This is a genomic window from Pseudomonas tumuqii (assembly GCF_013184545.1).
In the GTDB taxonomy this organism is placed as follows: Bacteria; Pseudomonadota; Gammaproteobacteria; order Pseudomonadales; family Pseudomonadaceae; genus Aquipseudomonas; species Aquipseudomonas tumuqii.
In genome coordinates this window covers 399,295-455,587 of sequence record NZ_JAAOJA010000002.1, presented here as the reverse complement: position 1 = coordinate 455,587, position 56,293 = coordinate 399,295, and the positions used below count along the sequence as shown (strand labels likewise).

Annotated in this window: 53 protein-coding genes, 1 other RNA gene and 2 pseudogenes (2 of these 56 running past the window's edge); 19 read left to right on the top strand and 37 right to left on the bottom strand. The window is 62.4% G+C overall.

Annotation, left to right across the window (positions count from 1 at the left end; translation table 11 throughout):
- The 3 genes from mupP to G9C89_RS05990 all read left to right on the top strand — a co-directional run.
- Positions 1–399 carry the 3' portion of an N-acetylmuramic acid 6-phosphate phosphatase MupP gene (mupP, locus tag G9C89_RS06000; RefSeq protein WP_172146083.1) on the top strand. Its footprint begins 273 nt before the window's first position, so the window shows 399 of its 672 coding nt (coding positions 274–672); its start codon lies beyond the left edge, outside the window; the stop codon is at positions 397–399.
- A gap of 152 nt (positions 400–551) precedes the next feature.
- Positions 552–1,292, top strand: a complete 741-nt coding sequence (locus tag G9C89_RS05995; protein WP_172146082.1) for a YciK family oxidoreductase — start codon at positions 552–554, stop codon at positions 1,290–1,292.
- Between the two features lie 226 nt (positions 1,293–1,518).
- Entirely contained in the window at positions 1,519–2,445 is a 927-nt protein-coding gene (locus G9C89_RS05990; RefSeq protein ID WP_172146081.1) for a GGDEF domain-containing protein, read from the top strand.
- Positions 2,446–2,516: 71 nt separating this feature from the next.
- Here the strand turns inward: G9C89_RS05990 and rluB are convergent, their stop codons facing one another.
- From rluB to G9C89_RS05970, 4 genes are all read right to left on the bottom strand, one after another.
- Entirely contained in the window at positions 2,517–3,905 is a 1,389-nt protein-coding gene (gene rluB, locus G9C89_RS05985) for a 23S rRNA pseudouridine(2605) synthase RluB (protein ID WP_172146079.1), read from the bottom strand.
- Between the two features lie 185 nt (positions 3,906–4,090).
- A complete protein-coding gene (gene scpB, locus G9C89_RS05980; RefSeq protein WP_172146077.1) occupies positions 4,091–4,888 on the bottom strand; it encodes an SMC-Scp complex subunit ScpB in 798 nt (265 codons plus the stop codon).
- Between the two features lie 2 nt (positions 4,889–4,890).
- The gene (locus tag G9C89_RS05975; RefSeq protein ID WP_172146428.1) at positions 4,891–5,589 is read right to left on the bottom strand and encodes a segregation and condensation protein A; all 699 of its coding nucleotides are present in this window, start codon (positions 5,587–5,589) and stop codon (positions 4,891–4,893) included.
- Between the two features lie 150 nt (positions 5,590–5,739).
- Positions 5,740–6,954 carry a tryptophan--tRNA ligase gene (locus G9C89_RS05970; RefSeq protein WP_172146075.1) on the bottom strand — a complete coding sequence of 405 codons (1,215 nt, stop codon included), beginning with the start codon at positions 6,952–6,954 and terminating at the stop codon, positions 5,740–5,742.
- A gap of 200 nt (positions 6,955–7,154) precedes the next feature.
- Here G9C89_RS05970 and G9C89_RS05965 point away from each other — a divergent pair, with 200 nt between their 5' ends.
- A complete protein-coding gene (locus G9C89_RS05965) occupies positions 7,155–7,511 on the top strand; it encodes a PA2779 family protein (RefSeq protein ID WP_172146073.1) in 357 nt (118 codons plus the stop codon).
- A 48-nt stretch (positions 7,512–7,559) separates the two neighbouring features.
- On the opposite strand, the gene G9C89_RS05960 is transcribed toward G9C89_RS05965, so the two are convergent.
- Both G9C89_RS05960 and G9C89_RS05955 read right to left on the bottom strand, forming a co-directional pair.
- Positions 7,560–8,186: an L-threonylcarbamoyladenylate synthase gene (locus G9C89_RS05960; protein WP_172146071.1), complete on the bottom strand. Its 627-nt coding sequence runs from the start codon at positions 8,184–8,186 to the stop codon at positions 7,560–7,562.
- Between the two features lies 1 nt (position 8,187).
- A complete protein-coding gene (locus G9C89_RS05955) occupies positions 8,188–9,063 on the bottom strand; it encodes a PHP domain-containing protein (RefSeq protein WP_172146069.1) in 876 nt (291 codons plus the stop codon).
- 352 nt (positions 9,064–9,415) lie between these two features.
- Between G9C89_RS05955 and G9C89_RS05950 the strand changes: the two genes are divergently transcribed.
- The 5 genes from G9C89_RS05950 (at position 9,416) to G9C89_RS05930 (ending at position 12,799) form a co-directional block, all read left to right on the top strand.
- The gene (locus G9C89_RS05950) at positions 9,416–9,715 is read left to right on the top strand and encodes a YciI family protein (protein ID WP_172146067.1); all 300 of its coding nucleotides are present in this window, start codon (positions 9,416–9,418) and stop codon (positions 9,713–9,715) included.
- 41 nt (positions 9,716–9,756) lie between these two features.
- Positions 9,757–10,161: a translation initiation factor 2 gene (locus tag G9C89_RS05945; RefSeq protein ID WP_172146065.1), complete on the top strand. Its 405-nt coding sequence runs from the start codon at positions 9,757–9,759 to the stop codon at positions 10,159–10,161.
- A gap of 7 nt (positions 10,162–10,168) precedes the next feature.
- Entirely contained in the window at positions 10,169–10,846 is a 678-nt protein-coding gene (locus tag G9C89_RS05940; RefSeq protein WP_172146063.1) for a response regulator transcription factor, read from the top strand.
- A 114-nt stretch (positions 10,847–10,960) separates the two neighbouring features.
- A complete protein-coding gene (locus G9C89_RS05935) occupies positions 10,961–11,389 on the top strand; it encodes a Spy/CpxP family protein refolding chaperone (RefSeq protein WP_172146425.1) in 429 nt (142 codons plus the stop codon).
- A gap of 78 nt (positions 11,390–11,467) precedes the next feature.
- On the top strand, positions 11,468–12,799 hold the full coding sequence (locus tag G9C89_RS05930; protein ID WP_172146061.1) for a sensor histidine kinase: 1,332 nt from the start codon (positions 11,468–11,470) through the stop codon (positions 12,797–12,799).
- A gap of 115 nt (positions 12,800–12,914) precedes the next feature.
- Here G9C89_RS05930 and G9C89_RS05925 read toward each other — a convergent pair whose 3' ends face one another.
- Together G9C89_RS05925 and G9C89_RS05920 are read right to left on the bottom strand one after the other, a co-directional pair.
- Entirely contained in the window at positions 12,915–13,478 is a 564-nt protein-coding gene (locus G9C89_RS05925) for a nitroreductase family protein (protein ID WP_172146059.1), read from the bottom strand.
- A 234-nt stretch (positions 13,479–13,712) separates the two neighbouring features.
- Complete coding sequence (locus tag G9C89_RS05920) at positions 13,713–14,084, bottom strand: YkgJ family cysteine cluster protein (RefSeq protein WP_172146057.1); 372 nt, start codon at positions 14,082–14,084, stop codon at positions 13,713–13,715.
- Positions 14,085–14,239: 155 nt separating this feature from the next.
- On the opposite strand from G9C89_RS05920, the gene G9C89_RS05915 reads away from it, so the two are divergent.
- Positions 14,240–15,691, top strand: coding sequence for a TrkH family potassium uptake protein (locus tag G9C89_RS05915; protein ID WP_172146054.1), 1,452 nt, complete (start codon positions 14,240–14,242; stop codon positions 15,689–15,691).
- A gap of 73 nt (positions 15,692–15,764) precedes the next feature.
- Here the strand turns inward: G9C89_RS05915 and G9C89_RS05910 are convergent, their stop codons facing one another.
- On the bottom strand, positions 15,765–16,766 hold the full coding sequence (locus tag G9C89_RS05910; RefSeq protein WP_172146051.1) for an AraC family transcriptional regulator: 1,002 nt from the start codon (positions 16,764–16,766) through the stop codon (positions 15,765–15,767).
- Positions 16,767–16,952: 186 nt separating this feature from the next.
- Between G9C89_RS05910 and G9C89_RS05905 the strand changes: the two genes are divergently transcribed.
- Complete coding sequence (locus G9C89_RS05905) at positions 16,953–17,270, top strand: Mpo1-like protein (protein WP_172146048.1); 318 nt, start codon at positions 16,953–16,955, stop codon at positions 17,268–17,270.
- A gap of 190 nt (positions 17,271–17,460) precedes the next feature.
- Positions 17,461–18,849, top strand: a complete 1,389-nt coding sequence (locus tag G9C89_RS05900) for an adenylate/guanylate cyclase domain-containing protein (RefSeq protein WP_172146045.1) — start codon at positions 17,461–17,463, stop codon at positions 18,847–18,849.
- A gap of 104 nt (positions 18,850–18,953) precedes the next feature.
- On the opposite strand, the gene G9C89_RS05895 is transcribed toward G9C89_RS05900, so the two are convergent.
- The gene (locus tag G9C89_RS05895; protein WP_172146042.1) at positions 18,954–19,994 is read right to left on the bottom strand and encodes a glycosyltransferase family 4 protein; all 1,041 of its coding nucleotides are present in this window, start codon (positions 19,992–19,994) and stop codon (positions 18,954–18,956) included.
- Positions 19,991–20,815, bottom strand: a complete 825-nt coding sequence (locus G9C89_RS05890; protein ID WP_172146039.1) for a UDP-2,3-diacylglucosamine diphosphatase — start codon at positions 20,813–20,815, stop codon at positions 19,991–19,993. The genes G9C89_RS05895 and G9C89_RS05890 overlap by 4 nt, the downstream gene beginning before the upstream one ends.
- A 144-nt stretch (positions 20,816–20,959) precedes the next feature.
- On the opposite strand from G9C89_RS05890, the gene G9C89_RS05885 reads away from it, so the two are divergent.
- The 3 genes from G9C89_RS05885 (at position 20,960) to G9C89_RS05875 (ending at position 22,982) form a co-directional block, all read left to right on the top strand.
- On the top strand, positions 20,960–21,712 hold the full coding sequence (locus G9C89_RS05885) for a helix-turn-helix transcriptional regulator (protein ID WP_172146037.1): 753 nt from the start codon (positions 20,960–20,962) through the stop codon (positions 21,710–21,712).
- 86 nt (positions 21,713–21,798) lie between these two features.
- On the top strand, positions 21,799–22,134 hold the full coding sequence (locus G9C89_RS05880) for a tRNA-binding protein (RefSeq protein ID WP_172146035.1): 336 nt from the start codon (positions 21,799–21,801) through the stop codon (positions 22,132–22,134).
- Positions 22,131–22,982 carry a DMT family transporter gene (locus tag G9C89_RS05875; protein WP_172146033.1) on the top strand — a complete coding sequence of 284 codons (852 nt, stop codon included), beginning with the start codon at positions 22,131–22,133 and terminating at the stop codon, positions 22,980–22,982. The genes G9C89_RS05880 and G9C89_RS05875 overlap by 4 nt, the downstream gene beginning before the upstream one ends.
- Before the next feature lie 54 nt (positions 22,983–23,036).
- On the opposite strand, the gene G9C89_RS05870 is transcribed toward G9C89_RS05875, so the two are convergent.
- From G9C89_RS05870 to G9C89_RS05850, 5 genes are all read right to left on the bottom strand, one after another.
- Positions 23,037–23,846: an SDR family oxidoreductase gene (locus G9C89_RS05870; protein ID WP_172146031.1), complete on the bottom strand. Its 810-nt coding sequence runs from the start codon at positions 23,844–23,846 to the stop codon at positions 23,037–23,039.
- 489 nt (positions 23,847–24,335) lie between these two features.
- Positions 24,336–24,704 (bottom strand): DUF2784 domain-containing protein, encoded by a 369-nt coding sequence (locus G9C89_RS05865; protein ID WP_172146029.1) that lies wholly within the window; start codon positions 24,702–24,704, stop codon positions 24,336–24,338.
- Positions 24,705–25,087: 383 nt separating this feature from the next.
- Positions 25,088–25,184: signal recognition particle sRNA small type (gene ffs / locus G9C89_RS05860), an RNA gene on the bottom strand.
- Between the two features lie 110 nt (positions 25,185–25,294).
- Positions 25,295–25,771 (bottom strand): helix-turn-helix domain-containing protein, encoded by a 477-nt coding sequence (locus tag G9C89_RS05855; protein ID WP_172146027.1) that lies wholly within the window; start codon positions 25,769–25,771, stop codon positions 25,295–25,297.
- Complete coding sequence (locus tag G9C89_RS05850; RefSeq protein WP_172146025.1) at positions 25,768–26,094, bottom strand: type II toxin-antitoxin system HigB family toxin; 327 nt, start codon at positions 26,092–26,094, stop codon at positions 25,768–25,770. The genes G9C89_RS05855 and G9C89_RS05850 overlap by 4 nt, the downstream gene beginning before the upstream one ends.
- 395 nt (positions 26,095–26,489) lie before the next feature.
- On the opposite strand from G9C89_RS05850, the gene G9C89_RS05845 reads away from it, so the two are divergent.
- A complete protein-coding gene (locus G9C89_RS05845; RefSeq protein WP_172146023.1) occupies positions 26,490–26,768 on the top strand; it encodes an HU family DNA-binding protein in 279 nt (92 codons plus the stop codon).
- A 256-nt stretch (positions 26,769–27,024) separates the two neighbouring features.
- On the opposite strand, the gene G9C89_RS05840 is transcribed toward G9C89_RS05845, so the two are convergent.
- From G9C89_RS05840 to G9C89_RS05765, 16 genes and pseudogenes are all read right to left on the bottom strand, one after another.
- On the bottom strand, positions 27,025–28,068 hold the full coding sequence (locus G9C89_RS05840; RefSeq protein ID WP_172146020.1) for a tetratricopeptide repeat protein: 1,044 nt from the start codon (positions 28,066–28,068) through the stop codon (positions 27,025–27,027).
- Between the two features lies 1 nt (position 28,069).
- Positions 28,070–29,038 carry a type II secretion system F family protein gene (locus G9C89_RS05835; RefSeq protein ID WP_172146018.1) on the bottom strand — a complete coding sequence of 323 codons (969 nt, stop codon included), beginning with the start codon at positions 29,036–29,038 and terminating at the stop codon, positions 28,070–28,072.
- 24 nt (positions 29,039–29,062) lie between these two features.
- Positions 29,063–30,049, bottom strand: coding sequence for a type II secretion system F family protein (locus tag G9C89_RS05830; protein ID WP_172146016.1), 987 nt, complete (start codon positions 30,047–30,049; stop codon positions 29,063–29,065).
- The gene (locus G9C89_RS05825; RefSeq protein WP_172146014.1) at positions 30,046–31,482 is read right to left on the bottom strand and encodes a CpaF family protein; all 1,437 of its coding nucleotides are present in this window, start codon (positions 31,480–31,482) and stop codon (positions 30,046–30,048) included. Before G9C89_RS05825 ends, G9C89_RS05830 begins: the two co-directional genes overlap by 4 nt.
- Positions 31,472–32,710 carry an AAA family ATPase gene (locus tag G9C89_RS05820; RefSeq protein WP_172146012.1) on the bottom strand — a complete coding sequence of 413 codons (1,239 nt, stop codon included), beginning with the start codon at positions 32,708–32,710 and terminating at the stop codon, positions 31,472–31,474. Before G9C89_RS05820 ends, G9C89_RS05825 begins: the two co-directional genes overlap by 11 nt.
- Positions 32,704–33,219 (bottom strand): TadE/TadG family type IV pilus assembly protein, encoded by a 516-nt coding sequence (locus tag G9C89_RS05815; protein WP_172146010.1) that lies wholly within the window; start codon positions 33,217–33,219, stop codon positions 32,704–32,706. The genes G9C89_RS05820 and G9C89_RS05815 overlap by 7 nt, the downstream gene beginning before the upstream one ends.
- A complete protein-coding gene (locus G9C89_RS05810; protein ID WP_172146008.1) occupies positions 33,219–33,704 on the bottom strand; it encodes a TadE family protein in 486 nt (161 codons plus the stop codon). Before G9C89_RS05810 ends, G9C89_RS05815 begins: the two co-directional genes overlap by 1 nt.
- Positions 33,705–33,916: 212 nt before the next feature.
- A complete protein-coding gene (locus G9C89_RS05805) occupies positions 33,917–35,272 on the bottom strand; it encodes a TadE/TadG family type IV pilus assembly protein (protein ID WP_172146006.1) in 1,356 nt (451 codons plus the stop codon).
- Positions 35,273–35,283: 11 nt separating this feature from the next.
- Entirely contained in the window at positions 35,284–35,571 is a 288-nt protein-coding gene (locus G9C89_RS05800; protein ID WP_256674115.1) for a hypothetical protein, read from the bottom strand.
- Between the two features lie 179 nt (positions 35,572–35,750).
- Positions 35,751–37,295 (bottom strand): type II and III secretion system protein family protein, encoded by a 1,545-nt coding sequence (locus tag G9C89_RS05795; RefSeq protein WP_172146004.1) that lies wholly within the window; start codon positions 37,293–37,295, stop codon positions 35,751–35,753.
- A 92-nt stretch (positions 37,296–37,387) separates the two neighbouring features.
- A complete protein-coding gene (gene cpaB, locus G9C89_RS05790; protein ID WP_172146002.1) occupies positions 37,388–38,206 on the bottom strand; it encodes a Flp pilus assembly protein CpaB in 819 nt (272 codons plus the stop codon).
- A gap of 38 nt (positions 38,207–38,244) precedes the next feature.
- Complete coding sequence (locus G9C89_RS05785) at positions 38,245–39,570, bottom strand: AAA family ATPase (protein ID WP_172146000.1); 1,326 nt, start codon at positions 39,568–39,570, stop codon at positions 38,245–38,247.
- A gap of 2 nt (positions 39,571–39,572) precedes the next feature.
- Positions 39,573–40,097 (bottom strand): A24 family peptidase, encoded by a 525-nt coding sequence (locus G9C89_RS05780; protein WP_172145998.1) that lies wholly within the window; start codon positions 40,095–40,097, stop codon positions 39,573–39,575.
- 18 nt (positions 40,098–40,115) lie between these two features.
- Positions 40,116–40,322 carry a Flp family type IVb pilin gene (locus G9C89_RS05775; protein WP_172145994.1) on the bottom strand — a complete coding sequence of 69 codons (207 nt, stop codon included), beginning with the start codon at positions 40,320–40,322 and terminating at the stop codon, positions 40,116–40,118.
- 727 nt (positions 40,323–41,049) lie between these two features.
- Positions 41,050–41,694, bottom strand: a complete 645-nt coding sequence (locus G9C89_RS05770; RefSeq protein ID WP_172145991.1) for a DsbA family protein — start codon at positions 41,692–41,694, stop codon at positions 41,050–41,052.
- 7 nt (positions 41,695–41,701) lie between these two features.
- A pseudogene (locus tag G9C89_RS05765) lies at positions 41,702–42,118 on the bottom strand (disulfide bond formation protein B); the annotation flags it as partial.
- Positions 42,119–42,628: 510 nt separating this feature from the next.
- On the opposite strand from G9C89_RS05765, the gene G9C89_RS05760 reads away from it, so the two are divergent.
- Positions 42,629–43,504, top strand: a complete 876-nt coding sequence (locus G9C89_RS05760) for a response regulator transcription factor (protein WP_172145988.1) — start codon at positions 42,629–42,631, stop codon at positions 43,502–43,504.
- A 225-nt stretch (positions 43,505–43,729) separates the two neighbouring features.
- Here the strand turns inward: G9C89_RS05760 and ligA are convergent, their stop codons facing one another.
- The 5 genes from ligA to G9C89_RS05735 all read right to left on the bottom strand — a co-directional run bounded on the left by ligA (position 43,730) and on the right by G9C89_RS05735 (position 53,245).
- Entirely contained in the window at positions 43,730–46,108 is a 2,379-nt protein-coding gene (ligA, locus tag G9C89_RS05755; protein WP_172145985.1) for an NAD-dependent DNA ligase LigA, read from the bottom strand.
- Between the two features lie 589 nt (positions 46,109–46,697).
- The gene (gene zipA, locus G9C89_RS05750) at positions 46,698–47,525 is read right to left on the bottom strand and encodes a cell division protein ZipA (RefSeq protein ID WP_172145982.1); all 828 of its coding nucleotides are present in this window, start codon (positions 47,523–47,525) and stop codon (positions 46,698–46,700) included.
- A gap of 411 nt (positions 47,526–47,936) precedes the next feature.
- Positions 47,937–51,425, bottom strand: a complete 3,489-nt coding sequence (gene smc / locus G9C89_RS05745) for a chromosome segregation protein SMC (protein ID WP_172145980.1) — start codon at positions 51,423–51,425, stop codon at positions 47,937–47,939.
- 6 nt (positions 51,426–51,431) lie between these two features.
- On the bottom strand, positions 51,432–52,097 hold the full coding sequence (locus tag G9C89_RS05740; protein ID WP_172145978.1) for a GntR family transcriptional regulator: 666 nt from the start codon (positions 52,095–52,097) through the stop codon (positions 51,432–51,434).
- A gap of 134 nt (positions 52,098–52,231) precedes the next feature.
- Positions 52,232–53,245, bottom strand: a complete 1,014-nt coding sequence (locus G9C89_RS05735) for an AraC family transcriptional regulator (protein ID WP_172145976.1) — start codon at positions 53,243–53,245, stop codon at positions 52,232–52,234.
- A gap of 155 nt (positions 53,246–53,400) precedes the next feature.
- Here G9C89_RS05735 and G9C89_RS25115 point away from each other — a divergent pair.
- A pseudogene (locus tag G9C89_RS25115) lies at positions 53,401–54,291 on the top strand (FAD-dependent oxidoreductase); the annotation flags it as partial.
- 864 nt (positions 54,292–55,155) lie between these two features.
- A protein-coding gene (locus G9C89_RS25110; RefSeq protein WP_315852795.1) for a molybdopterin oxidoreductase family protein crosses the window boundary here: on the top strand, positions 55,156–56,293 show its 5' portion. Its footprint extends 1,067 nt past the window's final position; 1,138 of the gene's 2,205 nt are visible here — the first part of the coding sequence; it begins with the start codon at positions 55,156–55,158; its stop codon lies beyond the right edge, outside the window.

Here is a 56,293-nt window from a genome sequence, read left to right as displayed (position 1 = left end):
ATCCATGAACTGCTCGCCGATATCGAGCAGGCCAAGCTGATCTGGGGCGTGGTGACCAACAAGCCGCTGCGCTTCGCCGAACCGATCATGCAGCAACTCGGCCTGGCCGAACGCTCCGCCATTCTGATCTGCCCGGATCATGTGACCAACAGCAAACCCGACCCAGAGCCGATGATTCTTGCCTGCAACCAGTTGGGCCTGGATCCGGCCAGCGTCCTGTTCGTCGGCGACGACCTGCGCGACATAGAGTCGGGACGCGCCGCCGGCACCAGAACCGCGGCGGTGACCTATGGCTATATTCACCCGGACGACAACCCGAGAAACTGGGGCGCCGACGTGGTAGTCGACCACCCCCTGGAACTGCGCACGGTACTCGAACGGGCGCTGTGCCGCTGCTGAGCGAGTACAACGTACAGCTCTGAGGCTTGGCGTTATCGAGTATCGCTCACAAGGGGGGGGCTTCGCCGGGCGAACCCCACCTACCCATCAATATTCAGCCGTGCAACTTGTCGCTTATGGCTTGCAGCTTGCCGCTCTCCGAAGGAGTCCCCATGTTCCAATATTCTGCCCGCCCCGACCTGCTCAAGGATCGGGTGATTCTGGTCACCGGCGCCGGCCGCGGGATTGGCGCTGCCGCCGCGCAGACCTTTGCCGCCCATGGGGCGACCGTACTACTGCTGGGCAAGACCGAAGAAAACCTCAGCAGGGTCTACGACGCCATCGAGGCCGCCGGCTATCCGCAGCCCGCGGTGATCCCGTTCAACCTGGAAACCGCCCTGCCACACCAGTACGACGAACTGGCAGCAATGATCGAGCGCGAATTCGGCAAACTTGATGGCCTGCTGCACAACGCCTCTATCGTCGGCCCGCGCACACCGCTGGAGCAGCTCTCCGGCGATAATTTCATGCGCGTGATGCAGGTCAACGTCAACGCCACCTTTATGCTCACCAGCACCCTGCTGCCGCTACTGAAACTCTCCAGCGACGCCTCGGTGGTATTCACCTCAAGCAGCGTCGGCCGCAAAGGCCGCGCCTACTGGGGCGCCTACGCGGTCTCCAAGTTCGCCACAGAGGGCTTGATGCAAGTGCTGGCCGATGAAGTCGACGGCGTGGCTCCGGTACGGGCCAACAGCATCAACCCGGGCGCAACCCGTACCGATATGCGCGCCCAGGCTTATCCAGGGGAAAACCCGGCGAACAACCCGCTGCCCGAGGCAATAATGCCGGTCTATCTGTACCTGATGGGCCCAGACAGCAGCGGCGTCAATGGCCAGGCATTCGACGCCCAGTAAGGCGCGCAACCACTGGTTGAAGCGGCAGAAAAATGGCAATACATCCACAGGCCGGCAACAGCTTGCCGGCCGACCAGGCAAGGAAATTGCCGATACTGGCCATTTGCCGCAAAAAAACAGCGTAAGTGACTGACTTCAAATAATTTTCATATTTTCTGAACCCTCTGGCATGAAAATCGCTCTATAGCCAGTGTTGCCGCATTAATGCGCTAGAGGCTCAGCATTTATGGTTACTCCCAGCCAGACCAACACCATCGATTTCGATACGGCCAAGCTTCAGCGCCTGGGTTTTTCCGGCAATCGCGCGCCTTCCCTGCACCCGGTCAGCCTGGCGCAACTGCGTCAGCAACTCAGCATGCAACTGCAGACCAGCCTGGATGCCGAGCGCATCCTCAAACTGTTCTTCACTGCCGTGCAAAGCCTGGTGCCGCTCAATGCCCTGACCTATCAACAGCCAACCGCTGACCTGCGTCTGGAACTGGGCGAACGCGCCAGCCACTCGGCCGGTTACCGGCTGAGCCATGAGGGCGAATACCTTGGCGAGCTGGTTTTCCGCCGCCAGCAGCGCTTCAGCGACGAGGAACTCGGCCAACTGGAGTCCCTGCTGGCCAGCTTGCTGTTCCCGCTACGCAATGCCCTGCTCTACCGCGCGGCAGTCCAGAGCGCACTGCGTGATCCGCTGACCAATACCGGCAACCGCATCGCCATGGATCAGATTCTGCAGCGTGAAATCGATCTGGCGCGACGCAATCAGCAACCACTCTCGCTGCTGATGCTCGACCTCGACCATTTCAAGCGGATCAACGACAACCACGGCCATAGCGTCGGCGACGAGGTATTGATCGACGTTGCCGCCACCCTGAAAAACCAGTTGCGTAATGTCGATATGGTGTTTCGCTACGGCGGCGAAGAGTTTCTCGTATTGCTTTCGGGAACCTGCCGCGAAGCCGCCGCCATGGTCGGCGAGCGCCTGCGTCATGCCGTGCAAGAGTTGCAATGCCTGGCCCAAGGCCGACCGATCGAGGTCTCCATCAGCCTCGGCTGCGCCAGCCTGCTGGCGGGCGAGTCGGCGGAAAGCCTGTTGCGCCGCGCCGATAGCGCACTCTATGTAGCCAAGCGCGATGGACGCAATCGCCTGAGCATGGCCGGCTAAAAACAACGTATAAAAAAGGGACTCAATCGAGTCCCTTTTTTACAACCACTAGTTAGCGGCAGCTCGGCTTATTACTGCGGCTTGCGCGGACCACGACCAAAACCAGGGCGCTGCCCTTCACCCGCTGGCTGGCTGCGGCGCTTGGCTGGAGCGGCCGGCTTGCGCCCAGGGCGCTCGCTCAGCTCGACGCCCGGACGCATAGGCTTGGGCTTGCTCGGACTCTTCTTGTTGACATCCCGCGGCCGCTCGGCAACTGGCGTCCCCTTGCCCGGAGCCGAACGACCTTGCTCCGTACGGCCCTTGTCGGCGCGCGGCGGGCGCGGCGTACGCACAGCACCGCCCTCGCTGCGCGGGGTACGCACTGCACGCTCACCACCCTCGCTGCGCGGAGTGCGTACGGCACGCTCGCCACCTTCGCTGCGCGGGGTACGTACAGCACGCTCGCCACCCTCGCTACGCGGGGTGCGTACGGCACGCTCACCAGCTTCACTACGCGGAGTCCGTACGGCACGCTCACCAGCTTCGCCGCGCGGAGTACGTCCGGAACCCGAACGTTCAGCGCTCACCGCGGCACCATGAGCCGGACGCAGTGTCCGCTGCGGACGCTCGCCACGGCCAACCGGCTTGGCCGATTTGCGCTGCAGGCGTTCGAGCTTGTCGCGGGTTTTCTCTTTCATGTCCGGCAAGGCGACCGACTTGAGGCCAACTTCTTCACTGAGAATATCCACTTCGCGCTGGCTCATTTCGCGCCAGCGGCCCATGGTCAGATCCGAGGTGATAAATACCGGCCCGAAACGCACGCGCTTCAAGCGACTGACCACCAGGCCCTGGGACTCCCACAGACGGCGCACTTCGCGGTTACGGCCTTCCATCACCACGCAGTGATACCAGTGGTTGAAGCCCTCACCGCCCGGTGCCACCTTGATATCGGTGAACTTGGCCGGACCGTCTTCGAGCATCACGCCGGCTTTCAGGCGCTCGATCATTTCCTCGTCGACTTCGCCGCGCACGCGCACCGCGTACTCGCGGTCCATCTGGTAGGAGGGATGCATCAGGCGGTTGGCCAGCTCACCGTCGGTGGTGAACATCAGCAAACCGGTGGTGTTGATGTCGAGGCGGCCGATGTTGATCCAACGGCCCTCTTTCGGCCGCGGCAGGCGGTCGAACACGGTCGGCCGACCTTCGGGGTCGTCACGGGTGCAGATCTCGCCTTCGGGCTTGTTATAGATGATCACGCGGCGCACGCTTTCGGCGGCTTCTTCACGCTTGATCAGGCGGCCATCGATGGCGATGGCATCGTGCAGGTCGACACGCTGACCGAGGCCGGCAACCGCGCCATTGACCTTGACCCGACCGGCGCTGATCCAGCCTTCGATTTCGCGGCGTGAAGCCAGGCCCATGCGCGCCATGACTTTCTGCAGTTTTTCGCCGGCTGGACTGTATTCTTCGGATTCACTCATCTGGGCACCTCCCGGTGTATCTCTAGTGATGGACGACAGCAAGTCGTCGAAGGGGCGCGGATCATACGCGAAACGCGCAGCGCACGCACGGATTGAGACTAGTCGGCAGACGAGCGACGCTCAGGCTTTTCGACAGCCGGTGCATCCGCAATGGCATTGTTACCCATCCCCGGATTGCCTCTGGGCTACCTATGGCGCGGCAACCCCTCTTCGTCCGTGGCCTCGGTCAGCTCCTCGTCTTCGGCCTCATCCAGCGCCGCGGCCGAGAAATCATCGAAATCGGTCTTCAAGCCCTGCTCCATGGAGTCCAACTCGGCCAGCAGGCTGCTGAAGCTGGTTTCCTCACTGGCCTCCACCAGCGCTTCATCGGCGAGGGCCAGGTCGGCGCGGGCCTGCAGGCTTTGCGGCGCGGCAAGCTCATCATCGAAGGCCAGCAAGGGTTCGGGCTCGATCTCACGCAGCGCCGCCAGCGGGGGTAGCTGGTCGAGACTCTTCAGGTTGAAGTGATCGAGAAAGGCCTTGGTGGTCGCCAGCATCGCCGGCTTGCCCGGCACGTCGCGGTGACCGACCACGCGGATCCACTCGCGCTCCAGCAGGGTTTTGACGATGTGGCTGTTGACCGCCACGCCACGAATATCCTCGATCTCGCCGCGGGTAATCGGCTGCCGATAGGCAATCAGCGCCAGGGTCTCCAGCATGGCCCGCGAATAACGCTGCGGGCGCTCTTCCCACAGGCGCCCGACCCAGGGCGCATACGTCTCGCGCACCTGCAGACGGTAGCCGGAAGCCACCTCGACCAGTTCGAAGGCACGCCCTTCGCAGGACTGGCGCAGCCGCTCCAGGGCTTTTTTGAACACCGCAGGCGCCGGGCGCTCCGCCTCCTCGAACAGCTCGAACAAACGCTCCAACGATTGCGGCTTGCCGGAGGCGAACAGGAAGGCTTCCAGCAGGCTGGCCAGTTCACGGGGATTGCTCAGGTTCATGCTCATTCGGCTCGCGCACGCACGTGGATAGGTCCAAAGGCTTCATTCTGCACCAGTTCGACCAGCGATTCCTTGATCAGCTCGAGCACCGCCATAAAGGTCACTACCACACCCAGACGTCCCTCCTCGGCCGTGAAGAGGTCGACAAAAGGCACGAATGCGCCGCCCTTGAGGCGCTCCAGCACTTCACTCATGCGCTCGCGGGTCGACAGCGTCTCACGACTGACCTGGTGACTCTCGAACATATCGGCGCGGCGCAGCACCTGCGCCATCGACAACAACAGCTCCTCCAGATTGACCTCCGGCAGCAGCTTGCGCGCCTGCGCCTGCGGCGCCTCCAGGCGCGGCACCGTCAGGTCGCGACCGACCCGGGGCAGCATGTCGAGGCCTTCGGCAGCGGCCTTGTAGCGCTCGTATTCCTGCAGACGGCGAATCAGCTCGGCGCGCGGATCGTCTTCTTCCTCCGGAGCCTCGCTCGAACGCGGCAGAAGCATGCGCGACTTGATCTCGGCGAGCATCGCCGCCATCACCAGGTACTCGGCGGCCAGCTCCAGGCGCACCGACTGCATCAATTCGACATAGCCCATGTACTGCCGGGTGATTTCCGCCACGGGAATGTCCAGCACATCGATATTCTGCTTGCGGATCAGATAGAGCAGCAGATCCAGGGGCCCCTCGAAGGCTTCGAGAAACACCTCCAGTGCGTCCGGCGGGATATACAGATCCAGCGGCATCTCGGTCACCGCCCGGCCGTATACCAACGCGAACGGCAACTCTTGCTGGGCGCCTGCTTGACTGTCGGCGGACGGTTCAGGTGACTGACTGTGCATATCGATTTACCCAACCCCTGCTCAGCGGTAATTCAGACCCAGGGCCAAACGCACCTCGGTCAAGGTTTCCCGGGCTTCATTGCGCGCGCGCTCGGCGCCCTCCGCCAGGATACTGCGCAGCAACTCGGGGTTGGCTTGATAATCGGCGGCTCGCGCCTGCAAGGGTTGCAGCTCTTTCTGCACGGCCTCGATCAATGGCCCCTTGCAGTCCAGGCAGCCGATGCCGGCGCTCTTGCAGCCTTGCTGCAATGCAGCACGCGTCTCTGCACTGCTGTAAATCTCGTGCAGCGGCCACACCGGGCAATGGGCAGGATTACCGGGATCTTCCCGATGCACCCGCGCAGGATCAGTAGGCATGCGCCTGATCTTTTCCTCGACTTCGGCACTGCTGTCACGCAGAAAAATTGCATTGCCGCTGGACTTGGACATTTTGCCGCCATCCAGCCCCGGCAGCTTGGGCGCATCGCTGAGCAACGGTCGCGGCTCGGGCAACAACACCTTGCCGCCACCTTCCAGGTAGCCGAACAGGCGTTCCTTGTCGCCGATGGTGATGCTCTGTTGCTCTTTAAGCAGTGCCCTGGCGGTTTCCAGCGCTTCGACGTCACCCTGCTGCTGGTACGCCTTGCGCAAATTGTTGTAGAGCGTGGCGGTTTTCTTGCCGAGCTTGCGGATCGCCGCCTCGGCTTTCAGCTCGAAGCCGGGCTCACGGCCATAGAGATGATTGAAGCGTCGAGCCACTTCGCGGGCGAATTCGATATGCGCCAATTGATCGGCGCCAACCGGCACCACCCCGGCCCGGTAAAGCAGGACATCCGCCGCCTGCAGCAATGGATAACCAAGAAAACCATAGGTGGCGAGTTCCCGCCCTGGCAGCCGGTCTTGCCGTTCCTTGTAGGACGGCACCCGCTCCAGCCAGCTGAGCGGACTGATCATCGACAGCAGCAGGTGCAGCTCGGCGTGCTCCGGCACTTGCGACTGGATGAACATGGTCGCGGAACTGGGACTGACCCCGGCGGCCAGCCAATCCACCGCCATGTCCATGACATGCTGGGAGATCTGCCCGACATCCTGGTAGTTGGTCGTCAGTGCGTGCCAGTCGACGATGCAGAAAAAGCACTCGTATTCGTGCTGCAACTTGATCCAGTTCTTCAGCACCCCATGGTAATGGCCAAGGTGTAAACGACCACTGGGGCGCATGCCGGACAGCACGCGGCGTTCGGAATCAACAAGGCTCAAACCAGGTTACCTAAGCGAATCAACAAGACGCGAAGTATAGCGAGACCCGTAGCCGCCGCGGGAAAAACGACCGCGGAACCGTTTGGGCAAAAGGCCAGTCTTAATTTATGAAGCCGCCCGGGCAAACTGACGGCAGAACCGCGCGCCAACAGCAGTGCAAGATTTGACGCGAATCCCGACCATTCGTCGAGGGTCACAGCATGAAAATTCCCAGCCTAACGTTCGGCATTGCCTTGCTCGCAGCATTTTTGCTGCTCCTGCCACCGCTAACCGCCCAGGCCAGCATGATCGGCACCCAAGAAGTCATCGCCGAGCAAACCCTGCAGGCCGATCGCGACAAAGTCAGTGAGTTCCTCAACCGTGCCGACGTCGAGGAGCGTTTGCAAGCCATGGATGTCCCCGCAGCCCTGGCCAACAGCCGCGTGGATGCGCTGACGCCCGCGGAAGTCGCCACCCTGGCCCAGCGGATCGACGCGTTGCCGGCCGGTGGTGCACTCAGTGGCAACGACTTCATCATCATCCTGCTGGTAGTTCTGCTGGTGGTGCTCATTCTGTAAGCGCTGACGACCAGGCTCGCGAAATTTCGTGCCTTTCGTGCGAGGCTCTTACGCTTCGCCGAAAGGCGCAGGGTCGCCACAGCCGACGCGAATGATTTGCGGCTCGTCCTCGGCCAGATTGATCACGGTCGAGGCCTCCAACCCGCCAAAACCGCCGTCGATGATCAGGTCGACCTGGTGTTCGAGGATCTGTCGCATTTCGTAGGGATCGCTCATCGGCAGCGTCTCGCCCGGCAGAATCAGGCTGACGCTCATCAGCGGCTCGCCGAGTTCGCTGAGCAATGCCTGGGCAATCGGGTGACCAGGCACCCGCAGACCGATGGTGCGGCGCTTGGGGTGCAGCAACATGCGCGGCACTTCGCGAGTGGCGTTGAGAATAAAAGTGTAAGGCCCCGGCGTATGGTTCTTCAGCAACCGAAAGGCGCCGGTATCGACCTTGGCGAACAGGCCAAGCTGCGACAGGTCGCGACAAACCAGGGTGAAATTGTGTTTGTCGTCCAACTGGCGCAAACGGCGGATACGCTCCACCGCATTCTTGTCGCCGATATGGCAACCGAGCGCATAGGACGAATCGGTGGGATAAATCACCACGCCACCGGCTCTGATGATCTCCACCGCCTGTTTGATCAGGCGCAGCTGCGGGTTTTCCGGGTGAACCTGGAAAAATTGACTCACGCTAACTCCCTGTTCGACTTGCAGTAGGCTGCTGGACATGCTGAAAACGCGCCCAAAGGGGCGACAAGTCTTCGGGTACAGGGCGATACATGCCCAGTTCAGACCAGTCGCCAGGTGCATGAAAGTCACTGCCGGCACTTGCCAGCAGGCCGAATTCGCGGGCCAGGATCGCCAGACCGCCAACCTGTTCGGCTGGCTGCATGCCGTTGACCACCTCAAGCGCATGGCCACCGGCAGCGACAAAATCGGCGATCAGCTTGCGTCGCTTACTACGAGTAAAGTCGTACTGCCACGGGTGCGCCAGGCTGATCGAGGCGCCCGCTTGTTGCAAGGTTGCAATGGCCTGCTGCAATGTCGGCCAATGCTGTTTGACGTCACCCAACTTGCCCGAGCCGAGCCACTTGCGAAAGGCTTCGGCGCGATCCTTGACGTGACCGGCGCGCACCAGGAACTCGGCGAAGTGCGGGCGGGCCGGGGCGTTACCGCTGTCGCCCAGCTCCTGCTGCACGGCCCGCGCGCCCTCGAGTGCACCGGGCATGCCTTTGTTGTCCAGCCGCTTGCTGATTTCTGCGGCGCGCAGCCAGCGCCCTTCATGCAGCTCGGCAATCGACTGGAGCAAGGCTGGCGCATCGCTGACGAAGGCATAACCGAGAACATGGATGGTGGCGCCACCCCAGGTGCAGGACAATTCGATGCCATTGACCAGCTGCATATCCAGCGCTTGGGCTGCGGCGCGCGCCTCTTCGAGGCCTTCCAGGGTGTCATGATCGGTCAGCGCCAACAGCCGCACACCACGTTCGTACGCCCGCGCAACCACCACAGCAGGCGCAAGCGCACCGTCTGAGGCCGTGCTGTGACAATGCAAATCAACATCCATAAGAAACGCTTTCTCGGTAATTTATGTTTGTTATTATGCCGATACCGGCGAACTCTTGCTGATATCACTAATAGTCTGTGGAAATAAACTGGCAAGTGGAGGCAGGCGCGCAGGGCGAACGAGCGAGTCAGATGGCAAGCAACGTATGGTCAATGCGCACTAGCCTGTGCTCGTACTCGATACCGAGTTCACCTCGATCGAGTGCTGCCGCCCACCCTCGCTCGCTGCCTTTTTCTGCGACCTGCTAACCAGGTAATTTTTCAACAGTTTGCTAAACAATTCCTCGACTTTGCCAGTCCGTGCTGCTTTTCTGCGCTACTACCGACTGGCACACCAGCCATTAAGGATTGAGATGCTCTACGCCATTATCGCCACCGATGTCGAAAACTCCCTGGAAAATCGTTTGGCTGCTCGCCCCGCGCACGTCGCTCGGCTGGAGCAACTGAAAAGCGAAGGTCGCCTGGTACTCGCCGGCCCACATCCGGCGATCGACAGTAACGACCCGGGCCCGGCAGGCTTTTCCGGCAGCCTGATCGTTGCCGAATTCGCATCGCTGAGTGCAGCCCAAAGCTGGGCCGATGCAGACCCTTACCGCGCTGCCGGTGTCTACGCCTCGGTGCTGGTCAAGCCGTTCAAACTGGTTCTGCCTTAATCCGCTAGTCGCTAACAATCCAATAAGACATAGGAGTTCCGATGCGCCCAGGCCCGTGGTCTTTTCTGTTTGCGTTGTTGCTGCTGCCGCTTGATCTGCATGCCGAGCAATCCCCGCCGGCCCCCTCCGCAACGGTTACGGCAGAGCAAGCGCAGATCGAAGCCCTGAAACAGCGCCTGGCCATCAGCGAGCAACAACGCGAAGCATTGGGCGCAGAACTGCAAGCCAGCGGGGGCGAACGCGACAGCGCGCAATTACAGCGCCTGCGTCAGGAAAACCAACGCCTCAAGCTGCAACTGAAAAAAACCCAGGCCGATGCGCCCCAGCCTTTGCTCGACGATCGGCAACAATGGTTTGCCGTCGGCGCCGGCGCAGCACTGCTGGGCGTTATTCTCGGCGCATTGCTGCGCGGCAAACGCCGTTCGCGGCGTGAGTGGATAAACTGAAACCCGTATGAGCACCCTCCTGCTAATCGACGACGACACCGAACTGTGCGAGCTGCTGGCCAGCTGGCTGACCCAGGAAGGCTTCCAGGTCAGTGCCTGCCATGATGGCAAAAGCGCACGCCGCGCCCTGGCCGACCAGGCTCCCGACGCGGTGGTGCTCGATGTGATGCTGCCCGACGGCAGCGGCCTGGAACTGCTCAAGCAATTGCGCAGCGACCATCCCGGGTTGCCGGTATTGATGCTATCTGCCCGCGGCGAGCCGCTGGACCGGATCCTCGGCCTGGAGCTTGGCGCCGACGACTACCTGGCCAAGCCCTGTGACCCCCGCGAGCTGACCGCCCGCTTGCGCGCCGTGTTGCGGCGCAGCCTGCATCCTGCCGTGTCCAGCCAACTGCAACTGGGCGACCTGTGTTTCAGTCAGGCGCGCGGCGTGGTGACGATCGGCGAGCACGAGGTCATTCTCACCCTGTCGGAAAGTCGCCTGCTCGAAGCCTTGCTGCAGCAGCCCGGCGAACCCGTGGACAAGCAGGAACTGGCGCAACTGGCGCTCGGCCGCAAGCTGACGCTGTATGACCGCAGCCTGGACATGCACGTCAGCAACCTGCGCAAGAAACTCGGCCCGCACCCGGACGGACGCCCGCGCATCCTCGCCTTGCGCAGCCGCGGCTACTACTACAGCGCCTGAGACTCTCTCGCCTTTACTCAGGCTTTACCCTTGCCTGACGGCCCTTGACCTTGACCGCTCTAGACTGGGCACATCCGGTAACTGACCGGCATCGAGACAAGGAGACACAGCATGATGCGCAAGACCCTTACTGCCCTGTTACTCGCACTGACCCTGCCGACGCTGGCCATGGCCATGCCCGAAGGTGGCCCGCACCACGGCGACGGTTACCGCCACGGTGACCGCCATGGCTCGCGGATGTTCAAAGACCTCGACCTGAGTCAGGAGCAACAGCGCGAAATCCGCAAGTTGATGGGCGAGCAGATGAAAAGCCGCCACGAGATCACCCAGCGCCATCTGGAAAAACTGCCCGCTGCCGAGCAGAAGGCCATGCAGGATGAGCTGAAAGCCGCCAAGGACAAGCAGCACAGCACCATTCGCGACCTGCTCAACCCCGAACAGCAGAAGGCCTTCGACGAGCACCAGAAGAAAATGCAGGAGCGTCGCGCCGAGCGTGCAGCCTTCAACGCCTGGAAAGCCGAGCAGGCCAGCAAGGCCGAATGACGGGAACAGGCTGGCCCTGATCCGCCCCACCCATCAAGCCCTGTCTTGATGGGTTTTTTCGCTACCAAGGAGTCATCCGTGCGTTCATTGTTCTGGCGCATCTTCGCCAGCTTCTGGCTGGCCCTCGCTCTGGTTGCCGGGCTATCCATGCTGCTGGGACGAGCGCTGAATCAGGACGCCTGGATTCTCAGTCAGCACCCGGCCCTGGATGGCTTGGCCGAAACCTGGACCAGCCTTTATGAGGAGCAGGGCGCAGACGCCGCCCAGGCCTTTCTCGAGCAGCGCAAAGAGGCCTCGCGTCTCAATGTGCAAGTGCTCGATGACAACGGCCAACCCCTGGTCAGGGGCACCTTCCCGCCGCGCGCCGCCGCCTTCGAGGCGCGCCAGCAGAATGACAAGCGTCTGCCGTGGCGCCGCCTGACCACCGACTACAGCAGCCCGCAGACCGGCGAAACCTACCTGTTCATCTACCGGATCCCGCACCGGGAACTGGCCGCCTGGCACCGCGAGAGCCTACTCTGGCCGCTCAGCGCCCTGGCCATCGCCCTGGTGGTACTGACCCTGTTCAGCCTGCTGGTGACCCTGTCCATCACCCGTCCACTGAATCGCCTGCGTGGCGCCGTGCACGACCTCGGCCAGACCGCCTACCAGCAGAACAGTCTGGCCCGCCTGGCCAATAGACGCGACGAACTGGGCGTGCTGGCCCGCGACTTCAACCGCATGGGCGCACGCCTGCAAGGGCTGATAGGCAGCCAGCGCCAGTTGCTGCGTGATGTCTCCCACGAATTGCGCTCGCCACTGGCGCGCTTACGCGTGGCACTGGCCTTGGCCGAACGCGCCGACGCCGCCGAGCGGGAAAAGCTCTGGCCACGCCTGGCGCGCGAGTGCGACCGACTGGAGGCCTTGATCAGCGAGATTCTCGCCCTCGCCCGCCTCGACGCCGATCCTGGCGCAGCGCAACCGGTCGACCTTGCCGCGCTGCTGCGCAAGCTGCAAGAAGAGGCACAACTCGACACCCCGGAGCAGCGGGTGGAGATCAAACTGAAACCCGGCGCAAGCCTGCACGGCTGGCCGGACATGCTCGAACGGGCGCTGGACAACCTGCTGCGCAATGCCTTGCGCTTCAACCCGACAGGCCAACCGATTGAGCTCAAGGCCGAGCGCCAGGCCGACGAACTGTGCCTCAGCGTACGTGATCACGGACCGGGCGTTGCCGCCGAATACCTGACCCGGCTGGGCGAACCCTTCTTCCGTGCGCCTGGGCAAAGTACACCCGGGCATGGGCTCGGCCTGGCGATTGCCCGCCGCGCCGCCGAGCGCCACGGCGGCCGACTGGAGCTGACCAACCACCCCGAAGGTGGCTTCAGCGCCAGCCTGCTGCTGCCGCTAAAGCCGCAGACCAGACTATAGGGGTGGCCCTGACGGCGACCCGTTCGGAGCGCAGCGACAACCCGCCAGCTTTTTTGCCGCACCGATGAGCCATCGCTGCACTGCCTGCGACAAGTAGCTCCCGGCGAATCGCTCGTTACACGCCCGGCCAGGTACTGACGAAATCGGCTACAGCCAAGGGCGCGGGTTTGCGCAATTCGCGTTCGGCAGTTCCCAGGTAGAGGAAGGCGACGATTTGTTCGTCACTGGCCAAGCCAAGCCCCGTCGCCACCTGAGCGTTATAGGCCAGGTCACCGGTGCGCCATACCGCGCCTATACCCTGGGCATGGGCGGCGAGCAGAATGGCATGGGCAGCGCAACCCGCGGCGATCACCTGCTCCTGCGGCGGCACCTTGGCATGGGCCTTTACACGTGCGATCACCACGACCAGCAAAGGTGCCCGCAACGGCATGGCCCGCGCCTTGGCCAAGACCTCCTCGCTGACGTCACCTGCGCCGGCAGTTACGGCCTGGGCAAACAACTCACCCAGCTGCTCACGCGCAGCCCCCTCGATCGTAAGAAAACGCCACGGCCTCAACTGTCCGTGATCCGGTGCACGCAATGCAGCGCGAAACAGCAGTTCGCGATGTGTGGCATCCGGTGCAGGCTCGCACAAACGCGGCACTGAAACACGATTGAGCAGAGCATCGAGAGCATCCATCAGCCACCTCTTGAACAAAAATAAGCGGGAATTCTAGAGCGTGGCACCGACTGGTGGGGAAAAACTGTTGCTCGGCGAGCAAACCGGCAACAGAAATAAACGGCACGGGTTAGCGTAAAAAACACGCAGGCTTGCCAGCGCAGCTGGCGGCTGGAGCCAACCTGCAGCAAATCCGCCATTGCCAGAATCCGCGTGCAAAGCCCGCAGCAGGACTGCGTCAAGCCCGCTAGACGCTTAGGCAACCTGTTCCGGCGCCACACTCGGTCGTACCGGTGGCGTCAACGCTGGCAGGCCGTGGGCGCGCCGGGCATCGTCACAGCGCGGCTCATGCGCGCCATTGGCCCAGGACGCCTCAAATTCGCGGCACGGGCTGGAACGTTGCTCGTAGAGCGTGCAGCTCACGCCCTGGCCCACTTCACCGAGCAGGGCGACACAGCGGGCCGGTTTGTACTCGGTGCCACGCATGGCGACCCGATGCGGAGTGATCAGCACCACCTGATCATCCGGCACCGTGCCGCCGGCCGATTGGCACTCACCCCAGAAGAAAGACACACGAAAATGCGCGCAGCAGGCGCCACACGTAAGGCAAGGATTAGCGTTCGACATGATTTAAGAGGGCTCAGAAACCGGCAAGGGCCGGCACCTGGCGGCTATTCTATGCCGAGCCATGCGCTTGTAAAGCCCCGAATAATGGCTGGTTTACAGCCCCGGTCGCGCGAGTACAATGGCGCCCTTTGCCGCCCTCAATCCGAGCCCCCTGCATGGCCTTGCCGACCCTACGAATCATCGCGTTCATCAACGGCATTTTCCTGATTACCCTGGCCATCAGCATGGTCGTGCCGATGCTCACCCTGCTGATCTTCGACAGATCCTACGAACTCAATGCCTTCCTCTGGTCGAGCATGATCACCTTTGTCGCCGGACTGGCCATGGTCGCCCAGGGGCGCCCGAAAGATGTTCAATTACGGCCGCGCGACATGTACATGCTGACCACCGCCAGTTGGCTGATCGTGTGCATATTCGCCGCCCTGCCGATGACGCTGATTCACCATATCAGCTACACCGATGCGTTTTTCGAGACCATGTCCGGCATCACCACCACCGGCTCCACCATACTGACCGGCCTCGATAGCGCCTCGCCGGGCCTGCTGATCTGGCGTTCGATGCTGCAGTGGCTCGGCGGCATCGGCTTTATCGGCATGGCCGTGGCGATCCTGCCGTTGCTGCGGGTCGGTGGCATGCGCCTGTTCCAGACCGAGTCTTCGGACTGGGGCGAGAAGGTCATGCCGCGCTCGCATATTGCCGCCAAGTACATCATCGCGATCTTCGTCGGCATGACCCTGGCCGGCACCCTGGCTTACTGGCTGGCTGGCATGAGCTGGTTCGAGGCCATCAACCATGCGATGACCTCGCTCGCGACCGGCGGCTATTCCACCTCCGACAACTCCATGGCCAACTTCGGCCCGGCCTCGCACTGGGTGGCAATCGTCTTGATGCTGTTGGGCAGCCTGCCCTTTACCCTCTTCGTCGCCACCATCCGCGGCAATCGCCAGGCGCTGATCAAGGATGAACAGGTACGCGGCTTTCTCGGCATGCTGGCGGTCACCTGCCTGATGTTCAGCATCTGGCTCTGGCTGCACTCCGATCACGACTACTTCGATGCCCTGCGCATCGTCACCTTGAACGTGGTTTCCGTGGTGACCACCACCGGCTATGCCTTGGGCGATTACAGCCTGTGGGGCGACTTCGCAGTCATGATGTTTTTCTACCTGACCTTCGTCGGCGGCTGCTCCGGCTCGACCGCAGGCGGGCTGAAGATATTTCGTTTCCAGGTGGCCTACACCCTGTTGCGCAGCGGCCTCACCCAGCTCGTCCACCCGCGCGCGGTGATCAAGCAGCAGTACAACGGGCACAACCTCGATGAAGAAATCGTCCGTTCGATTCTGACCTTCTCGTTCTTTTTCACCGTCACCATCGGCGCCATCGCCCTGGGGTTGACGCTGATCGGCCTGGACTGGATGACCGCAGTGACCGGTGCCGCCACCGCGGTGTGCAACGTAGGTCCCGGCCTGGGCCCGATCATCGGCCCGGCCGGCAACTTCGCCAGCCTACCGGATGCCGCCAAATGGCTTCTATCGCTGGGTATGCTGCTGGGTCGCCTGGAAATCCTGACCGTCCTGGTGCTGGTCACCCGTGCCTTCTGGCGGCATTGAGCGGTATTTCACCGGCTTGCCAAACTCGGCACGGCGGCGTGGCGGGTTGCCCACATTCTCGCCTGCGGGCTAGCTAAAGACGCGCGCGGTACTCGCCCGGAGTGATGTCGAACCAACGGCGGAACGCGCGAAAGAAATTGCTCGGATCGGCAAAGCCGAGCAGATAGGCCACTTCCAGCAGGCTCAGGTTGGGCTGGGCCAGGTACTGCTCGGCCAACTCGCGACGGGTGTCATCGAGCAGGCGCTGGAAACTCGTCCCCTCGTCCTGCAGACGCCGCTGCAAGGTCCGCTGCGACACATGCAGCGCCTGCGCCACCGCCTCGCGCTTGGGTTCGCCCTGGGGTAGCAGGCGGCACAGCACTTGCCGGGCCTGATGACTCACGCGGCTTTCCGAGAAGCGCGCCAGGTATTCGCCAGCGAATCTGTCGTGCAACTGGGCCAGCGACTCATTGGCCGTCGGTAATGGCCGGTCCAGGTCTGCCCGCTCGAACAGCAGCGCATAGTGACCGGCATTGAATTTGAGCGGAGCCTGAAACACTTGCTGAAAGGGCTCGAGATCCGCCGGTGGGTCGCCTTGAAAAAGCACCTGCTGCGGACGAATCGGTTGACCGGTGAGCCAGCGGCAGAAGGCCAAGGAACAGGCCATCGAAGCCTCGGCGCTCTGCCGGGCCGGTGGCAGGCGGTCGCCATGAATCGCCAGGATCAGCTCATAGCCCTTGGCCGTGGGACGGAAACTGAGGTCGGCGCCCTCGGCGATGATCCGCTGATACCGCACCAGCCGAGCCAGCCCCTCGGTCAAGGTGCGACTGGACATCAAGGCGTAACCGACCACATGGAATGAAGCCGGGCGCACCACCTTGGCCATGTTCAGGCCAATCGCCGGATTGCCCGACAGCTCCACCGCGCGCTGCCACAGCCGCGTCATGCCGTCCTGGGCAAAGCGTGCATCCGGATCCTCCAGCGCGGCGTAATCCAGCCCCAACTCGCGGAAAATCATGCGGCAGTCGACGCCGCCCATTTCCAGGGCCTGGACGATGCCCAGGGCCCAATTCGATGAAGTGGTGCGTTCGCTCATGGCGCTATTCTTATTCGAGTCATCTGGAAGTCGCTTCTCTTGGCTCTCGGCGCAGATACTGGCTGCGCGCAAGGATACTAAACTGGCACTTAATGTCACTGGCCCAACAGGACAGCCAGCCTAGACTGCCAACACGCCACAGCCGCTGAACCCCGGTGCGGCCAGATCACTACCAGGAGGCACGCCATGGCTACGCAAACCAGCGATCGCTACACCAGCTTCGCCGAGTTCTACCCCTATTACCTGCAAGAACACAGCAACCCGGTCTGCCGCCGCCTGCATTATGTCGGCAGCCTGCTGGTGCTGGGCATTCTCGCCTACGCCTTGGGCACGCAACAGTGGCTGTGGCTGCTGGCCATGCCAGTCGCCGGCTATGGCTTTGCCTGGGTCGGTCACTTCGTCTTCGAAAAGAACCGCCCGGCCACCTTTCAGTACCCGCTGTACAGCTTCATGGGTGATTGGGTAATGCTCAAGGATGCCTTTACCGGCCGCATCAGATTCTGATCCGCCGTGCTCTGGCTGCGCCGAAGCCGCCCACTGGCCGGCATCTTCACACCGTTGAGCAGTGATGCTTGGCTCGCGTCGCCTCGCTTGGTTATGATCCCTGCTCTGTCGCAATTCTGGTTCAGCGCTTGCAGCGCTACTTAGACGTCCAGCAGAGGCGTCGGAAATCAGCAGGGATCGTTTCCACAGCATGAATGCCACTACCCAGAACCGGCTCCACGCACTGCCGGCGCCACCACTGCGCGAATACTACTCGCGCGTACTGGCCTATATCGCCGTGGCCGCGAGCATCGCTGCCGGCACCTACACCCAGCATTTCGGCTACGACATTCTGTGGATAGTGCCCTACGCCCTGCTCTATCCGCACCTGGCCTACCACCTGGGCCAACGCTTCAAGCGTGATCATCCGCAAACCGCCACCCTGACCCTGCTGTTCATCGACGCCCTGCACTGTGGCGCGGCACTCGCCCTGCTCAGCTTCTCGGTCGTACCCAGCCTGATGTGCCTGTTGATCCTGGCCTTCAGCTCGATGGTGGTCGGTGGCCTGCGCTACCTGGGCCTGGCCATGCTGGTCGCGATCAGCAGCACGCTGCTCAATGCGGCGCTGATCGAGCTGAAATTCAACCCCGACACCCCGGCCCTGGTTGCCCTGGTGAGTATCGCCTTCAGCACCTTGTACGTCTGCATCACCGCTTATTTCGTCCACCAGCAGGGCTTGCGCCTGGCCCAGGTGCGCGGCGAAATCAAACGCGAACAGGAAAAAGCCGCCCGCCTGGCGCGCAACCTGGCCAAGTACCTGTCACCGCAGGTATGGGAGTCGATCTTCACCGGCAAGAAAAGCGTGCGCCTGGAGACCCAGCGCAAGAAACTCACGGTGTTCTTCTCCGACATCAAGGGCTTCACCGAGCTGTCCGAGGAACTGGAAGCCGAGGCCCTGACCGACCTGCTCAACAGCTACCTCAACGAGATGTCGAAGATCTGCCTGAAATACGGCGGCACCATCGACAAGTTCATCGGCGACAGCGTCATGGTGTTCTTCGGCGACCCGGCCAGCAAAGGCGCCAAACAAGACGCCATGGCCGCAGTATCGATGGCCGTGGCCATGCGCAAACACATGAAAGTAATGCGCCAGCAGTGGCGCGCCCAGGGCATTACCAAGCCGCTGGAAATCCGCATGGGCCTGAACACCGGCTACTGCACGGTGGGCAACTTCGGCGCCGACACGCGCATGGACTACACCATCATCGGCCGTGACGTGAACCTCGCCAGCCGCCTGGAAAGCGCCGCCGAAGCCGGCGAGATCCTCATCTCCCACGAGACCTACTCGCTGGTCAAGGATCTGATCATGTGCCGCGACAAGGGCCAGATCAACGTCAAGGGTTTTACCCGCCCGGTACAGATCTACCAGGTGGTGGACTTCCGCCGCGACCTGGGCGCCACCTCCAGTTATGTCGAACATGAGTTGCCCGGCTTCTCCATGTACCTGGACACCAACGGCATCCAGAACTTCGACAAGCAACGAGTGATCCAGGCGCTGCAGCAGGCCGCCGAGAAATTGCGCGACAAGGTGATCATGTAAACCCGCCGGGGTTGCGTTCGCCAGGGTAGGGTGCGCCGCGCGCACCATTGACCTCGATACACTTGGTGCGCACAGCGCACCCTACCCGGATCAGCCACAGCCAACTAATCCTGGCCGGTTATCGCCAAAACCCGAGCGGTATACGGCTCGCCGTCGAGCAAGGGCTGACGAGCCAGGAATTCCAGCGCCGATACCCGCCAGGATTGCCCTGCCGCCAACTCGGCGCAGCGCGTCCTGTCGAGCTCCAGCGCCGCCAGGCAGGCCGCACGCAAATCCTCGTTCATCACCCCGGTCACGCCCGCCGCCAGCACATCCAGCGGGCCGGGCACCGGGAAGGCCGCCACTGGCGTGCCGCAGGCCAGCGCCTCGAGCATCACCAGACCATAGGTATCGGTGCGCGAGGGAAACACCAGCACGCTGGCCTGACGATAGGCCTCGGCCAGCTCTGCGCCATGCCGATAGCCGAGAAACTTCACCGCCGAATAACGCGCCTGCAAGGCTTCACGCAGCGGACCGTCGCCGACCACCCGTTTCTCGCCGGGCAGGTCGAGGTCGAGAAAGGCCTCCAGGTTCTTTTCCGCGGCGATCCGCCCGACACACAGAAACACCGGCTTGAGCGCCCCGAGCCGCGGCACCTGCGGCTGAAACAGCCGCGTATCGACGCCCTTGCGCCACAGCGCCAGACGCTGCAGGCCCCAGCCGGCAAACTCCGTACGCAGCCGTTCGGTGGTCACCAGCACCGCCTCGCTCGGACGATGGAAAATGCGCAGGTAGGCATAGCCCCAGCGCAGCGGCAACCACGGCCAACGACCCTGGATGTACTCGGGAAAGCGCGTATGGATGGCGCTGGAAAACGCCAGGCCACGCTTGCACAGCCAGCGCCTGGCGGCCCAACCGAGCGGCCCTTCGGTGGCCAGGTGGACGCAGTCGGGCTGAAACTCGCGGATCGCCGGGCCGACCCGCCAGAGGTTCCACACCAGCGGAATCTCCGGATAGGTCGGGCACGGCCAGCTGCGAAAATCCTGCGGCGACAGCAGTTTGACCTCATGGCCCAGATCGCCCAGTTCACCAACCAGCGCCTGCAAGCTGGTGACCACGCCGTTGACCTGGGGCAGCCAGGCATCCGAGACGATCAGTATCCTCATGCCGCCGGCTCGACAGCCGCCAGTTGCTCGGCCAACGCCAGGGTTTGCCGAGCCTGGTCGTCGGCCAGCCGATACAGCTCGATGCGGCCATCCAGGTGCTCGATCAAGGCGCTGCAGGACTCGACCCAGTCGCCGCAGTTCATGTACTCCACCTCGCCCATCGGGCGGATCTCGGCGTGATGGATATGCCCGCAGACCACGCCATTGAAGCCGCGCTTGACGCATTCGTGGACGATCGCCTGCTCGAAGTCGCTGATGAAGTTCACCGCCCCCTTGACCTTGTGCTTGAGGTAGGCCGACAGCGACCAATAACCGTAGCCGTAACGACTGCGCCAATGATTGAGCCAGCGGTTGAGCGTCAGGGTGATCTCGTAGGCCGAGTCGCCGAGAAAGGCCAGCCAGCGGTGGTAACGGGTGATCACATCGAACTGGTCGCCATGGATCACCAGCAGCCGGCGGCCATCGGCGGTGACGTGCTCGGCCTCGTCGACCAACTGGATATTGCCCAGCATCAGCGACGAATAACGGCGCAGGAACTCGTCGTGGTTGCCGGTGACATAGATCACCTCGGTGCCGCGCTTGCTCATGGTCAGCAGGCGGCGGATCACGTTGCTGTGCGCCTGCGGCCAGTAGATGCCGCTGCGCAGCCGCCAGCCGTCGATGATGTCGCCCACCAGGTAAATCCGGTCGGTTTGATAGCGTTTGAGGAACGCCGCCAGGTGTTCGGCCTGGCAATCCCGGGTACCCAGGTGGACATCGGAAATCCACAGGGTGCGGACTCGTTGCTTGCGACTCGGCTTGGCGAGCTGGGCGCTGGTCATGGGCGGCCTCCGGCTGGGTTTTGACGAGCTTGCCTGCCGGCGGTGAAACGACTGTGACGGCGCCATGGCAGTTCAATGACAGCGCCCCGCCACGAGCATGCGCAACAGCCTGCTAAACTGGCCGCCTGCCACGAGGAATCTGCCATGCCGTCGCTGCTCTCTTTGCGTCACTACAGCCATGAGCTGCTCAACCACAGCCATGTCCATGCGCAGTTGGTCTTCGGCCTGAGTGGCCAGCTGGACTTCGAAGTGGCCGGGCTGGGCAGTCAGGTGATCCGCCAGACCCTCGCCGTGGTGCCGGCGGCGGCGCAACACGCCTGTGGCAGCAGCCGCGGCAGCCAGTGCCTGGTGCTCGACGTGCCCTCGGAGCACTGGCTGCACCAGCACCTGGGCATGCATGCCGATGCCAGCCGCCGCCTGCTCGAGCGCCCCGGCGCCCGGAGTCTCAACCCGGCGCAAAGCCAGCTGGTCAGTTGGCTGGCGGCCAGCCCGATCGATGACCCGGTGATCGCCCAGCAAGGCGCAGCGCTGTTGCTGGCCAGCCTGGCGAGCGAGCGCATCGAATTAGCGGGCGTGCCAGGCTTGCCGCTGGCAGCCCTGGACGCGCACATCGACCGGCATGCCGCCTACCCGCTGCAGGTTGGCGATCTGGCGCGGCTGGCCGGTTTGTCGGCGGCGCGTTTTCATGCGCGTTTTCTCGACGAGACCGGACAGACGCCCATGGCCTATGTACGCAGCCGGCGCCTGCATCTGGGCCGACAGCTGCTGCGCACTAGCCAGCTGGCCGTCGGCGAGATCGCTGCGCGGGTCGGCTACAGTTCGCAAAGCGCCTTTACCGCGGCGCTATTGCGGCAGTTCGGCTGCACCCCGCGCGCGCTGCGTCAGCGCCACGAGTAACGCGACAAAACCCGCGACTCCCGCGACAGACAGGGCGCGCTTCTCTCCCTAGACTGCATGCAGCATCAGCTAGCCGAGGAAGCGTTATGCAGCAGATCGAATGGGAAGACTTTCAACGGGTGGAATTGCGCGTGGGCACGCTGCTGTCCGCCGAGCCGAACGACAAAGCCCGCAAACCGGCCTACATACTGCGGGTCGACCTCGGCGAACTCGGGGTGAAAACCTCCAGCGCGCAACTCACCGAGCACTACCCATGTGCCGAACTGGTTGGCCGCCAGGTGCTCTGCGTGTGCAATTTCGCCCCCAAGCGCATCGCCGGTATCCGCTCCGAGGTGCTGGTGACCGGCGTCTATGACGCGGACAACAAGGTGGTACTGGCCAGCTTCGACAAACCGCTGCCCAATGGCGCGCGCCTGGCATGACCGAGCGCAAGGCACTGCTGGCGATTCACCTGGGCGCCCTGCTGTTCGGCCTGTCGGGGATTTTCGGCAAACTGGCGAATACTCTGCCCATGGCCATCGTCGGCGGTCGGGCGATCTTCGCCGTCGTCGCGCTGGCCCTGTTCGCCCGCCTTCTCAGCCAGACCCACAGCCAACGCCCCAGCGCGCGGCAGCTGGCCATGCTGGCACTCGGCGGCTTGCTGCTCGGCAGCCATTGGCTGACCTTCTTCGAGGCGGTGAAGGTTTCCGGCGTGGCCATCGCCACCCTCGGTTTCGCCAGCTTCCCGGCGTTTACCGTGCTGCTCGAAGGCCTGCTGTTTCGCGAACGCACGCGGCCCAGCGAATTCGCCATGGTCGCTGTGGTCTGTCTGGGCTTGATTCTGGTCACGCCGAATTTCGACCTCGGCAACCAGGCTACCGTCGGGCTGCTCTGGGCGGTGCTCTCGGGCTTGCTGTTCGCCCTGCTGTCGCTGCTCAACCGCGCCAGCACTCGCGGCCTGGATCCGGTGCAGGCGGCACTCTGCCAGAACCTCACGGTGCTGCTGTGCTTCCTGCCTTTCGCCTGGCCCTTGCTGCCCAGCCTGGCGCTGCTCGACTGGTTCTGGCTGGCCATGCTCGGAGTATTCTGTACCGGCCTGGCGCACAGCCTGTTCGTCGCCAGCCTGCGCGTGATCAAGGCGCGTAGCGCCGCGGTGATCTTCGCCCTGGAGCCGGTCTACGGCATCGCCTTCGCCTGGTGGCTGTTCAATGAGATACCGACCTTGCGCATGCTGCTCGGCGGCACGCTGATCATCCTGGCGATTTTCTTCTCGGCGCGCATGGCGCGTTGAGCAACCGGTTGGCGAAGGGGTTAAACGTCGCCAGCCGCGGCACCTCGGGCTGAATTACGCCTGCTTGCCCTTGGCGCGCATCCTGTCGGCCATGCTGATCATTTCGTCATAGAGCAATTGCGGGTTCTTCTGCTTCAACGCCCAGGCCATGCGGCCCTGCTCATGGGGCAGAATCATGAATTCGCCTTTGGCCATCTCGGCATAGATGTAGTCGGCGATGTCCGCCGCGCTGATCGGCGAGCTTTCCAGCAGTTTGCCAACCTGGGCCTTCATCGCCGGCGTCGGGCCACGGAAGGAGTCGAGCAGGTTGGTCTGGAAGAACGACGGGCAGACCACATGCACGCCGATTTCCTGTTGTTTCAATTCGATCAGCAGGCTTTCCGACAGCGCCACCACACCGGCCTTGGCCACGTTGTAGTTGCTCATCGCCGGGCCCTGCATCAGCGCCGCCATCGACGCGATGTTGACGATCTTGCCCTTGCTGCGCTCGAGCAAGGGCAGGAACGCCTTGCAGCCCTTGACCACGCCCATCAGGTTGATCGCGATCTGCCAATCCCAATCCTCCAGCGACAGCTCGTCGAAGAAACCGCCCGACGCCACACCGGCGTTGTTGACGATCACATCGATGCCGCCGAACTTTTCCTCGCAGGACTGCGCCAGAGCGGTCAGCTGACTGTAGTCGCGCACGTCGCAGCGCTGGGTGAAGCCATCACCACCGGCTGCGCGGACCAAGTCCAGGGTTTCGGCGAGACCCGCCTCGTTGACATCGGCGAGCGCCAGACGCCAGCCCTCGCGCGCCCAGCGCAGGGCGATTTCACGACCCAACCCCGAACCTGCGCCGGTAATCATCATGCGATTTTGCATATGGAAGTCGCCTTGTTTTGTGCGATGAAAGAGAAGACAAGGCCCAGTGTAGCCAAGGACATATTCAACCCCATGCACCATCATGCCGCTGAATGACCAAGGCAAACTGCCGCCACTGCCACCTCGCACTAATGATCGCGAATTGCTCGAAGTAATTGGTTGGAGCAGCGCGATCGGGGCATTTGTAGGATGTGGCGGGCCGCGTAGGGTTGAGCGCAGCGATACCCATCACAGATCACCGGCCGGCAGATCAGTGCGAAGCAGAACGTAAGGCAGCTCAGGAGGCGTTCGCTTCGGACCGTAGGGCGGCCCGGGCGGCGATCCGTTCGGAGCGCAGCGACAGCCCGCCAGCTATTGTGTCGTGCCGATCAACCCCGGTGCACTGCCTGCGGCGAGTGACACCCTACGGATCGCGGGTTGCTCGAGGTAATCGGTCGGCGCGTGGGACTTTGGAGGCGTTCGCAGCAGGCGAGAATTCTTCACAAGCTCTCAACGGTTACGCCGCCAACGCCAGAGCAACAAGCCATAAACCAGCAGGTTCAGTAGCAGCACGAACGCTGCCAGCCACAGCTGGATAGTGGGCGTGAGCCCCGCCGGATAGATGATTGGCAACAGGTAGTGTTCGATAAAACCAGTGCTGTAACCCGCTTGCCCCGCAGCGTGACGCAGGTCATTTTCCAAAGGCGTCAGTGGGCACAGCAGCTGCAATGCCTCGACCGTCACGGCCCAGAACACTGCGGGTAGATGCAGCCAGGCAAGCCAGCCCCAGCGCAACACCAGCAAACCACCGAGTAGCGCAAAGGCAATGAACAGCAGATGCAGCAGCAACACAGCATCCGCAGCCAGACGCAGGTGCATGGTTTTCCCTACCTTGAACGCATTGAACCTATGTCACGATAACCCCGACGCGACCATCGAGCGACAGCCCGGACTCATCACGATTAAACCAGCAGAAAAAAGATGACTAAGTAGCCGGTATGCGCAGATGGCAAAGCGTAGGGATCGCCGCCCGATAGGTCGTGCCACGCCAAAAGAACGGCAAAATGGGCTTAACCCGCGCAGGAATTAGCGAAAAGCCGAAATAAGCTTGCCGAGAAATTACGCCAGCTCTGGACGCTTAAAAACGTCACACCTGCCGGTTTTGGGCAGCTGGAGCTGAGTTTTTCAACGGCCCGCTAAAGGCTGTAGATAAACAGATGAGGATGAACAGACAACCCGAACGGGTTTAAAGATGGAGGCGACCCCACCAGCCACACCCCGGCACACAATGTCACCGCTGCGGCTGCTCCCTTCCAGGCCTGACCGGGTTCACGGTTAATCGTTGCGGAGGGACCGGCAGGGCCACCATAACGCTACCCGCCTTGCAGCGAGCGGGGCCATTGTACCGGCTTGTCTTGAACTTACAACTGCTTCAGCACATGAATGGATCGGGCCGCGTAGGTCTGTGATCAGGCGATTGGGTAGAAGGCCCCCGGGTTCAGATGGAAGCGCCGAGCAAGAGCCTGAATATTGGTGCTGCTCAGGGTGCGCTTGCCATTGAGCGTGCGCGACACGACAGTTTTGTCGCCGATTTCGGGTAGGTCGGCCCCGGTAAGCCCGTTCTGCTTCATGAGGAATCTCAGCAACTCCACGCCGGTGATGGCTTCGACCTTTTCGTTGAACTCGGCAAATTGCGGTGCGCTGTCCTCATAACGTTTGATCGAGGCGCACAGCATGTCCAGCAAGCGCTGGCTGGTCTGGCTGTCGTCTGCAGAGTCGGTGAGTTCGTCGAGCAGGGCCAATGCTTTGTCGTACTCCGCCTCGTTGCCGATCTCCTGGATAAGCGTACCGTCCACACGCTCCAGCGAGCGCTGGATTTCTTTCAACTGCTCAGCCAGTTCATGGATGGCACTCTGCTCGATGCGTACGGCTAATGCAGTACTCATGGCATGACTCCTGTGTTCTTCGGATTGCGATACCACTTGTTGGCCTTGTCATACTCGCTGTGGTTGAAAATGTGTTTCACGTAAACCCGCTGCTTGGCAAAGTCGATGGCCACTATCATGCGGATCTCATTGCCACCTATGTCGATCACCCACCAGCCGCTGCGGCGGGTGAAATTGTCCAACGAAGACAGCGCCGCCTTTAACTCAAGGGATGACTGTGCCGTCGAGTGGTCGAGCACCTTGTAGGTTTCCATGATGCTCGACGCCTTGAGCGGGTACAGCAGACAGGCATCCACAAAAGCCCTTTTCTTGAAAACGTGCATGAACATCCTTGTTGATGTTTTAGCAACCTTAATTGCAGGGTTGCTATTTTGTCAACCTCAGACTGACCATTGCAATAACCGTCCTGCCTGCCTGCAGTTATTGCAGCCTTGACCCTTGTGTGGGCTGGCGTTCGGTTGCGATGGGTATCGCTACGCTCATCCTACGCGGCCCGACGGATCGCCGCCCGCACCATCCTACGGTTTGGTCTGCGCCGGCTTTTGTAGGATGAGCGCAGCGATACCCATCGGCAGCACGGAATTTCCGTCGTGGCGGCGAGTCACAATGGGGCTCGAGCACCCAAAATCTGCGCTGAGACAATGTCAGCAGCACAAAATCGCAGTACTCTGCGCGAGGCATTTCCAGCGCCACCCTCTCATTCCAAGGAGCAACAACAATGGCCATGACCAAAGACCAACTGATCAGCGATATCGCCGAAGCCATCGACACGCCGAAGGCCACCGTCCGCGCAGCGCTTGAACATCTCAGCGAAATCGTCAGCGATGCCCTGGAGAACGGCAGCGAAATCACCCTGCCCGGCATCGGCAAGTTGAAAATCAGCGATCGCCCGGCCCGCACCGGACGCAACCCGCAAACCGGCAAGGCAATCGAAATCGCAGCGAAGAAAGTAGTCAAATACGTCCCGGCCAAAGCCCTGACCGACGCGATCAACTGATCGCCGCCCCGTAGGATGGGTTAGCGGCGCGGAACACTAGGCTCAACCCCGCGCGCCGCGTAACCCATCAACGACGCCGATAGGTATCGCTACGCTCAACGCCACTCGCCTCTATTCTTGAAGAAACCGGGTTAGGTATCGGGGGGAATTAATTGCCGCCGATCCGGCGAAACCGCCGGACTTGCTTAATCAGTAGGGTGGGCTTCAGCCCACCGATATACCGATATACAGGGTACATGGTGGGCTGAAGCCCACCCTACTGCACCATCGGCTCATCCGGCGGGACGGCGGCTGCCGAGGTGGGGTTGCCACCCATCTGGCGAACCCGCCGGATCTGCTGAACCCGGTTGAGGTTGTCCCAGGCCATGTCGTAATGCGCGGGGGATTGTTCGATCGCGCTGCGAAAGAACTGCTCGGCGACATCCAGCTTGCCTTCCACCAGGCAGACGTAACCAACATCATTACTGGCCTGGGCACGATCGCTGATCTGCTCGAATGCGGAGAGCGCTTCCTCGTAACGCTCCATGCGTGCCAGCAACAGCCCATAATTGCGCCAGAGCGGCTTGTAGCTGGCGTCATATCCGATGCCACGCTGGTAGGTGCGCTCAGCTTCTGGCCATTGACCGGCCATGTAGTAGGAATAGCCCAGACTGTTCTGCACCAGCACCGAGCGCGGTTCGATCAGCATGGCCAAACGGTAATAGGCCTCGGACAACGGGAAGTCGTTATTCAAGTCGGCGAGTACGCCAAGGGCATTGTAGACCTTCAGCGGTGACTTGCTGTCGACCTTGAGGCCGTCCACCCCGAGTGCAGCCACCTCCGGCAGATCATCGCCCTGGTCGTTACCCAGGCGCTGCTGGTCCAGCGCTACCGCCTTGAACAGCAGCTTCTGCGCGGCCGTGTGGTCACGCTGGGCCAGGTGCAGCATGCCCATCTCCGCCAGGGCGTCGGGGTTCTCCGGTTGGTTCGTCAGCACATCGCCGAAGGCCATCGCCGCGAGTTGGGTGTTGCCGCGGTCGCGGTGGATGCGCCCGATCCAGACCATGGCCTCGTAGCGTTCCGGCTCCAGTTCGATGGCGCGCAGATACTGATACAGCGACTGATCCAGGTCGCCGGCCTGGTAGGCCATCGCAGCCATCTGCATGGCCTGGTCGGACGAACTGGCCTGTTTGCGTACCTTGTGCAACAGCGAATTGTCGCCGCTATAAACCGAGCGAGTTTCGAGCACCGGCTCCGGGCCCATGGTCTGACATCCTGACAACACGGCCGTCATGGCCAACAGCAGACTGATCCTTTTCATCTCATACCTTCCCGAAAACTTTGAATACCCCAATGATGGCGGGACCGATGGCCACCAGGAAAAAGCTCGGCCACAGGCACAAGATTAGTGGGAATATCAGCTTGGTACCGATTTTCGCCGCCATTTCTTCGGCGGCCTGGGTGCGCCGGTCGCGAAACTCCTCGGCATAGATGCGCAGGGTGTCGGCCACGCTGGTGCCGAAGCGGATGCTCTGTGCCAGCAGGCTGACCAGGCCGCGAATGTCTTCCAGCCCGGTGCGTTCGGCCAGATGCTTGAGCGCCTCGGTACTGGGGACGCCGGCACGGATCTCGGCATTGACCAAGGCCAGCTCCAGCGCCAGCTCCGGCTGACTGACCGCCATCTCGTCGGCCACCCGCTCGATCGCCTGGGGCAAGGCCAACCCCGACTCGACGCACACCACCATCAGGTCCAGGGCATCGGGGAAGGCCACCAGCAGCCGCCGCATACGCGCCTGCTTGCGTTTGTCGACATAGATGGCCGGTACCAACCAACCAGCAGCGGCTGCCGCAAGCACCAGCAGAATGCCCACGGCCAGCGACAACTTGGGGATCAGCGGCATTGCCAACAGGCTAAGGCCGACCAATACCAGCGGCGCCAGCAGGCGCACCGCCCAATATATCTGCACCGCCGCCGGCGAGCGATAACCAGCATGGGTCAGCAGGGTGCGCGTGGCAGACTCCTGCCCCTCCTCGCCGGTATTGAAACGCTGCCCGACCTGCTCGAGCATCAGTTGCAGATTGCTCGGTGGCTCCTGGCCAACCACCACGCCGCCATGCCCGCGCTTGATCAGGGTCAGGCGCCGCTGCACCGGGTCACGCAAGCCCAGCGCCAGCATTGCCAGGGTGACCACGGCCAGTACCGCACTCAGACCAATGGCGCCGACGAATAACAACCGCGCCAGCTCCTCGTTACCCACCACGCGATTGAGCAAACTCAGCAGATAGTCCATGACATATACCTCCCCTGCCTGTGCTTAAACCTGGATGCGGATGATTTTACGAATCCAGAAAATTCCCAGCAGCATGGCGACAAAGGCCGCCATCACCATCTTCTGCCCGATAGGCTCCTTGAGCAGCAGGGGCAAATAGGTAGGGCTTGAGAGCACGATGCTCGCCGCTAACACGAAGGGTACAGCGACCAATATCCAGCCCGACATGCGCCCCTCGGCCGACAAGGTCTTGACCTTGCGCTGAAAGCGAAAGCGCCCACGAATCAAGCTGCTCAAGCGCTCCAGCACCTCGGTCAGGTTGCCGCCGGTGTCGCGGTGGATCAGCACCGAGGTCACCAGCATCATCACCGTCATGCTCGGCATGCGCTCCAGCAAACCGAGCATGGCCCGGCGCACGTCATTGCCGTAGTTGATATCGGCGAAGGTCAGGCCGAACTCGTGGGCCACCGGCCCCTTGTGTTCCTCGGCCACCAGTTGCAGGGTCTCGTTGAACGGATGGCCGGCACGCAGGGCCCGGCACATCGCATCGAGCGCATCCGGCAAATCTTCCTCAAATTGGGCGAAGCGTTTGCCGCGGTCGCGGGCGACCTTGAGCACCGGCAGCCAGCACACCGCCAGGGCCAGCGGCAGCGCCAGCCACCAGACCTGGGTGAATAGCCACAACGCGATACCCGTCACTACGCCGAGAATCAGACCGAGCAGCAGCACCCGATAGGCGCGGTAGTCATGCCCGGCCTGTTCGATCATCTGCGCCAGGGCCTCCATCGCCGGCAATTGCTCGAGCCAGGCCTCCAGCGGCGACAGACGCCTGAGGTACTTCTGCCGCAGCACCGTCTGCATATTCGGCAGGTTGCTGGCCCGCTCCAGTACCTGCAGACGCCCGCGGATGCGCTTGCGCACCTTACCCGCCTCGCCGAATACCGGCACCACCAGGCCCTGGCTGAGCAGGAACACCGCAGTGAATACCATGCCAAGAAACGCCAGGATAAATTCGCCAGGAATCTGATTCATGACTGCCCCTCCATCCACTCCGGCCGGAACATCTCCAGCGGCAGTTCGATGCCCCGCTTACTCATCACATCGCGGAAAGCCGGCACCATGCCGGTCGGCCGGTAGTCGCCGAGCACTTCGCCGTGCTCGCCCATGCCGCGGCGAACGAAGGCGAATATCTCGGTCATGGTGATGATTTCACCCTCCATACCATTGATCTCCTGCACGCTGATCAGACGGCGCTTGCCATCCTCCTGGCGCTCGAGCTGGATCACCACATCGATGGCCGAAGCGATCTGCTGACGCATGGCCTTGATCGGGAAGGTCGCGCCGGTCATCGATACCATGTTCTCAATCCGGCCCAGGGCATCGCGCGCGGTATTGGCGTGGATGGTGGTCAGCGAGCCGTCATGGCCGGTATTCATCGCGGTGAGCATGTCCAGCGCCTCGGCGCCACGCACCTCGCCGATGACGATGCGATCCGGGCGCATGCGCAGGCTGTTGCGCACCAGCTCACGCTGGCCGACCTCACCACGGCCCTCGATGTTCGACGGCCGGGTTTCCAGGCGCACCACATGCGGTTGCTGCAGTTGCAGCTCGGCCGAGTCCTCGATGGTGACAATGCGCTCGTTATGCGGAATGAAGCTGGACAGCACATTGAGCATGGTGGTCTTGCCGCTGCCGGTACCGCCGGAGATCAATACATTCAACCGCCCGCGGACGATGGCCTTGAGCATCAGGGCGATGGCCGGGGTCAGGGTGCCCATCTGCACCAGGCTCTCGGTGTTGAGCAAATCCACGGCGAAGCGGCGGATCGACACGCTCGGCCCGTCGATGGCCAGCGGCGGGATGATTGCATTGACCCGTGAGCCATCCTTGAGGCGTGCATCGACCAGCGGTGAGGACTCGTCTATGCGCCGGCCCAGGCTGGAAACGATACGGTCGATGATGTTCAACAGGTGCTGATTGTCACGAAAACGCACATCGGTTTGCTGCAGCTTGCCGAAGCGCTCGACGTATACCGAGTCATGGCCGTTGACCAGGATGTCGGACACGCTGTGGTCGGCCAGCAACGGCTCCAACGGCCCCAAACCGAGCACCTCGTCGGTGATCTGCTTGATGATCAACTGACGGCTGGTGGCGCTCACCGGCGCATTATGATCATCCAGCAGGCGCAGGCAGATCTCACGAATCTGCCGCACCGCATCGACCTGTTCCAGCGAGTCGAGCAGGGACAGATCCATGACCTTGAGCAACTGCTGGTAGATCTTCTCCCGCCACTCGGTCTCCACCGGGCTGAGATGGCTCTTGGTTTCATAGAGTTCAGACGGGGTGACGTGCTCCCAGGCCATCATTACCTTGTCAGGCTCGCCCTGCTTCTTGCTCTCGACGGGTGGCGTTGCAACAGCCTTGATTGGCTGCTGACGCAAGCGATTACGAAATTCACTGAGCATGGCTCACTCCCCCGAAAAAACGGTTGAAGGTGCGCTTGAACACACCCTGTTCGACACCTGCCTGCTTGCCGAGCAGCTCCCTGCTCAGCTCTTGCAGCGCCAGGGTGATAGGCGCGCGCGGTGCGTGCAGGTCCAGCGGCACGCCGGTGTTCTGGCTCTGGCTGACCAGCGCGAAGTCGTTGGGCAACTTTTGCAGTTCGCTACAGCGCAAGGCCGTGGCGATATCGCGCAGGGTGATGGGGTTGGCCTTGTCGTAGCGGTTGACCACCACCTGCAAACTCTCACCGCGCACGCCCAGCTCATCGCGCAGGATACGCGCCAGACGACTGGCATCCTTGAGGTGGCTGAGGCTTTGCTGTACCACGATATAGACCCGATCGGCCTGCTCCAGGGTGATGCCAGTGAGGTGATCGATCTGCCGCGGCAGGTCCACCACCACCCAGTCGTAGGTGCTGCGCGCCAGTTGCAGCAGGGCCTCGAGATGTTCGATATGCACGTCCTGCGGCAGGCACAGTTCGTTTTCGCGACCACCGAGTACGTGCAGATTCGGACTGAAATGACTGCAGAAGCCGCGCAGCGCCACACCGTCCATCTCGCCGATCTGCTGCAGCACCTCGACATGACTGTGGTTAGGCTGTACATCCAGGTAATGGGCGACGCTGCCGAATTGCAGGTCGAGGTCCAGCAGCAGGACGCTGCCGCCCTTGGCACTGAGTTGATGGGCCAGGTTGCAGGCCAGCAAGGTCGCACCGGAACCGCCCTTGGCGTTCATCACCGCCACCAGTTTGCCGGTCGAGCCACTGCTGGAACGTGTCTCCGTGACCATGCGGCCCAGGGCCGCCAGCAACTCCTCAGCGGCCACCGGCTCCGGCAGAAAATCGCGGGCGCCGGCCTGCATCGCCAGGCGTATACCCTCCCGTTCTTCCAGCGGGCCGCAGACCAGCAATGGCGGGCGATCCTGGATCGGGTGTTGCAACAGCGCGGCCAACTCCTCGCGCCACAGATGGCTGACCCGTAGCAAGAGGAAATCCGGTTTGTGCTCCAGCCCATAGAGCGGGTCGGTATGCCCGTTGCTGACCAGGCGGGTATTCACCTGCATACCAGGAGCACGCCGGCAGATGCCATTTAGGTGCTGCAGCGCATCCGCATCGCGACTGCTGATCAGCAGGTGAAAACCCTGCTTGCCGGGAGAGAGGGATGGCACGGGGGCTTCTTTGAGCTTTAACATGGCGTGATCTCCGGAAATACGCCCGCCTCGGCATGCCTGCCGAGACTTTCGCGGGGAATGGTCGACCTGAATGTCGGCAGGGTGAACTCCCCGCCAAACCCAGGAATCAGTAACTCGAAGGGGAAACCTTCCACCCGCAGCTGCACATAGCGGATGGCTCGGAAGCCAGTGGCGCTGACGAGGTCGTCAGGATTGGCCACAGTAGCTCCGGCCTCGTTCAGGTAGACCAAGTTCAGGTCGGCCGTTTCCAGCCCACCGATCAGGTCGCTCGCACCGCTGTCCGTGGCCGCCTTGAAAATCGCCCGGCGCAGTATTTTTTCCACTTCTACCGGATCGCTGGGATCGCACACCGCCGCCAGCCGCGCGCCACGCCGTACCACCTCGTCCAGGGTATTGACCGTGAAATACAAACGCCCCATCTCCACCACACCGAACAGCAGGGTGAACAACAGCAGGCCGATAATGGCGAACTCCACCACATAAACCCCACGCATGCGCTGCCTGTTCATCACAACCCCCTCATCACGGTGGTGGCCACCAGCGGGATATTCAGCGGGATGGCGTCGCCGATCAGCGCCGGCAGGCCTGTGCCGATTACCGGGCGAAACGTGAAGTTAATGCTCACCTGCACATGCTCGGCACCCACCGAGGTAACCTGGACATCCGCGGGTTTCAGCCCCGTGACCGCGGCACAACCCGCTGCTTCGACGTCGCAGCCGGGATCGTTTGGCAATCCGTAGACGGCGAGGTTCTTGGCCTCCGTCTGTAGGTTGCTGCTCAATACGACCTGCCCGAGGGTAGCGTTCCAGGCTTTCCCTGCGACAAAGCGCCCTGCATCGCGGCTGGCCTGCAGCAAGCTGTTGTACTGGTACAGCATGCGCCCTAACTCGGCGATGCCCAGGAGCAGCAAGAGCAATAACGGCAGCGCGATGGCGAACTCGACCATGGCGACGCCCTGCTGCGCCTGGCCCGGTTTGAATGAATGACTGTGCATGGAACACCTCCCCAGTAACTGGGCTTACCACGTAACCGGATGCAATCCGGAATCGTGGTTGCACGAGGCTTGCGCCTCCCCCGGATTGCATCCGGGCTACCTTGTTGAGACCCCGTGGCCCGGATGCAATCCGGGAATAGCGTTGTACGAGGCTCCTGCCTCTCCCGGATTTCATCCGGACCACATCGCTCAATCTCCCCCGGCGCAACGGCCTAGGAATCGGGGCTCGGTGTCGAAACGTCGCTAAAGTAGGTCTTGTACAACTGGATGATCTGCGGACCGGCATCGTCGGCCGGCGTTGGCCCGGCGTAACCACTTCCTTCGCACTCCTGCATGAACTGGCCGAAGACCTCTTTCTCACCGCTTTGCTCGACCTTCTGCAGTAAATAGAAGCAGCCGAACCCCAGCACTGGCACCGAGGTCGCCCCCCCTCCCGCCACTTCGGCACAATTGCCGATCACAACATTGAGGACGCGGCGCTCGGCGACACCTGAGCAGGAGCCATCACTTGCGGCGCAGCCTAGATAGGCATCCTTCCAATCGTTCACATCTTCTAACGCGTTACCACCGGCCGACAGATCACCATCGGTGGAAACGACCTCGGCCCCATTCTGTTTAGGCACGCCACCGTCCATTGCGACCAGTGGCTCGCTGTAATTGGTATACCAGTCCGGTGGGCATTCCGCGGGATTGACGGGACCGTTATATATCCCCAAGCGGGTATTCAAGCCCTGGGCCACCGGCCCCCAGGTGATGCCTGGTTCGGTATCCACCGATCCCGTGTCTTCGAGGCATTGCTCGGTTCCGGCGCAGAACGCCTGGCGGATATCCGCGCCGCCGGTACTATCGCCGAGCCGTAGCAACTGACAATTACCCGCGCTTGGACTACCCGGTGTACCGCAGGTCAGCGTTTGCAAGTCGCCATACCTATACCCCCAGAAATTGCCATTCTCCGGGTCGTATTGCGCCGGATCGCCGCATACCACAATAGGATCGATCTTACAGGTCGAAGCCGTTGGACTCGGCCCCGCAGTAGCGATGGCTGCCACCGCCTTGTCAGGCAACTCGAGATTGCCGCCAAGCCACTCCGGCAGCGACTGGGCGGCGCCCCAGAAGAACCCGGCCAGCGGATAGTCCGGCACCGTCACCCGCACATAGCTTGCCTCTCCAAGTCCGGCGAAGGGGTAGGAGAAAGGTCCATACACGCTGCTCGACAGCTCCACTATGGCGAAGTCGCCGACGCCACCCGCAGCCGTGATGGCCGTCGCCAGCTCACCGTTGCCCGTGTCGGGGTCAGCGTTAAGCGTCAGCGTGGCCAGCGCCGCATCCCGCGTCAGCGTGGAGGCACTGCCGCTGTCCGCCACCAGTTGCAAGGTCTTGGCACCGCTTAGGGCCGCGGCATCCACGGCATTCTGCAGGCGCGTCTTGTTCAGCAACATATGACTGCCGTCCAGGGCCAAGGCGCCCATCAACAGTATGGAAGCCAGGGCAATCACGATCATCACCAGCACCGCCCCGCGCTGGCGCGCTGGCGTCGCGGTGAATGGCCGTTGCATATGGGGTTTCATGGGTGTAACCCTCAATTACCGATATTGATCTGGATCGGCTGGGCGACCTGGGCCGCATCGCCGGTGACGCCGCGGTAGCCGTCCATGACGTTTTCGGTCAGCGGGCCGTCGGTGCCGGTGGGCGATACATCCGTGCCCGGGTTGGCAGCCAGCTCCTTATCGGCGATCTGCTGGTAGTGGGTCTCGTACACGCTGTAACCCAGTTGCCCGACCCGCCCTTCGTCGTAGGTCATGCAACCGCTTGGCCCGAGCAACAGCAGCGTCAGAACGATCGTGCGTTTCATGATCGTGCGTTTCATGGTAGTCGCCTCCACTGGTTGATCCTGTGCGGCTCGCCAGGCGAGCCACCCTTGCAAATTTGACCCGGTCGGTCGTTGCCTTTGTAGGAGCCAGCTTGCTGGCGATCCTGCGATCCCGCGTTCCAGCCAATTCATTGTTAGTACGCCAGATCGCCAGCAAGCTGGCTCCTACACCGCACCTAATTCAGGTCGTGGCCAAAACTGCCCTCGCTAGTCCCTAGGCTGACCGGTACCGGGCGGCCCACTTCACGGCCCTTGGTCTTGCCGAGCAGGTAGAAGTCCACATCGCTCGGCTCGACGAATTTCTCGGTGGGCAGGCGTACGCTTCTGGCATCTATTGGCTTAGCCAGGTGCGGCGTCACCAGGATCACCAGCTCAGTTTCGCCGTTGACGAACTCCTGGCTGCGGAACAGATGGCCAAGCACCGGTATATCGCCCAAGCCGGGGAAGCGGCTGACGAAATCGCGGGTGTTCTCGCTGATCAAGCCGGCGATGGCGATGGTCTGGCCATTGCCCAACTCGACAGTGGACTGGGCGCTGCGTTTGGTCAGCGCAGGCACCAGCAAGGCAGTACCCACCACCTGGTCGCCGGTACTCACCACCAGGCTATTGGCCGCCACCAACTCGCTGACCGAGACATTCAGGTTGAGGTTGATCCGCCCCGAGTCGAGCACCACCGGCAGGAATTTCACCCCGACACCGAATTCCTTGAACTCGATGGTGATGCCATCCTCGTCTCTGACCGGGATGGGGAATTCGCCACCGGAGATGAACTCGGCCTGCTGCCCGGTCAGGGTGGTCAGGGTCGGCTCTGCCAGCACCTTGGCCGTACCGTTGTCCTTGGCCGCCTCCAGCACCAGGTTGAACAAGAAGTTGTCCGAGATAAACTGACCCAGGAAGCCCTTGCCGCTGCCAATCAGGCTGGTCGGTTCCAGGATAATCCTCCCGGCGTTATCAGGATCAGGAACAAATCCTATCGGGATCCCATTTGCCCCAAGTCCACCATTGAAGCCCCCCGTGGACCAGCGGCTGGAAGAGCCGAAGTCCAGGGCGTTGAAGCGCACATCGATGCTCTTGACCAGACTGCGCTGCATCTCCGCCACCTTGACCTCGAGCATCACCTGCTGGCTGCCGCCGACTGTGAGCAGGTTGATCACCTCCAGCGACTGGGTCGGCGCCGCTACCGCGGCCTCGCCCTCACCCTGCACGATGCTGGCGCTTTGTGCGCTATAGGTCTTGGCCAGTTTTACTGCACTATCCATAGCCGCTGCACTGCTCACCTGGCCGCGCAGCACCAGGGCGCCCTGGGCGCTATAAACCGAGATTTCTTCGTTGGGTAGCAGTTCATGCAGCTTGCTCTTCAGCCCGCCGAGGTCATGCACCACTTCCAAGTCGAGACTGTCTATCAGACGGTTGCTACTGTCCCAGAGCAGCACATTGGTGCTGCCCAGAGCACGCCCGAGTAAATACAACTGGGTCGGGCTAGTGACCAGGATGTCTGCAATTTCCGGGTTACCCACTGAGACCTTCTTCACCGGCGCGCGGGTAGTCAGTACCCGCGACTTATAGATCGGCACCTGAATGTTGGTGACGTTGGCCGCCGGCATGGTACTGACCGCCGGTTCGGCAGCCTGCAGCACGGCGCTCGACAGCAGCCCTGCGCCCCCGCCGGTGAAGAAGAGAACGTACAACGTGAATGCCCCGACTCTCCGGATGATATCCATGCCCTACTCCTTGCGTGGTTTTGCGCTTTACCTGCTTATCAGGAGCACCGGACTTGCCGATGCAATTACCGTTGCCTCAACCTCATCCCTGCTTAAAGCTGAACCTTTGCCGCCTGCACATCGATGCCGCGAATAATGGTGATGCCACCGCCGCCGCCACCGCCACCGCTGCGGCGGACCACTCGCTTGGGTGCTTGTGGTACAGGCACTGGCGCTACCATGGCCACCGCTTCCACTGGCGGCAGAGGTTTCTTCTGGTTATCCAGCGGGTTGCGCAGAGCCAGTTGCAGCTTGCCTTCGCTCTGTGCCTTGACCAGGATCTCGGTCTCTTCCGGGGTCATTTCCAGGGTCACCGCACGCACCACCACCGGCTGGGTCTTGTCGGTACTGGCAGTCTGGTCCACCGCCAGTACCCGCAGATCCTCGAGAATGGTTTCTGCCTCGGCATCGTTACCGCTGCCGCCAGTCTTCTTGGTCGCCAACACATCGACCCGGTTGCCCGGCAGCAGGAAGCCACCGACGCCGACCACATCGTCCACTCGCACCGAGATGGCGCGTTTGTCCTTGTCGATCAGCGAGGCCAGGGTGCTGCCGCCGAGGTGCTCGGCCAGGCGCGCGCCACGCACGATGTCACCACGCAGCATGGTGAAGGTGGCGATCTTGCCCACCACCTTGTCGGTGGCATCGAAGGCATCGTCCGGCACGGTGCCCTTGGGCATGCGCACCAGGGTCACGTGCTGGGCCTCGACCATCTGGCCGAAGGCGATCTCCAGCGTGGCCACCACCACATTTTTCATGTTGTCGTCAGGGGCGGCGTTGAGCCGTGCACTCAGCCAGGTATTGGCCATAAAGGCCGCGCCCAAGCCGAGAATGAGTGAAAGACCGATCAACAAAAGCGTGCGAGATTTCATGACGGTGTCTCCTTGATTCGACTGGCGTCGTACGATTGTCAACTGCGCTCGAGGCTGACGAAGTAGTTGCGCCAAGCCCAGGTCAGCGTCTGCGGGGCGAGGCCTTGCGCGTCATCCACGCCCTGGTAGCGCTGGCGGTCCAGGGCCATACCGAGCAGATCGCGCGGGTGGCAGGGCAGTAACGGCCGAGCCTCCAGGCGATGTAGCTGTTCGATGGCATAGATCACCAGTTCTGGGTCGTAAGGGATGCCGAGTTTTGCGCACTCCTGCTGCCAGATGCGTTGGTACTCATCGGGCTGCAGGTGGTCGAAATGCAGCTTGTAGCCAATGCGGCGGAGGAAGGCCTCGTCGGCCAGCTCCAGCGGGTTGAGGTTGGTGGAGAACACCAGGATCAGGTCGAAGGGGATCTCGCAGTGGCGGCCACCGCCCAGGTTGAGGTAGTCCTTCTTTTCTTCCATCGGCACGATCCAGCGGTTGAACAGATCCACCGGCGCTACCCGCTGCCGACCGAGGTCGTCGATGATGAAGATGCCGTTGCTGGCCTTGAGCTGCAGCGGCGCTTGGTACAGGCGGCTGTATGGGTCGAAGCGGATATCCAGCATATCCAGGGTCAGCTCGCCGCCGGTGATGATGATCGGCCGCTGGCACTGCAGCAGACGGCGGTCGATACCCTGGTCAATACGCAGGCTGCGCTGCTTGACCTCGATGGGCAGCGGTTTGTGCACCTGAGGGTCGAAGATTTCTACCACCGCCTCGCCGATAGCGATGGCGCGGGGTATCCAGACGGCCTGTTGAAAAAGGCGGATCAGGCGTTGGCTGATATAAGTCTTGCCGGTACCGGCCGGCCCGTAAATCATGATCGCCCGCCCCGAGTTCATCGCCGGGCCGAGCTGATCGAGCAATTCTTCATTCAGCACCACGCCAGCGAAAGCCTCGCGCATGGCCTGGGCATTAATCTGGCTACCGTGCACCGTTTGTGCTGCCAGCAGTTGCCGATAACGCTCCACCGGGAAGGGCGCCGGGCCGATATAGCCGCTGCGTGCCAGGGCATCCTTGGCCGCGCTTCTGCCTCGCTCGGTGAGGCCATAGCGCAGGCCCTGCCCGCCGCTCTGGCCAAGTACCTCGATGCGGCCATCCTTGCGTTGATAGCCGAGCACTTCCTCCAGCACCGAGCCGGTCAGCGCCAGGCGCTCCACCAACTGCGGCATATCCAGTACGCCGGCGTCGTGCAAATGCTTGCAGATCAAGTCGCCAAGAAAGGTGTCTGCCAGGCCTGTCTCGGCCACGCTGCGCGGTTGCGGTGCCAAGCCTTGAATCGGATCGAGGTCTTGCTGGTCACTGCCTATAGGGCTCAACGCATGCATGGCTAGACTCCCGCACTGGTAAACATGAAATAGCCGCTGGCCAGGGTGCCCAGCAGTATCGCTACCGAATAAGGAAAGGGCTTGCCGGCCACTTCATCCGCCGCAGGCGCCAAATAGGCCCGCTCTCTCAACATCAGCCAGTAACGCCCCAGGGTTTGCTGCACCTGACCGCGTGCCAGCACCAGCAGCAAGCCGCACAGGCCACCGGCAATCAGGCTGAAAAAAGCTGTCCATAAGGCAAAATGCGGGGTCAGAAAACTGCCAACCATGGCCATCAGCTTGACGTCGCCGGCGGCCATGCCGCCCAAGGCGTAGAGGGGCAGGAAAACCCCGAAGCCGATCAACATACCCAGCGCGCCATCGCCCAAACCACTGATCCCGCCGGAATAAGCCTGACCGGCCAGCCCCAGGACGAGGCCCAGCACGACCAGGAAGTTGGGAATGCGGTGGCGGCGAAGATCGCTCGCCACCGCAACACCAAGCAGCCCTAGTAGCAAAATGACGGGGAACATCTGCTCCATGGACATCGCTGCATCACCTTCTTATTAGCAGGGAGCAATGGCTAGTGGGACGCCCCTGATTGCCGATTCCAGGGAAGTTATCGCGCCGCACACGGTACCACCCAACGTTGTAAACGCGAAAACAGCGCCCAGCGTTACCAGCCCACCCGCCACCGCGTACTCCACGATGGTCAGGCCGTCTTCGTCTTTAACGAACTTCATCACCGAAGTCTTGATTGCTTGAATAAGCATGTCGTTCACCTCACTCGAGTTTTCATTACTGCGAAGGACTGCGAAGGCGTCGCGGTGTTCTCCCTGTATGAACTCCCTGTAGGTGCTTCGCCTGCTTCAACCCTAGTTGCCGGCCAACAGATGGGTTAGGAGGTTTTTGCACATCACTGGTAGTTTTTTGCAGGCGCCAGATTTGGCGGCCCGCCTGCCGGGCTCGTGGATTAGAATCCGCAACCTGTGTAGGGGTCGGGCCGCACAGGTGGGGCCACGCAATTCGACCCTCCTAGTCCACATACGGATGCAGTCCGGCGGCTCTCTCGCGATTGTCCCGGATTGCATCCGGGCTACGAGAATGAGCTCGCCCCCCTGTGGGAGTAGACCGTCCGCGAAAGTATCCGGCAGGCGCCGTCGATTGCCGTGGATAAACACACTGACGCGGCCATCTTGATCGCTCCTACGCTCCGCGCGGCTGAGCCTGTCGGAAGACGGGGCCGGGAATTCGCCAAATGTGTGCGGTTATTGGCCGCCGTCTGCAGTTCGAAAGCCAACTGCCCGAAGACACCCTGGACGGCCTGGCAAGTACCTGGCAAACATCGGCGAATGTAGTTGAATGGACACAAAAACAGAGCCGCCCAAAGACGGCTAAAAAGGAGTCCACAATGGACTTTTGAATAAAACAGTACTCTCTCTGAACCGGCCACTCCCCCGGACTTGAAGGAGGCAGTGAAACATTCCCGAGTGTGTCGTTCTATTGCGCCGCTCGATCTATTTCGCTTTGTACAAGCTCCTGAAGCGGCTCTGCTCCGAGCTTCGTGAGGGGCTTCCCATTGACGAATAACGTGGGCGTCCTACGTACCCCAATAGTTTTCACATCGGCCATGTCCTTGCTTAGCACCGCGTCAACTTCAGGCGACCTACTCGCCTGACGGGCTTTCTCCACATTCAAACCCGCAGCGCCGGCAGCTTCCCAAGCCTTCTGGGCTTTCGGGTCAGCATGCCATTCTGCTTGAGCCTCTAGAATCGCCTCCAGCACCGGCTCGAAAAGTCCCTGCCCATGCGCAGCTTCAAGAATTCTTGCCGTTTCGTCAGAAGCCTTGTGGAACAGCACATAGCGGATTACCAAACGTACATCCCCCAAGTGTTTCGCCATGATCTGCTTGACGATTGGGTGCAAGGCGCGGCATGCCCCACAGGACGGGTCGAAGAACTCGACAATGGTCACTGGAGCATTCGCGGGGCCAATGACTGGCGAGTGAGCACGAACAAGTGCATTGGGGTCCGGTGGAGGAAGAACACTTTCCCCCTCCGCAGAAAATTGCTGATAGACAATTGCAGCAGCAAAGCCAAATGCAGTGATGATGCTGATGCCGAGCACAACGATGCGTCTTCTCATGGGCGGGTCTCCGGCGAATCAAGAAAAGAATAGCGATGATTAGAGTGAATGCGCTCAGCGAGAGCAGAGGCAGTGGAATACCACCGAGAATGGTCATGTCGGCGCTGGAACAGGATGGCCCTGCCCCGCAGGGTTCGATGCTTTGCGGAATCACTCCCGCGTAAAGAAAACTATGCCGGAGGGCAATGAGCCAACCCGAAACGGCAAGAGGCAGTGCATAGCGCCAGACACCAAAATCCGAAAGGTAGCAAGCCACCGCCAGCACCACTGCTAGCGGAAACATGAATACGCGTTGAAACCAGCAGAGGACACAAGGCGCTTGACCCATCACCTCACCGATAAACAGCGCGCCAAGCGTTGAGAGAAGCGCGATAGCCCACGCCAGAAGCAACAGTCCCCATAGGCCGTGTGCCCGAGAAGCAATACTGATTTCATTCACGGAGTATTTTCCATCCACTGCAATTCGATTTACTCAGGCCCTATCAGGCATTCATGGTGATGCAGGGGAACTGCTTCAAAGGTCACCGGCAAGCTTAGCTCATCCGGGGTTTGGCTAACGGCACACCACTGGATTCGGGTTTTTGATACAAGGCGGCGCTGCCGTTCGTCTGGATGTACTGTTCCAGCCCTCGTCGCGGGCGAGGTGTTCACATACTGCAACAAGCCGAAATGCTGCTCACATGCGCCATGTATCTACCCGTGAATCAAACTGAACACTCGTCGTGACCCATGTTTCTTCCGAAAAAATAAGCGCTTGGAACATAGGCCAGCGGTCTCACAAGCGTTACCGAACTGGAGCAGTTAAAACACTTCGCTCTAACATTTATGAAGATTTGATCTTTGCGCCGATGGCGTTCTAATTCTAAGTGTTAACTGCACGATGCACTTGATGCTGCGTGTAACACATAAGAAATTTCTGCTAACGAACTGCTTCATGGCGCATATGAATACACATGCTCTCACCGCTCCGCGGCTGCTGTGGTTCGACCTGACGCACGATCAATCGGCTCCGGACTGCACGGTTGCGTTCACCAGCGCGTGCCAAATCAATTTGGTGCGCGACCTGAGTGTTGCAGGGATGAACGCACACCAGCGCCCGGACATGATCTGTATGCATTACGATCGCCCGGACACCCTGAGTCTCAACCTGCTGATCGAGGTCAAGCGTGCGGCGCCCTCTATCCCGATCACCATGCTGACCATGCACCATTCGGAGGAGCTGGCGGTCTGGGCTTTCCGCTCTGGCGTCTGGGATTATCTGGTGTTACCGCTGGTACAAGCAGAGCGCAATCGCTACCTCAAGGCGCTGCGAGAGCTTTGCAGCCTGCGCCGCGACAGCGAAATACCAAAACAGAAAAAACTACTGACACGCATCAACGACTTGCCGGAAAGCGTACGGCTCACCGCCGATCACCAGAAGCAACGCCCCCTGCAAGATGCCATCCTGTACATCGATCTGCACTTCAAGGAACACATCGAACAAAAGGAACTGGCCAAGCGCTGCGGCATGACGCCTTTTCGCTTTAGCCGACTGTTCAAACAGACTTATGGGGTAGGTTTTCTCGAATTCGTCCAGCGCAAACGCATGGAAAAAGCCGGGGAGCTACTGAATAACAGCGAGATGCCGATCACCAGCATCGCCTACGCCGTAGGGTTCCTGGATCCCTCCTATTTCGCGCGAACCTTCAAACTGCATTTCGGCTGCAGCCCCAGTGATTACCGTCATAAAGAACCAAGCCCTGAGCAGGTCTGCCTTGAACTTCCGATCATCGAGCAGCCCTCTCACCGGGAAATTGAGTTGATCTGCTGAGCCGCCCCAAGACCTGCGACCTCGTAGGGTGGATGACGCTTCACCCATCCACCAGCTGCGATGGTGGATGAAAAAGGCGTCATCCACCCTACACAATCCCTGGAGGCAATCCGGGAAGATCGCCGCAAAGCCCCCCGGAGTCCATATACGGGCTACGGGAACTGGGTAGCGCGGAGCGCAGCGGCAACCACTCCGAAGCGAACAGTCCGCCAGTATGTCAGGCCCTCACACCGCCACGCCGTAATCCGCCATCAGCGCGACGAACTGCGCTTCGTCCAGCACCCGCACGCCCAGCTCGCTGGCCTTGGCCAGCTTCGAGCCGGCGCCCGGCCCGGCGACTACGCAGGTGGTCTTGGCCGATACCGAACCGGCCACCTTGGCGCCCAGGCTTTCCAGTTTGTCCTTGGCTATATCGCGGCTCATGACTTCCAGGCTGCCGGTCAGCACCCAGGTCTGACCGGCCAGGGGCAAGCCTTCGACGGCTTTCTTCTCACTCTGCCAATGCATGCCGAACTCGCGCAACTGCGCCTCGATGGCACGGGCATGTTCGACATTGACGGGATTGGCGAAGAACTCGCGCAGCGCCTGCTTGCCCTTCTCGTTAAGGCCCTTCATCACGCTCAGTTCCAGCCAGTCCTGGCTGAGCTCGATCACCCGTTCGAGACTGCCGGCCTCGTCCGCCAGATTCTTCGCCCCGGTGACGGCGATACCGGCGATATTCAGTTTGTCGAGCAAGCCCGCCAGCGTCGCGCAGCCCGCGAACTCCGGATGCACCTCGCCCTCCTCCTGCAGCTCGATGCCGCGCTCGAGCAACTGGTCGATTACCTTGCGGTTGTGCGCGTCGCGGAAAAAGCTGTGAATTTCATAGGCGACTTCCAGACCGACATCCGGCAGGTAGGTCAGCACTTCCGGCAGCGCCTGCTCGATGCGCCGCAGCGAAGCCAGCGCGCGGGCCAGCACCTTGGCGGTTTCCTCGCCGACATCGGGGATGCCGAGGGCATAGATGAAACGCGCCAGGCTCGGTTTGCGGCTGGCGGCGATGGCTGCCAGGAGGTTGTTGCTCGACAGCTCGGCAAACCCGTCCAGGCCGACGATCTGCTCGAACTTGAGGGTGTAGAGGTCGGCCGGCGAGCTGACCAGGCCTTCGTCGACCAGTTGCTCGACGCTCTTCTCGCCCAGCCCTTCGATATCCATGGCGCGACGCGAGACGAAATGGATGATTGCCTGCTTGAGCTGGGCCGCGCAGGCCAGTCGGCCGACGCAGCGGTAGATCGAGCCGGCGCTGAACGACTCCTTGCCCTTGCTGCGCTTGACCAGCTGGGTGCGTTCAACGTGGGAGCCGCATACCGGGCAGCGCTCGGGGATCTGCACCGCTCGCGCATCGGCCGGGCGCCGCTCGGCCACCACCTGCACGACCTGCGGAATCACGTCGCCGGCGCGGCGGATGATCACCGTATCGCCGATCATCAGCCCCAGCCGCGCCACTTCGTCCATGTTGTGCAGGGTCGCATTGGATACCGTGACGCCCGCCACCTTGACCGGCTTCAAGCGCGCCACCGGGGTGACGGCGCCGGTACGACCGACCTGGAACTCGACATCCAGCAACTCGGTCAGCTCCTCCATCGCCGGGAACTTGTGGGCGATGGCCCAACGCGGCTCACGCGCACGAAAGCCGAGTTCGCGCTGATAGGCCAGGTTATTGACCTTGAACACCACGCCGTCGATTTCATAAGGCAACGCGTCGCGCTTCTCGCCGATGGCGCGGTAATAGGCCAGACACGCCTGCACGCCCTTGGCCAGTTTCAGCTCGTTGCTGATCGGCAGGCCCCAGCCCTTGAGCGCTTCGAGGATGCCGATATGGGTGTCCGGCAACTCGCCCTGGACCTGGCCGATGCCATAGCTGCATAACTGCAAGGGACGACTGGCGGTGATCTTCGGGTCGAGCTGGCGCAGGCTGCCGGCCGCGGCGTTGCGCGGGTTGGCGAAGGGTTTGCCACCATTTTCCAGTTGCCGGGTATTCAACGCCTCGAAACCGGCCCGGGAGATGAACACTTCGCCGCGCACTTCCAGCACCGACGGCCAGCCGCTGCCCTGCAGCTTGAGCGGAATATTGCGGATGGTCCGTACATTGACGCTGATGTCCTCGCCGGTACTGCCGTCGCCACGGGTGGCGCCGCGCACCAGCAGGCCATCGCGATACAGCAGGCTGACGGCCAGGCCGTCGAGCTTGGGCTCACAGCTGTATTCCACCTCGGCGCCGCCGCCGAACAGGTCGCCGGACGGCAGGTCCAGGCCCTCGCGGACGCGGCGGTCGAAGTCGAGCAGATCGGCCTCCTCGAAAGCGTTGCCGAGGCTGAGCATCGGCACTTCATGCCTGACCTCGCCAAAGGCGCTCAAGGCACTACCGCCGACACGCTGGGTCGGCGAATCCGCCGTTACCAGTTGCGGATACTCGGTCTCCAGCGCCTTGAGTTCGTTGAACAGACGGTCGTACTCGGCGTCTGGCACGCTCGGCTCGTCGAGTACGTAATAGCGGTAGTTGTGTGCATCGAGCTCGCTGCGCAACTGGGCGATGCGTTCGGCGGCGATTTGGGTGACGGACATAATTCACAAGCCGTAGCTGCAGGCGTGAAGCTGGAGGCGGCTGCCGGGTATTTCCGGCCCTGGCGTCCAGTTCAACCTTTGGTTGATATTCAGGCGCAGGATTCTAGCCGTTTGCAGGCGGGCCTGCCTTGGCTATGTGGGCGCAAGGCTGCTGCCGCTGAATAGAGTTTTGGTAAGCGAGAGCCAAAAGCCAAAGCATCGCGCCGGGGCGGCCCTCCTACAAGAGCAGCAGGCAGCGCATTCCCCTGTAGGAGGCCCGACCTCGCGGCGATAGCAGACGCGTTCGCTCAACAAGCAACAGCATCGCGCCAGGTCACGGAACGCCGCCCAGACCCTCCTACAAGAGCAGCAGGCAGCGCGATCCCCTGTAGGAGGCCCGACCTCGGGGCGATAGCGGACGCAGTCCGCTCAACAAGCAACGGCATCGCGCCGGGTCACGGAACGCCGCCCGGGCCCTCCTACAAAGAGCAGCAGACACCGCATTCCCCTGTAGGAGGCCCGACCTCGGGGCGATAGCGGACTGCAGAAAAAGCAAAGCCCCAAACCAAGCGCGCGGCTTGTAGTTTGGGGCTTGTCGTTTGCAGCCGGTTTAGCGCTTGCTGGTCAACTGCTTGCGCTCATATTCGACGATCCGCTGGCGGTAATGCTCGATGGTTTGCGCGGTCATCACGCTGCGCTGGTCGTCCTTGAGCTCGCCGTTGAGTTCGTGGGCCAGTTTGCGCGCGGCAGCGACCATCACGTCGAACGCCTGTTTGGGATGGCGCGGCCCCGGCAGGCCGAGGAAAAAACTCACTGCGCGGGTGTTGAAGCCTTCTATATCGTCGAGGTCGAAAGTGCCCGGCTTGAGCGCGTTGGCCATGGAGAACAGCACTTCGCCGTTACCGGCCATGCTTTCGTGGCGATGGAAAATGTCCATCTCGCCGAAACGCAGGCCACTTTCCAGAATGTTCTGCAGCAACGCCGGGCCCTTGAAGCCGTCGTCGTCGCGGGCAACCACATTGATCACCAGCACTTCTTCGACTGGTGGCAGCTCTTTGCCAGCGTTGTGCGCCTTGTCCTTGCGCGATTCGGCTGTGCCTTCATCCACCGGATTGAGCAGCGTCGGCACCGGCTCGTCCAGGCCCAGATTGAGGTCACCCTGTTGTGGCTCACCACCGCGGCGACGGTTCAACTCGCGGGCGCTCATCGAAGGCAGATCGTGTTCGTCCAGCGACGGTTCCTGGTGGCGATCGATAACCCGTGGCGGGCTGAGCAAGCCTGGGTCGCCATCGACTTCCGGCAGATCGGCAAAACTGCGATCGAGTTTGAACTTCAATTTACCCTTGCCACCGCGCATGCGCCGCCAACCATCGAACAAGATGCCGGCGATCACAATAATGCCGATGACTATCAGCCATTCGCGCAGACCGAATTCCATGAAATACCTTGACCCCTGATTGAAAATTTTATGAAAAAAGGCGTCCTGCCCCTACTACGTCAACTGTAAACCGTGGCGCCAACTCCATGTTCTGACGGGCGTTTCCCACGTGTAACAAAAGTTGGACGATAAGCTAGCACGACGAAAGGTAACTTTACACAGCCAACAGGCCGTTAAAACGCTATGTCTCCTCCTGGCAGTTGCAAAACGGAGTGGTCGGGCGGTTTATGCCTGTCCCCGCGGGCAGGACGAATATCGATGATGGGTTACGCCGCGCTTGTTTTGCTGACAGCAGGTCAATCTGCGGGCGCCTAACCTACGCGGCCCCACCTACGCGGCCCGACCCATCCTACGGTCTTGATCCTTGAGTACCCCGGTCTGCTGCGCGACAGCGAGCGACGAACAGCGGCCTCACGCTTCCACCATCGCCAGCGCCTCTTCCACATCCACGGCCACCAGCCGCGAGCAACCCGGTTCATGCATGGTCACGCCCATCAGTTGATCGGCCATTTCCATGGCGATCTTGTTGTGGGTGATATAGATGAACTGCACTTTTTCCGACATTTCCTTGACCAAGCGGGCATAACGCCCGACGTTGGCGTCGTCCAGCGGCGCGTCGACCTCGTCGAGCATGCAGAACGGCGCCGGGTTGAGCTGAAAGATGGCGAACACCAGGGCCAGCGCGGTCAGCGCCTTCTCACCGCCCGAGAGCAGATGGATGGTGCTGTTCTTCTTGCCCGGCGGGCGCGCCATGATGGTTACCCCTGTATCGAGTAGATCTTCGCCGGTGAGTTCCAAATAAGCGTTGCCGCCGCCGAAAACCTTGGGAAACAAGGCCTGTAAACCGCCGTTGATCTGATCGAAGGTCTCCTTGAAGCGGTTGCGGGTTTCCTTGTCGATCTTGCGGATGACGTTTTCCAGGGTATCCAGCGCCTCGACCAGGTCGGCGTTCTGTGCATCCAGATAGCGTTTGCGCTCGGATTGCTGCTGGTATTCGTCGATGGCCGCCAGGTTGATCGGGCCGAGCCGCTGGATCCGCGCGGCCAGGCGCTCCAGCTCCTCTTCCCAGGCTTTCTCGTTGGCCTCGCCGGGCAAGCTCGCGAGCACGCCGTGCAGGTCGTAGTTGTCTTCCAGCAGCTGATCCTGCAGGGCCTTGCGCCGTACCGTCAGCGCTTGCCACTCCATGCGCTGCTGTTCCAGCTGGCCACGCAACAGCTGGGATTGCTGCTCGGCCTGGGTGCGGCGCTTCTCCGCATCGCGCAGTTCACGGTCGGCATCTTCCAGGGCCAGACGCGCCAGTCTGAGTTCGTCATCGACGGCCATGCGCTTGTCGAGCAGCTCTTCGAGTTTCAGGCGCAGCTCTTCCAGCGGCGCTTCGCCCTCTTCCAGATTGAGACTGAGCTGTTCGCGCTTCTCGTGCAGGCGCTCGGCCTGCGCTTCGAGACGCTCCAGCGCCTGGCGGGTGGAATCATGCTGGGCCTTGAGCGAGCCCAGGCGCACGGCCAGCTGGTGGGCGTGATCCTTGTGCTGACGGGCGTCCTGACGCACCCGGTCGAGTTTTTCACGCAGGGCATCGCGGCTGGCCAGCAAGCCTTCGCGCTGTTGATTGTCGCTGGCCATGGCGTCCAGGGCGTCTTGCAGCTGCAGGCGTGATTCGCCCAGTTGCTCGTGCTCGATCTCGCGCTGTTCGGCCAATTCCAGCAGCTCGCTGTCGAGGCGACGACGGCGCAGGGTCAGTTGCTCGAGCTTGGCTTGCCCGGCCGACAGCTGCGCTTTCAATTCACCTAAAGTACGGGCGCGGTCCTGCAACTGGCGGCGCTGCTGTTCGCGCACCTCCTCCTGCTGCCCCTGGCTTTCACGCAAGTGCAGCAAGCGCTCCTCGAGCAGCGCCAGCGCCGCTTCGCGTTCTTCGCGCTCCAGCTCCAGGCGTTCGAGCTCCTGACCACGCGCCAGCACGCCGCTTTCCGCTTCGCTGGCACGGCGCACACGGAGAAAATGCCGGCCAACCCAGTAACCGTCGCGGCTGATCAGGCTTTCGCCTTCACCCAGGCTGGTGCGCGCCGCCAAGGCATCGTCCAAGCTGGCCACCGGCTTGACCCTGGCCAGCCAGGGCGCCAGGTCGACGCTGGCCTCGACCTTGTCCAGCAGGCTGCCGGCGACCCGCACGCCGCCCCGATCCGGGCTGGCCAGGCGCAGGTCACCCTGGGCCAGGCTGGCGAAGTCCAGGCCATTGAAATCGTCCAGCAGCACCGCCTGCAGGTCGGCGCCGAGCACGGTTTCCACCGCCAACTCCCAGCCGGCCTCGACCCGCAGCCCTTCGGCCAGGCGCGGGCGCTCGCTGAGTTGCTGCTCGCACAGCCAGTCACCGGCGCCCTTGCCAGGATCGAGCGCCGCCTGCTGCAGGGCTTCCAGCGAGGCCAGGCGGCCGTTCAGCCGTTGCAGTTCGCCTTGCGCCTGTTGCTGGGCCTGGCCGGCTTGCTGCAGGTCGTTGCGCAGTTGTTGCAGGCGCTCGGCTTGCTGTTCTTCGGCGAGTTGCAGGTCTTCCAGGCTCAGTTCGCTGGCGGCGATCTGCTCGCCAAGGTCGACAATGGCGGCGTCTTCCGGATCGGCGGCCAGTTGCTGCAGCTCGTCCGCCAGGCGGCGTTGGCGCTCGGCCAGACGCTCCAGGCTCTGCTCCAGTTGCTGAATGCGCGATTGCTCCACCTCGGCCTGGCGGCGCGGCTCGGCCGAACGCTGATTGAACGCGTCCCACTGCTCCTGCCAGCCATGCATGGCGCTTTCGGATTGTTCCAGCGCGACTGCAGCCTCTTCGGCAGCGGCGGCGGTCAGCTCCTGTTCGGGTTCGAGCATGGCCAGCTCTTCGCCGAGGGTCGCCAGCAGGGTGCGGTCGTGGCCCAGGTGCGATTCGGTTTCCAGGCGCGCGCGTTCCGACTCGCGCAGGTCGTCCTGCAATTGGCGCAAACGCTGCTGGCCGTGCTGGATGCTCTGCTCGACCCGGGCGATATCGCCGCCGACCGAATAGAAGCGCCCCTGTACCAGGTTGAAGCGCTCGCTCAGTTCATGATGGCCATCGCGCAGGCGCTCGATGCTGGCATCGGCATTGCGCTGCTCGGCGACCAGCGCCTCGAAGCTGACTTCCTGATTGCCGATCACCGCCTCGCGCTGGCCGACCTGCTCGTTCAGCGCCTGCCAGCGCAGGGCCGTCAGCTGAGCCTTGAGTTGGCGCTCTTCGGCCTTGTATTCCTGGTATTTCTCCGCCGCCTGGGCCTGGCGCTGCAGGCGCTCCAACTGGCGTTCCAATTCTTCACGCAGATCACTCAGGCGCGCCAGGTTCTCGTGGGTGCGGCGGATGCGGTTCTCGGTCTCGCGGCGGCGCTCCTTGTACTTGGAGATGCCGGCGGCTTCCTCGATGAAGTTGCGCAGATCCTCGGGCTTGGCCTCGATCAGCTTGCTGATCATGCCCTGCTCGATGATCGAGTAGCTGCGCGGGCCCAGGCCGGTGCCGAGGAAGATGTCGGTGATGTCGCGCCGGCGGCACTTGGTGCCGTTGAGGAAATAGCTGTTCTGGCTGTCGCGGGTCACCCGGCGGCGGATGGAGATTTCGTTGTAGCCGGCGTACTCGCCGGTCAGGGTGCCATCGGAGTTGTCGAAGATCAGTTCGATGGACGCCTGGGTCACCGGCTTGCGCGTGTTGGAGCCGTTGAAGATGACGTCGGTCATCGACTCGCCGCGGAGGTTCTTCGCCGAACTTTCGCCCATTACCCAGCGTACGGCGTCGATGATGTTGGACTTGCCGCAACCGTTGGGCCCGACCACCGCCGCCATGTTGCTCGGAAAGCTCACCGTGGTCGGGTCGACGAAGGACTTGAAGCCGGCCAGCTTGATGCATTTAAGCCGCATGTGCAGTCATCCTTGGCGCTCGTCCAGGCTTGCCAGGACCAGTTGGCAGTTGTGCGCGCCATAGGCCAGCAGCACTTCACGGGCGCGCGGGTGATCGCGGGCGATGATCGCCTGGAGCAACTCGCCGAAGGCGTTGAGGAACTGGCCCATCTCGCTTTTGCGCCGTTCCAGCGCCAGATGATAGGTACGGCTGATCGCCGGCAACAGGTTCTCGACGGTTTCCTGCAGGTAGGGGTTGTTCGAGAATGGATAGGCCGCGCGCATGATGTTGAAACTGTCCTCGACGAACGCATTGATGTCTTCGTGCTGCAGACTGCCGAACAGACGCTGCTGGATGACCCGAAACGGTGCCAGATCGGCCTCGACCCGCCAACCGTCGGCCACCGCCCGCGCCAGCAGGATGTACAGCTCGATGACCAGGTCGTAGAGGCTCTTGACGTTGTGCGGGGTCAGTTCGGTCACCTGAGCGCCGCGGCGCGGCAGGATCACGATCAGGTGGCGACGCTCAAGGATCAGCAGCGCCTCGCGCACCGAACCACGGCTGACATTGAGCGCCTGGGTGACTTTCTGTTCCTGAATACGCTCACGCGCCTTCAATTCACCACGAATGATGCGTTCCGCGAGGTGATGAGCGATCTGTTCCGAGAGGCTGTCCGGCGCCGGCAACGTCATGATTATCCTTCGACTCTACTGATCTATCGGGGCGGGCGGACTGGGCTGCGGCCCCCGCCAGGGCTGGCGCGGGGCAAAAAATCAGCGGCGAGTGTAACACAGGGCGTTAGCGGGCCAAGGGGCTGGCGGCCGGGTCAGGGCGAGGCAGCGGAGGACGCTGATTGCAAGTGGCGCCGGTGGCCCTGCGGGGTGCTGCCGCTCCAGGCGCGGAAGGCGCGGGTAAAGGCGCTCTGCTCGGAATAGCCCAGCAACAGGGCAATCTCCGCCAGCGACAGGCGGGGATCGGCGAGGTACATGCGCGCCAGCTTGAAGCGCACATCGCCGAGCAAGGTGCGGTAACGCAAGCCATGCAGCGCCAACTGCCGATAGAACGAGCGCAGGGAACAGTTCATGCGGCCGGCCAGGGTGGCCGCGGAAGGCTCGCCCTCCTGCAGCGCGACCATCAGGTGCTGCTGCAATTGCTCGATGAACTGATCGGGCCCGGGCTGTTGCGCCAGCATGGCCTGGGCCTGCTGGTCGAACAGGCCGCGCATATAGGGGTCGCTGCTGGTGATGTGCATGGCCAGCAGGCTGGCGGGTATCTCCAGGGCGTGACAGCGCGCCTCGAAACGCACCGGACAGCCCATCAGCGCTTCATAGATGGCGGGCTCGGCTGGCCGCGCATAGGGAATTTCGATGGCGCTTGGCGCAATGGCCTGGCCGATCAGCGCCTGGTACAGGTTGACGAAGGCCGCCACCCCGAACTCGCTGGCCAGTGGCGTGGTGTGATGCTCGCCGTCCCCCCAGCTGTAGCGGATAACCTCGCCCCGCCGACTCACCTGGATATCGAGATCGCTCACCAGCAGGGTCTGGAAGCGCCGGTAGCGCATCAGCGCCTGGCCCAGGCCGCTGCAGGACGCAGCCAGATAACCGACCACGCCAAAATGCTGTGGTTTGGCGCAGCGACCGATACGCAGGCCCAGCGCCGGCACCGGGTGCAGGGCCTGCAGCCGCTCCAGCGCGCCCCAGAACGGCAGGATCGGCATGCGCTGACTACTGGAGTAAGGCGCGAGGGCCTCGAGCACGTCGGGTGCGGTCAACTGGTTCTTGTCGATGTAGTCGCGCAGGGTTTCGGCCAGGGCGCAGGAGATATAGACGTCCTTCGACATGCGGATTCCGGATTTCCAGGGTATGGCACAAAATGTCAAACAGGGTGCCCTGGTGTCAAGACGGCAGAACCCGAAGGCCCTAGATTGCCAGCAGTCAATGCTGCAACCCGGGGATTACCGGGGCGGCCTACAGGTCACGGGCAGGAGAGTAAAAAATGGCATACGTCGTAACCGCAAGCTGTTTGGGCGACCGATACACCAAGTGTGTGGACGTGTGCCCGGTGGAAGCCTTCCGCGAAGGCCCGCAGATGCTCTATATCGACCCTCTGGTGTGCATCGACTGCAACGCCTGCCTGACCGAATGCCCGGTGCGCGCCATCTACCCGGATTCCGCCGTGCCGGCGCCGATGCAGGACTACATCGAACTCAACGCGCGCATGGCTAAGGAGTACCCGCCGATCACCGAGAGCCTGGATGTCGACGACAGCCAGGCCGGCATGACGGCCAAGGTGCCGCGCGCTGCCGGCCCGGCCCGCCGCCTGGCGGTGATCGGTGCCGGCCCCTCGGGCTTTTATGCCGCCGACGAAATGCTCCGGCAGCTGCCGGGATCGACCGTGGATATCTTCGAGCGCCTGCCCACACCCTTCGGCCTGGTGCGCTACGGGGTCGCCCCGGATCATCCGAAGATCAAGTCGGTGGCCGCCAGTTTCGACAAGATCGCCCGCTCGCCCAAGGTGCGCTTCTTCGGCAACGTCGAACTGGGTCGCGACCTGAGCCGTGACGAACTGCTCGCGCACTACGACGCGGTGCTCTACGCCACCGGCGGCTCGGCCAGCCGGCCGCTGGCCCTGCCCGGCGCCGAGCTGGGCAATATCCAGGGGGCCTCGGCCTTCGTCGGCTGGTACAACGGCCACCCGGACTATCGCGAACTGCAGGTCGACCTGTCCGGCGACACTGCGGTGGTGATCGGCATGGGCAACGTGGCGCTGGATATCGCGCGCATCCTCGCCATGCCGGTGGCGGAGCTGGAGCGCACCGACATCGCCGACTATGCCCTGGAGGCCCTGCGCCAGAGCAATATCCGCGAGGTCTGCCTGGTCGCCCGGCGCGGACCGGTGCAGGCGGCCTTCACTCCCAAGGAGCTGCGCCAACTGCTGGACACCCCGGGCGTGGACATCCTGGTGGAGGCCGACGACCTGCGGCTGGACGCCGTCAGCGCCGCGGAGCTGGCCGAGCCGCTGAACACCGAAGCCCGACACAATATGGCCCTGCTGCAGGAAGCCCAGGCCCGGCCACTCCTGGCTGACCGGGCTATCCGCTTCGTCTTCAAGGCTTCGCCCAGCGGCTTCGCGGGCGAGGACAACCGCGTCGTCGCCATGCAGGGCGTGCACAACAGCCTGCAGGACGACGGCCGCGGTTCGGTCAGCGCCCAGGCCAGCGACCGGCAATTTCGCTTCGACGCCGGCCTGGTGCTGAACGCCACCGGCTATCAAGGCGTAGCCATTAGCGGAGTGGCCTTCGACGAGCGCCGTGGGGTGATCGCCAACGACAACGGCCGGGTCCTCGCCGACCAGGGTGGGTCCAGCAGGGAATATGCGGCGGGCTGGATCAAGCGCGGCGCCAGCGGCGTGATCGGCAGCAACAAGCAGTGCGCGGTGGATTCCGTCGACCGCCTGGTGGCGGACCTGGCCGAGGCGCCCGCGCCGCTGGCGCCGGGACAGACCCCGGATGTGCTGGCGCTGCTCGAGGCGCGCGGCATCGAGTTCGTCTCCTTCGCCGACTGGACCCTGCTCGACGCGCACGAGCGCGAACAGGGCGAGCCCCAGGGCCGGCCGCGGCGCAAGGTGGTGGAAGTCGCGCATATGCTGGAGATCATCCGCGATCGGCGGCAGCAGGCCGACCAGGCGCAGCCAGCCGCGGCGGCTTCTGTAGAGAGCGCCGCCAACGAGCAAGGCGCGAGCATTGCCGGCATCGAGGTCAAGACCCACTTGCGCACCTGCACCCTGTGCGAGGCCATGTGCGGCATCAAGATCGAATACCAGGGCGACAAGATCCTCTCCATCGCCGGCGACCCGGACGACCCGCACAGCCACGGCCATATCTGCCCCAAAGGCTACGCCATGCAGGACCTGCACAACGATCCGGAGCGCCTGAAGACGCCGCTCAAGCGCGTCGGCGAGCAGTGGCTGCCGATCTCCTGGGACGACGCCCTGGAGGAAGTCGCCAGCCGCCTGACGGATATCCAGGCCAGCCACGGCAACGATGCGCTGGCGGCCTACTCGGGCAATCCCATCGCCCACAACCTGGGCATCCTGCTGAGCATGGGGCGCTTCCGCCAGGCGCTCGGCACGCGCAACCAGTTCTCCGCCTCCAGCCTCGACCAGATGCCGCACCAGCTGGTGTCCTACCTGATGTTCGGGCACAGCCAGCTGTTCACCATCCCCGACATCGACCGCACCGACTACATGCTGATGCTCGGCGCCAACCCGGCGGCCTCCAACGGCAGCCTGATGTCGGCGGGGGATGTGCTCGGCCGCCTGCAGGCCATCACTGGCCGCGGCGGCAAGATCGTGCTGATCGACCCGCGGCGCACGGAAACCGCGCTCTACGTCAGCGAACACCAGTTCATCCAGCCCGGCACCGACGCGCTGTTCCTGCTCGGCCTGCTGCAGGTGATCATCGAACGCCGCCTGGGCAAGCCGGGGCGGCTGCTGGAACTGGCCAAGGGCTGGGAGACGCTGAGCGTCCTGCTCGAGCGCATGCCGCTGGCGCGCATCGCCGAACGGACCGGCATCGCCGCCGCCGACATCGAGCGCATCGCCGTGGACTACGCCAGCGCCGACAAGGCCGTGTGCTACGGGCGCATGGGCATCTCTACCCAGGAATTCGGCGCCCTCAACCACTGGCTGATCAACCTGCTGAATATCCTCACCGGCAACCTCGACAGCGCCGGCGGCATGATGTTCAGCACCCCGGCGGTGGACATGCTGAAAATCACCGGCCGCGGCGGCTTCGACCGCTATCGCAGCCGGGTCCGCGGCCTGCCCGAATTCAGCCGCGAACTACCCGCCGCGGCGCTGGCCGAGGAAATGCTGGTGCCCGGCAAGG

Coding starts and splice junctions, on each gene's coding strand:
- scpB (WP_172146077.1), bottom strand. CDS start 4,888: ATGAACCTGAGCAATCCCCGTGAACTGGCCAGCCTGCTGGAAGCCTTC.
- cpaB (WP_172146002.1), bottom strand. CDS start 38,206: ATGAAATCTCGCACGCTTTTGTTGATCGGTCTTTCACTCATTCTCGGC.
- G9C89_RS05900 (WP_172146045.1), top strand. CDS start 17,461: ATGAATGCCACTACCCAGAACCGGCTCCACGCACTGCCGGCGCCACCA.
- G9C89_RS05855 (WP_172146027.1), bottom strand. CDS start 25,771: ATGAGTACTGCATTAGCCGTACGCATCGAGCAGAGTGCCATCCATGAA.
- G9C89_RS05815 (WP_172146010.1), bottom strand. CDS start 33,219: ATGAACAGGCAGCGCATGCGTGGGGTTTATGTGGTGGAGTTCGCCATT.
- G9C89_RS05845 (WP_172146023.1), top strand. CDS start 26,490: ATGGCCATGACCAAAGACCAACTGATCAGCGATATCGCCGAAGCCATC.
- G9C89_RS05840 (WP_172146020.1), bottom strand. CDS start 28,068: ATGAAAAGGATCAGTCTGCTGTTGGCCATGACGGCCGTGTTGTCAGGA.
- G9C89_RS05880 (WP_172146035.1), top strand. CDS start 21,799: ATGCAGCAGATCGAATGGGAAGACTTTCAACGGGTGGAATTGCGCGTG.
- G9C89_RS05830 (WP_172146016.1), bottom strand. CDS start 30,049: ATGAATCAGATTCCTGGCGAATTTATCCTGGCGTTTCTTGGCATGGTA.
- G9C89_RS05905 (WP_172146048.1), top strand. CDS start 16,953: ATGGCTACGCAAACCAGCGATCGCTACACCAGCTTCGCCGAGTTCTAC.
- rluB (WP_172146079.1), bottom strand. CDS start 3,905: ATGAGTGAATCCGAAGAATACAGTCCAGCCGGCGAAAAACTGCAGAAA.
- G9C89_RS05895 (WP_172146042.1), bottom strand. CDS start 19,994: ATGAGGATACTGATCGTCTCGGATGCCTGGCTGCCCCAGGTCAACGGC.
- G9C89_RS05825 (WP_172146014.1), bottom strand. CDS start 31,482: ATGCTCAGTGAATTTCGTAATCGCTTGCGTCAGCAGCCAATCAAGGCT.
- G9C89_RS05775 (WP_172145994.1), bottom strand. CDS start 40,322: ATGCTTATTCAAGCAATCAAGACTTCGGTGATGAAGTTCGTTAAAGAC.
- zipA (WP_172145982.1), bottom strand. CDS start 47,525: ATGGAATTCGGTCTGCGCGAATGGCTGATAGTCATCGGCATTATTGTG.
- G9C89_RS05945 (WP_172146065.1), top strand. CDS start 9,757: ATGCGCCCAGGCCCGTGGTCTTTTCTGTTTGCGTTGTTGCTGCTGCCG.
- G9C89_RS05955 (WP_172146069.1), bottom strand. CDS start 9,063: ATGGATGTTGATTTGCATTGTCACAGCACGGCCTCAGACGGTGCGCTT.
- G9C89_RS05870 (WP_172146031.1), bottom strand. CDS start 23,846: ATGCAAAATCGCATGATGATTACCGGCGCAGGTTCGGGGTTGGGTCGT.
- G9C89_RS05835 (WP_172146018.1), bottom strand. CDS start 29,038: ATGGACTATCTGCTGAGTTTGCTCAATCGCGTGGTGGGTAACGAGGAG.
- G9C89_RS05950 (WP_172146067.1), top strand. CDS start 9,416: ATGCTCTACGCCATTATCGCCACCGATGTCGAAAACTCCCTGGAAAAT.
- G9C89_RS05760 (WP_172145988.1), top strand. CDS start 42,629: ATGGCGCATATGAATACACATGCTCTCACCGCTCCGCGGCTGCTGTGG.
- G9C89_RS05780 (WP_172145998.1), bottom strand. CDS start 40,097: ATGTCCATGGAGCAGATGTTCCCCGTCATTTTGCTACTAGGGCTGCTT.
- G9C89_RS05785 (WP_172146000.1), bottom strand. CDS start 39,570: ATGCATGCGTTGAGCCCTATAGGCAGTGACCAGCAAGACCTCGATCCG.
- G9C89_RS05735 (WP_172145976.1), bottom strand. CDS start 53,245: ATGTCGAAGGACGTCTATATCTCCTGCGCCCTGGCCGAAACCCTGCGC.
- G9C89_RS05990 (WP_172146081.1), top strand. CDS start 1,519: ATGGTTACTCCCAGCCAGACCAACACCATCGATTTCGATACGGCCAAG.
- G9C89_RS05925 (WP_172146059.1), bottom strand. CDS start 13,478: ATGGATGCTCTCGATGCTCTGCTCAATCGTGTTTCAGTGCCGCGTTTG.
- G9C89_RS05805 (WP_172146006.1), bottom strand. CDS start 35,272: ATGAAACCCCATATGCAACGGCCATTCACCGCGACGCCAGCGCGCCAG.
- G9C89_RS05885 (WP_172146037.1), top strand. CDS start 20,960: ATGCCGTCGCTGCTCTCTTTGCGTCACTACAGCCATGAGCTGCTCAAC.
- G9C89_RS05995 (WP_172146082.1), top strand. CDS start 552: ATGTTCCAATATTCTGCCCGCCCCGACCTGCTCAAGGATCGGGTGATT.
- G9C89_RS05920 (WP_172146057.1), bottom strand. CDS start 14,084: ATGTCGAACGCTAATCCTTGCCTTACGTGTGGCGCCTGCTGCGCGCAT.
- ligA (WP_172145985.1), bottom strand. CDS start 46,108: ATGTCCGTCACCCAAATCGCCGCCGAACGCATCGCCCAGTTGCGCAGC.
- G9C89_RS05810 (WP_172146008.1), bottom strand. CDS start 33,704: ATGCACAGTCATTCATTCAAACCGGGCCAGGCGCAGCAGGGCGTCGCC.
- G9C89_RS05935 (WP_172146425.1), top strand. CDS start 10,961: ATGCGCAAGACCCTTACTGCCCTGTTACTCGCACTGACCCTGCCGACG.
- G9C89_RS05800 (WP_256674115.1), bottom strand. CDS start 35,571: ATGAAACGCACGATCATGAAACGCACGATCGTTCTGACGCTGCTGTTG.
- G9C89_RS05770 (WP_172145991.1), bottom strand. CDS start 41,694: ATGAGAAGACGCATCGTTGTGCTCGGCATCAGCATCATCACTGCATTT.
- smc (WP_172145980.1), bottom strand. CDS start 51,425: ATGCGGCTTAAATGCATCAAGCTGGCCGGCTTCAAGTCCTTCGTCGAC.
- G9C89_RS05865 (WP_172146029.1), bottom strand. CDS start 24,704: ATGCACCTGCGTCTGGCTGCGGATGCTGTGTTGCTGCTGCATCTGCTG.
- G9C89_RS05910 (WP_172146051.1), bottom strand. CDS start 16,766: ATGAGCGAACGCACCACTTCATCGAATTGGGCCCTGGGCATCGTCCAG.
- G9C89_RS05820 (WP_172146012.1), bottom strand. CDS start 32,710: ATGTTAAAGCTCAAAGAAGCCCCCGTGCCATCCCTCTCTCCCGGCAAG.
- G9C89_RS05915 (WP_172146054.1), top strand. CDS start 14,240: ATGGCCTTGCCGACCCTACGAATCATCGCGTTCATCAACGGCATTTTC.
- G9C89_RS05875 (WP_172146033.1), top strand. CDS start 22,131: ATGACCGAGCGCAAGGCACTGCTGGCGATTCACCTGGGCGCCCTGCTG.
- G9C89_RS05965 (WP_172146073.1), top strand. CDS start 7,155: ATGAAAATTCCCAGCCTAACGTTCGGCATTGCCTTGCTCGCAGCATTT.
- G9C89_RS05940 (WP_172146063.1), top strand. CDS start 10,169: ATGAGCACCCTCCTGCTAATCGACGACGACACCGAACTGTGCGAGCTG.
- G9C89_RS05740 (WP_172145978.1), bottom strand. CDS start 52,097: ATGACGTTGCCGGCGCCGGACAGCCTCTCGGAACAGATCGCTCATCAC.
- G9C89_RS05850 (WP_172146025.1), bottom strand. CDS start 26,094: ATGCACGTTTTCAAGAAAAGGGCTTTTGTGGATGCCTGTCTGCTGTAC.
- G9C89_RS05890 (WP_172146039.1), bottom strand. CDS start 20,815: ATGACCAGCGCCCAGCTCGCCAAGCCGAGTCGCAAGCAACGAGTCCGC.
- G9C89_RS05795 (WP_172146004.1), bottom strand. CDS start 37,295: ATGGATATCATCCGGAGAGTCGGGGCATTCACGTTGTACGTTCTCTTC.